We start from the raw sequence: 55,520 nt of genomic DNA on the forward strand, positions 1-55,520 counted from the left end.
GATCTTCACCATCGAGGGATTGGAGACGTTTTGCGTGTCGGCCTCGACACGGAGCACGACATAGAGCGTGCCGTCCTCGGCCCGGATGCTGACCGGAATGCCGCCGACCGCACACCAGACCGCACACTGATAATGCGCCGAGCCGCGCGCATACATGATCTCGGTGACGTAGCACCAGGTATCGATCAGCTCTCCCTCGACGCGGATCCGCTCGACCTGCCCGGCGCGCGCACTCTGCATCGCGGCAGAGGCGACGAGGAAAACGGCAAGAATGAAGCTGGCGAACCTCGACATTGGGACTCCGGACCTCGAACGGCCCGCCCGGAAGACCGGGCGGGTTATTGATCTATGGTGCCAGGACTATAGCGCCAAGTCCGCCTCACCCAAGGTGACGAGCACGTGAAGGCGATGTGCCCGCCCTACTCCGCCGCGTCGGCAAGCTCGGGCGGCAGTTCGACACCGGTTTGGCTCGCGATGATCCCGTAATGCTCGATCCGCCGGTGCTTGGCGTAGTTGAACACCGTCTCCTTGCCCATCTTGGCGAGGTCGAGATCGGCCGCATAGGTGATCAGCTCGTCATCCACCGAGGAGACCTGGGAAACGATCTCGCCCGACGGCTGGATGATGCAGGAGCCGCCGATCAGCATGCAGCCGTCCTCCATCCCCGCCTTGGCGACGCCGACGACGAAGCAGGAATTCATGTAGGCATTCGCCTGCATGGTCAGATGGTTGTGGAACATGCGCAGATGGTTCGGCTCAAAGGCCGAGGTGTTCACGTCCGGCGTGTTGTAGCCGAGCACGATCAGCTCGGCGCCCTTCAGGCTCATCACCCGGTAGGTCTCCGGCCAGCGGCGATCGTTGCAGATCGCCATGCCGATGATACCGCCCTGCTGGCGCCAGACCCCGAAGCCGAGATCGCCCGGCTCGAAGTAGCGCTTCTCGAGATGCTGCCAGGGCCGTTTCGGATCGTATTCCGAGTGCCCTGGCAGATGCACCTTGCGGTACTTGCCGGTGATCTTGCCGGTCTCGTCGACCAGGATCGCGGTGTTGTAGCGGTGCCCGTCCGGCGTCAGTTCGGCATAGCCGAGATAGAAACCGATGCCGCGCTTGGAGGCTTCCTCGAACAGCGGCCGGGTCTCCGGCCCCGGCATCTCGCGCTCGAAATGGTGGTCCATCTTCGAGATGTCTTCCTCGTAGTAGCGCGGGAAGAAGGTGGTGAGCGCGAGCTCCGGGAAGACGACGAAATTGCAGCCGCGGTCGCCCGCCTGCTTCAGCAGCTCGATCATGCGCTTGACGGCGCTGGCGCGGGACTCCTCCGGCGCGATCGGGCCGAGCTGTGCGGCGCCGATGGTCAGGATGCGGGACATCAAAGTGCTCCTCTGTTCGAAACTTATTCTGACTGATTATTCCATAACCTTTCCGGCGACCGGATCAAACGGTGTCGGAAACTCCCCGCGCGGCTTGATATAGTCGTACGGCTCCCTCGCGAGGAACTTGCCGAAGCCGGGCTCGCACATGTCCTTGCCGTCCTGCCAGAGGACCGAGCCGCGTGCGATGGTCGCCGCCGGCCAGCCGGTGACTTCCATGCCCTCGTAAGGCGTGTAGTCGGTCGCGTGGTGCAGGATGTCCTGGGTGATCGTGGTCTTCTTCTCCGCGTCCCAGACCACGATGTCGGCATCGGCGCCGACCGCGATCGCGCCTTTCTGCGGATGCAGGCCGAAGAGCTTCGCGGCGTTGGTCGAGGTCACTGCGACGAACTCCTGCAGGCTCAGCCGCCCCTTCACCACGCCCTCGTGGAAGACAATCGGCATCCGGGTCTCGAGCCCCGGCACGCCGTTGGCGATGCGACTGAACGGCGCGTTGTCGCCGGCCCAGAACTTACCGTCCGGATCGTTGATATTGTAGGGCGCGTGATCCGAGGTGACGTTGCCAAGGGTGCCGGAGCGCACATATTCCCAGAGCGCCTCCTGCTCCGCCTCGGTGCGCGGCGCGGGCGAACAGAGGTACTTCGCCCCTTCCCGCGCATCGCGGTCGAGATCCTTCTCGGTCAGGACGAAATATTGCGGGCAGGTCTCGGCGAAGACCTTGAGGCCGCGCTGCTGCGCCCGGCGGATCTCCTCCGCCGCCTCGCCGCAGGTGACGTGGAAGATCTGGATCGGCTGGTCCATCAACTCCGCCAGCGCGATCATCCGGTAGGTCGCCTCGCGCTCGACCAGGGCCGGCTTGCACCAGGAATGGTACTTGGTGCCGTTCAGACCCGCCGCGAGCAGCTTCTCGGTCATGAACATGATCGCGTCGTGGTTCTCGGCATGGACGCAGACCAGCGCCTGGTTGCGCCGCGCGACCTCCAGGATGCGCAGGATCTGCCCGTCATCGACCCGGTTGCTGGCATAGGTCATGAAGAGCTTGATCGAGCGGTGACCCTCGCCGATCAGCTTCGGCAGGTCCTCGCCGACGACCGCGTCGTTCGGATCGTTGATGACGATGTGGAAACTGTAATCGATGCAGGCGCTCTTCGCCCGCTGGTGATAGGCGGCGACGCCGTCGGCGAGGCCGACGCCCTTCTGCTGCGGGGCGAAGCAGATCACCGAGGTGGTGCCGCCGCAGGCCGCAGACCGGGTCGCGCTCTCGAAGGTCTCCGCGTTGCGCCCGCCGGTGCTGGAAGGCTGGTCGATATGGCAGTGGCTGTCGACGCCGCCCGGCATCACCAGCCGGCCCGACGCATCGACTTCCTTCGCGCCGGCCCCGAGCTTCTCGCCGAGGGCGACGATGCGTCCGCCCTTCACGCCGACATCGGCCTTCACGATATCCGAGGCGTTGACGACGGTACCGCCGCGGACGACCAGATCATATTCGCTCATGTGTCCGCTCCTCAGTGCGCGTCGGGATAGCTCATCGGCGACAGCGTCTCGATCGGGCGCTGGGCCCAGTCGCGCTGGCGCACGGTCGACATGGTGATCTTCTGGTACTCGGTCATCTTCGCGGCCGCTTCCGCGACATCGATGGTGACGACCTCGCCGTTATCGACCACGCGTTTGCCGTCGACATAGACATGTTTCACCGCCCGGTCGCCGGCGGAATAGAGCAGGCTGCGGAGCGGATCTCGCACCGGCTGCATGTAGGCATGGTCGAGATCGACCATCACCAGGTCCGCCTTGCAACCGACCTCGAGCCGGCCGATATCGTCGCGGCCGAGGGTCTTGGCGCCGCCGATCGTGCCGGCGTCGAAGATCTCCTCCGTCGTCGCGTTGTTGTAATCGCCGGACATGATGCGGCCGACGATCATCGCGACTTCGAGCTCGTGAATGAAATTGTGCGGGAAGGTGTCGGTGCCGAGGCCGAGCGGGATGCCCGCCTTCACGTAGCGGCCGACATGGTTGAGCGCGATGCCACGGCGCCAGAACACGGTCGGACAGTGCGCGACATTGGCACCGGACTTCACCAGCAGATTGAAGTCGTCCGCCTGCGGCCAGTGCAGCCAGGGATGGTCGTTCAGGAAGATGCAGTGGCCGATGATCGTGGTCTCGTCCAGCACGCCGAGGCTGTCGAGCCATTCGAGCGGCGTCAGGCCGTGGCGTCGGGTGATCTCGTTGAACTCGACCACGCTCTGCGCGGCGTGGATCTGCATCTTGATGCCGCGCCTTTTGGCCTCCTCGTGCGAGGCCTTGATCAGCTCGGGCGTGCAGGTATCGATCTGGGACGGGCCCATCATGCCGGAGATGCGGCCGGAGGGATGCTTGTCCGCCTCCTCGATGATCTCGATGGCGCGTTCCATCGCCTTCTCGCCGGCCTTGGTGTCCCAGTCATAGACCACCGAATGCCCGTCCTTGGTCGACCAGACGGCGTCCCGGTACATCGGACAGAGCACGGCGCGGATACCCGTGTCGGCGACGTCCTCGACCCAGGTGTCCCGGGCGCCGGAGAGATCGGCGAAGGTGGTGACGCCGCTCTTCAGCATCTCGTGAATGGCGTAGCGCGTCGTATAGGGCGCGGCCTCCGGGAGAATCCGGAAGACCGGCATGTATTCGTAAAGCCCGCTCTGCCCGAGCTTCGGACTGCCGAGTTCCTCATTCAGCCCCTTGTTGCCGGGCTCGGAAGTCGGGTGGTTGTGGATTGAGACGAAGCCCGGCATAACCATCATCCGGCTGCCATCGACGGTCTCGTCCGCCGTGCCCTCGAAACCGGGGCCGACATGGATCAGCGTGCCGTCCCTGAAGGCGACGTCGGCATCGTGGAAGAATCGGTGTCCGGCCGCGCTGCCGTTCGCCCCGGCCTGCCAGCCGATCACCCAGGCCGCGTTCTTGATCAAAGTGGTCTTCGACATGTCCCTGCTCTCTCTGTTCCGGGCCGGCTTCCGGCTCTGCTTTGCTGACTTCAGGCCGCCTCGCCCAGGCGGTCGTGCATGATATCCCCGCCGACGATGGTGAGATCGGCGTTGGCCTCGAGGATCTCCTCCGGCTCGATCGCGAAGAGGTCGCGGTCGAACACGGTGACGTCGCCGAGCTGCCCCGGCGCCAGCGTCCCCTTGATGTCCTCCTCGAAGGAACCGTAGGCACCGCAATAACTGTAGCAATGCAGCGCCTCTTCAAGGCTCACCCGCTGGTCGGCCCCGAGCACGGTGCCGCGCTTGGTCTTGCGGGTGATCATCGAATAGATGTTCTGGAACGGATTGGTCGAGGAGACCGGCGCGTCCGAACTCGCCGAGGGATGGACGCCCGCGTCAAGGAAGGAGCGCAGCGGATAGGCTTTGGCCGCCAGGTCCTCGCCCAGCACGTCGACATAGAGATCGCCGAACTCGTACATGAAGATCGCCTGCGGCGCCGGCAGCACGCCGATCCGCTTCATGCGGGCGAGCTGCTCCGGTGACAGGAAGCCGCAATGCTCGATCCGGTGACGGCGGTTGCCCTGGCTCTCGACGTCGTTGCCGATCGCCAGCTCGTAGGCAGTCAGGATCTGCTCGATCGCACGGTCGCCGATGGCGTGGGCCGCAACCTGGTAACCGCGGTCGTGATAGTCCTTCACATAGTCGAAGAGCTGCCGGTCCTCGTAGATCATGATGCCGAGATTTTCCGGCTCATTCAGATAGGGGCTGAACATTGCCGCGGTCTTGCCGCCGGCGCTGCCGTCGGTGAAGAGCTTCATCGGGCCGACGCGGAGCCACTCGTCTCCGTCCCCGGTCATCAGGCCGAGATCGATCGCCCGGTCGGGCCAGCCGCTGGCGCCGGCAAGCGGCATCAGATGCATGCGGAGGCCGAAGCCGCCCTGGCGCTTCAGCTGCTGGTAGGCGAGCCACTCGTCATAGCCCTGGCGCAAACCGACGCCCGGATCGGTGACGCTGGTGAAGCCTAGAGAAAGATTGTGCCGCTGTCCGGCGCGCACGCCTTCGGCCAACGCGTCGATCGTGTGATCGCTGAGCACCGCGGTGATGTTTTCCTGCGCCCGCTCCTGCAGCAGACCGGTCAGCTTGCCGTTCTGGCTCTCGATATGGCCGCCCTCGGGCTGAGGCGTCGACTCGTCGATCCCTGCCAGGGACAGAGCGGCGCTGTTGGCGACGCCCATATGGCCGCAGGTGCGCTTCACATAAACGGGGTTGTTCGGCGCCACCTGATCCAGTTCCTCGCGGAACGGATGACGCTTGGCATCGAGCTCGAAATGGTCGTAGCCGCGGCCGAAAATCCACTCGCCGGGCTTCGCCTTCGCCGCCCGCTCCTTCACCTTCGCCAGCAGGTCCTGCAGGCGGGTGTCCTTCTTGCAGTCGATCTCCGAGAGGCCCAGCCCGACCGAGAGCAGATGCTGGTGCGCGTCGTTCAAGCCCGGCGCCGCGAGACGGCCGCCGAGATTCACGACTTTCGTCCCGTCGCCGACCAGCCCGTCCAGTTCGGCATCCGAGCCGTGGGCGATGACCTTGCCACCCCAGATTGCCACCGATTCGGCAAATCCGGCACCGCGGCCGAGAAACACATTGCCCCCGCGCAATACCAGATCCGCTTTCGCCGTAACCATATCGCAATGTCCTTTCGGTGATGGCCCGGTAAAACCGCAAGGACTGCGCGGCGGGCCTCAGATGAGAGCCCAAGAGTGCGGCTGCGAAGAAGCTCTGTCAACGGCTCGCCCCGTGCCGTTTCAGCCTTTCACCGTTGCAACATCATCTAGGGGTCGAGTTGACACTAAAGCCAAGATATTGGATATTTTTCCGGCTATTGACCCGGGGTGCGGCGCCCCTTTCAGGCGACGAAAAACACGATGCGGCTACTCTCCCGACGTCTTCTTCCCCTGGCCCTGATCGGCATGCTTTCCGCGTGCTCGTTCGAGATCCCCGATTTCGGCATTTTCAGCGCGGACGAGGCGCTTCCGGCGAAGGAACCGCTCGCCCAGCTGCCGCCGGCGCCGAAGCCGCTCTATCAACCTGGCGACACCTACGTTTTCAACGATGACGGCACTGTCGTGCAGGAGCAGGTTGTCGGCGTCACTCCCGACCGGGTGACCTGGACAAACGATTCCGGGCTGATCTGGACCACCACGAACGAACTCGTCACGCCGCAACTGTCCTGGTCCTCGCATCCGGAACTTGGACGCGGCCGGCAGACCGTGATCGGCAATCCCGGGACCCTGTTCCCGCTGCAGGAAGGCAATATCGTCGCCTTCGGCATCCGCGGAAACAGCGAGAAGGTGCCGACCGGCTGGGAAGACGAACTACGCTGCGTCGTCGCCGGGCAGGAAGACGTCACGGTCCCCGCCGGGACCTTCACCACCTTCCGGATCGACTGCAAGCGCAAGGATGTGGAGACGAGCCTCTATTACGCGCCCGTGGCCCAGAACTACGTGCTGCGCGAGCGGATCTTCGCGAACTCGCGTTCCCGCAAGGAGCTGATGTCCGTCAATCTCGCGGACAACCGAACGGCCAGCATGCCGGTGACGGTCGAACAGCCGACGCACAAGACCGACGTCGTCAATCCGAGGATCGCCGCAGCAGACAAGATGCAGGCGGAGACCCCGATGGCGGGAACCGACGACAGGATGGCCAAGGCGGAGGAGCGTGGCGAAAGCATGCCAGCCATGGACGATACGCGTCTGGTGATGCTTATTTCGCGGCTCGAATCCGTCGTCTCCAAGCTGGAGACCATGACGGAAGACAAGGTAATGCCTCCGAAAGAGGCCGCCGCCGAAGAGAAGATGGAAAAGCCCGAGACCGGCATGACCGCGCCGAGCGCGACCGGAAAATGGGGCATCCACCTCGAATCCTACCGCACCCAGAGCGGTGCCCGTCGCGGCTGGACGGCATTGCAGAAGCGCTATCCGGACGATCTCGGCGCGCTTGAACTCAAGACCATCGAGTTCGATGCAGGCGACGGACGCGGGACTTTCGTCAGGCTCGTCGGTGCGGCCTTCGAGACCCGCGCCGATGCCGGCAAGGCCTGCAGCGCACTCAAGGCCAAACGTCAGTTCTGCCAGGCGGTGCGCATCGCGCGCTGACGCGAAGGCTTTCTTCTCGCAACGACGTTTGCCAACGCTCCGGTCACCGGCTAAGGAGCGTGTGCGCCGATCGTGCGCACCCCTTTTCAGGATGCATTCTTCATGAGCGACACACGAGCGCCCGCAACCGCCGGGGATGGCGGCCTCAGCAATCCGGCGCTCGGCATCGGCCTCAGCGTTGTTGCGATCGCGATGTTCGCGACGATGGACGCGCTGGCGAAGTTCACCTCCGAGACGATCCGAGTCGAAATGGTGATCTGGGGCCGTTACTTTTTCCACTTCCTCGCCATGGTGATGATCCTTCCAATCCTCGGAGTCCGGCGTGCCTTCAAGACAAGCCAGACCGGCAAGGTGGCGATCCGGGGCCTGCTGCTGCTCGCCTCCACCTTCTGCTTCTTCACCGCGATCTCCCAGATCCCACTGGCCGAAGCCAACGCGATCGGTTTCGTCGCGCCGCTGATCACCGTCGCCCTCTCGGCCTTCTTCCTGCGCGAGACGGTCGGCATCCGGCGCTGGTCCGCCGTCGCCATCGGCTTCGGCGGCATGCTGGTGGTGCTCCGTCCCGGGTTCCAGGACATCCACTGGGCCTATTTCCTGGTCTTGGCGATGGCGACCATGTTCAGCGTCTTCGCGCTCCTCACCCGGGCCCTGAACCGCACCGAGGATCCGGTCGCGATGCTGTTCCACACTGCGATGATCGGCACCGCAGGAGCCTGCCTGCTGGCCTTCTTCTACTGGGAAACGCCAACCCTGACGGAATGGCTGCTGCTGATGGTGATAGGGGGGATCGGCGGGGTTTCCCACCAGATCCTGATCTATGCCTACCGCTATGCGAGTGCCTCGATCCTCGCGCCGTTCCAGTACACGATCATCGTCTGGTCGACTGTCTACGGATTCTTCCTGTTCGGAGATGTTCCGGACCTCTGGACATTCATCGGCGCGGGGGCGATTGTCGCCGCCGGTCTCTATGTCTGGGTGCGGGAGCGGCAGGTGAAGAAGCAGCCGCCGACACCGACCCCGATCAGACGCTGACCCACCCTCTTCCGGATCGGACCCGACCATGACCGGCGCGAGCGCCCACCGACCCGCCCTTGCGATCTGCCTGATCATCGCCGGCTTCACCTGCTTTTCGACCATGGACATGCTGGTCAAGAAAAGCGGCGCCATGGTGCCGGTCGAGCAGGTGACTTTCTTCCGCTATGCGGTTCATTTCGCGGTCCTTCTGGCCCTGACGCCATTTCTCGGCCTGAGGACGATGCTGGGCGGACGACGGTTCGGCTTCCTCGCGCTGCGCGGCGGCTTCATGTTCGTCTCCACCGTGCTTTTCTTCACTGCAATCACGCAGCTGCCGCTGGCCGAGGCGGCAGCGATCACCTTCATGGCGCCGATCATCACCGTCGGGCTGTCCGTTCTCTTTCTGAAGGAGCAGGTCGGCATCAGGCGCTGGAGCGCGGTCGCCGTCGGGTTCGGCGGCATCCTGGTGATACTGCGCCCCGGCCTGCAGGAACTCTCCCCCGCGCATTTCATGGTGCTGGCGACCGCCTTCTTCTTTTCGGTCTTCACACTGATGACGCGCCATGCGGGCACGGGGACACCGATTGCCGCGACCACGTTCCTGACGGGACTGACCGGGCTCGTCGGCTCGGCCTTTATGTTGCCCGGGACCGGCCCGCTCCCATCACCCGAAAGCTGGCCGGTACTCGCTGTCATCGGGTTGCTCGCGCTCGCGGCGGAATGCCTGCTGATCCTCGGATACCGCTACGCCTTCGCGTCGCTGCTGGCGCCGTTCCAGTATGTGCAGATGCTCTGGGCAACCTTTTTCGGCTGGCTCGTCTTCGACACGCTTCCGGATCTCTGGACCTGCGCCGGCGCTGTGCTGGTGATCGGCGCCGGGCTCTATATCTGGCTCCGGGAAAGCCGGATCAGGCAGGATCCGCCGCTGGTTGCCGACGCCAGCGGACAGAGGTGAAGACGGTGAACATCGACAGGATCATGAAACCGGCGATGGCATAGAACACCAGCTCCGGCGCGAATTCGTCGAGGATGAAGCCGAAGATCATCGGCGAAACGATGCCGCCGATGCTGAAACCGGTGGTCACGAAGCCGAAGACCTTGCCGTACTGCCCGTCCGGCGTGACAGAGCGGACGATCATGTCGCGCGACGGCATGATCATGCCATGCATGATGCCCTGCGCCGTCAAGGATGCGAGCAGCAGCGGCTCCGGCAGATCGACCGTCGCCACCATGGCGATCATCACCGCGGTCGCAAAGAAACAGAACGCGGCGACCACATTGTGGTTGGAGGTCTTGTCGGCGAGGTAACCGCCGAACAGGATCCCGATCGTCGTGCCGACGAGATAGCCGGTGAGCGCGCCGGTCGCGACCGGAATCTCGGTGCCGTGCACGAGATTGAGCGCGGAAACCAGGAAGTTGTTCAGGCCGCCCGACCCCATCGCTGTCATCGTATAGAAGCCGAGACACATCAGGATCGGGAACGAGAACAACAGCGCGCGGCTTGAGGCCGACGCCGCAGCAGGTTTAGCCGCTCCCTCCTCCGTCTTGCGCTTGGTATGGAGGCTCTGGGCCGAGATCAGTAGCGCCGCCGCGGTGACGAGCCCGGCAATGCCGCAAACCACGAGCGCAGAGCGCCATCCCATCATCTCGCTGAGGAAGATGACGAGCGGCGGCGCCACAGCGAAACCGGCGAAACCGGCGAAGGTATGCAGACTGAAGGCGCGTCCCATCCTCGCCCCGGAGACCGAGGCGGAGAGGATCGCGTAGTCGGCCGGGTGATAGACCCCGTTCGCGACGCCGGCGACGGCCATCAGCGCCAGAAGCCCCCAGTAAGTGTCGCCGAAACCGATGAGGAGAAAGGCCAGCGCCTCGAGGGCCAACCCGCCGATGAGGATCCAGCGGGCGCCGAACCGGTCGACGAGATAACCGAACGGAAGCTGCGTGCTCGCCGTCGCACCGCTGAAGATCGTCATGATCAGGCCGAGTTCGAGGAAGCTGACGCCGAACTGCTCTCGCAGTACCGGAAACAGCGGCGGCAACAGCAGGATATAGAAATGGCTGAAGAAATGCGCGACGCCGATCAGGCTGATGACCTTGACGTCGGAGAAGGCTCCCCCGGCGGGCGGGACGGCTTGCGTATCGGCGGTCATCGAATGTCCTGGCGCAAAAAATCAGGAAAGTCAGACCGCAAAACTGGAACGCACGGGGAGAGAGGTCAAGAGCGGCCTCTCCCCCGATCCGCGATTACTGTTGTGCCGCAAGCCACCAGCGGGAGATGCGATTGCCCTCGTCGTCGGTGCTTTCGAATTCGTTGTTCTCGAGCAGGCGGACGCGGAGGCAGCGTTCGGTCTCGCTGTCGAACGGAGTCAGGCAGTAATGTTCCTTGGTCGGCCGAACGGTTCCCGTCTCGTAAAATTCCTCGAAACCGTTCTGCGCCGGCACATGCAGCGAGTAGACCTTGCGCTTCTCGAGCTTGAAGTAGAAGGCCCGGTTCCCCTCGGTCAGCCAGCCGGAAATCAGCCGCCCGTCGGCAAGAGCGAGGAATCCCGGTCCGGTCATTCCGCGCGGATCGTAAGCGCCGGCGGGTTGCGGTGCCGCCGACAGGAAAACGGTTGCGACGGCGGCGGCCAGCATGGACTTGGCGAAAACCTTGAGATGCACAGTAAAATCTCCATTTTTATTGTGCGAATTCTTCTTGAAATCACGGTAACAGAATCGCATCAACATCTGAACAAATTCTTTCAATCACTTGGTTTCCATGCATTTTGTCTAAAATGGCGAAACAATCACAAGCAAAACCGTTGATATCCAGCGTGATTTGGCCGGCTTTCATCGCCGTTTCCATTCTATGGATCGGTGCGTTCGCTTGGTTGTTTCTCGACCGCTGGTCTGAAGATCTCGCACCTGTCGAGCGAACCTATATGCTCCAGGAACAAACCTGCAAGGCAGCCTACCGAGAAACGGAGGCACGCGACCGCTGCATCCTGATCATGGAGCTCGACCGCTTCCAGAGCCGCAGCATCATGATAGCCAACCGCGTCCTTGCCTGCGCGAGCCTTCCCTTGATCGGTTTCGGCATTCTCGTCTATCTGGGACGCCGCCGAACCGGCAAGAAGGGACAGAGGACGTGACGCGCGCGAAAACCGCCACCGGGCCGAGGGCATGGCAGCGCATGCTGAGCGGCCGCAGACTGGACCTGCTCGACCCCTCCCCGCTCGACGTGGAGATCGAGGATATCGCGCACGGTCTCTCCCGGGTGGCGCGCTGGAACGGACAGACCGAGGGCCGCTGGCCCTATTCGGTCGCCGAACATTCTATCCTGGTCGAGAAACTGGTTCACCGGCTCGATCCCGACCTGGCTCTGAAATGGCGCCTGGCGACCTTGCTGCACGATGCCCCGGAATATGTCGTCGGCGACATGATCACCCCTTTCAAGGCGGTCATCGGTCCAGACTACAAAGAAGTCGAGAAACGGCTCGAGGGCGCGGTGCATGTAAGGTTCGGGCTGCCGGCCAGACTACCGGCGGAGATCACCGCCAAGATCAAACGCGCGGACAGAATCGCGGCTTACCTCGAGGCGACACAACTGGCCGGCTTCTCGAAGTCCGAAGCGGACAAAATATTCGGAAAACCGAAGACCGGCACGGATATGATCATCGAACCGATGTCGCCGACCGCGGCGAAACAGGCCTATCTCAAGCGCTTCCGCATTCTGGGCGGGTCGTCACGCTGAATTCGACCCCCGGTATGAACCGACATATGTCCGGGTGACACAACTGGATTCCCGGTTCCCGATCCTGCACTATCCGAAACTTAGACAGGGCGGCATAGATATTGTCGGTTCACCCGGGAGCGCGGAATGTTGGTGCAGAGCAATGGCGGCGGTGCGCAGGAAAAGCGGCGCAAGCTTACGCCGATCCTGGACCAGATCATCTATGGGCCGCCGAGCGTCACCTGGAACGTCCTCGGCATCACGCTCGATCTGGAACAGGGACAGAATTTCTTCGAGATCCCGAGCCTGAACCGCGTCATCATCTTCAAGTATCCGAACTTCAAGGTCGAGGTCTCCGACAAGACCAAGATCGATTTCGGCGGCAAGGACGCCGCCCTCTCCGACGAGCGTCCGGTCGAGACCGCCATCTATATCCCGAACAACGAGGAGTTCCCGCAGGACGGCGGCTATGCGGTCTATCTGCGCCAGAAGGACTCCGAGGAGCTGCTGCAGCGTTACGTCGGGATCGCGCAAGGTCACATGACCGAGGCGATGACCCGCGACTTCAGACGCCTGTCGCTGATCGACGACCTGCCCTCGCTCGATCCGTTCCTGCTCAAGACCGCGCTGGACCGAGAAAAACTCTCCTACAACCCGGCCTATCTGCAGATGAAGGATGGCGAAGAAGACAACATTCAGTCGGTGATTCGCGACAAGGTACGCCCGATTGTCGCCAAGGCGCTCGGCGCCGACGACACTGACAGCGCCAAGACGCAGCGTTTCATCGACGCGATCTGGGACCCGACGATCCCGGAAGCCGCGCTCTTCATCGAGGCTTTCAAGATCGACAACAAGGAAGTCGCCAACGTCTTCAGCGCCTGGAAGGGCGTTTCCTTCTATCAGTACCAGTTCGAGGAAAACAAACCGCAGATCGCCGAAGTCATCGGATGGATCAAATCAGAGCAGTCGCTGCCGATAGACCACCGGCAGCACCGGGCTTTTCTCGAACAGCAAAAAATGTTCAAGGAGCGCGTACTGAAAAAGATTCTGAACGTGGTCGGGAATATTAACCAGATATTCAAGGATTTCGATTCATGCTACCGGAAATTTATTGAAGAAGGAGATCCGGTCGCGTTTCGAAACTTCCTGATTACATCGCATTACCGGTACTGGTTGCTGGGCTATTGCTGCACTTCGTTGATGCACATAAGGAACATTTTCGACCGGTCACGGAGCGAGGGCGTCAGAGGCGCATTGAGGTTCGAGCAATTGAACGACATGCTCGCCAATATGGATGCAACCGTGAGCAGTAAGGCGGGCGGCGCGAAGGACCTTTAGGTTTCTGCAACTCTTGTCCGAAACCGTTAACATTCTGAAATTCCGTTGAAAATGCGATCTTTTTGCGGCCAAATGCAGGGTGCAAGACCCTTTGATCGCGCTGACGGTAGAACTGGGCAGACGGACAACGAAGGTATGGCGAACCAATCGACCACAGCGACCCATTTCTGGCCTGCGAGCTTCGCCGAGCGGGGCGTTGCGGTCCCATTCACCACGCCGAGCGTGGCCATGGCGCGGGTGCGGAACGGCGAGCGTGGACGCCTCGAGATGGTTATTTCCGGGCTCTCCGGCGGGCGTGGAGTCTATGTCATCGGCTGGAACGGCGTGCCGGAGACTTTCAAGCTGACGGTCTACGATCGCGTGCTGCAGGAGAATATCAGCGACATAGAAACCGTCACGCCGGATGCGGTCCGCGATGCCGTGATTCGCGCCTCGGTTACCGGTCTCGCCGGCGAGGATGCCGCGGCGGCCGCCTACGCGGCGAGCACCCGCTCCACGGAGATCCAGCTGCGCATCAGCCTCGCCCTCACCAGCCACGTGGTGAAGGCGGTTCTCGACACCGATCTCGACCTCAGCCTCGCGGCCCTCAGCCTTCCGGCGGGACAGCAGAAAGTACAGGGTCTGCTCGGCCGTATTTCAAGAATGCTGAACATCGCCCCAGATACCCTGTCCCTGGCGATGACCGAGTGGGCAGACCTTCTGGAACTTGTCGGGCTGCCGCGCCATCAGCCTGCGGGACGCCTGCGGAAGATCTTCTCGGACGCGGATCATTTCCGCAGCTCCTTCAGGGACTGGATGCGGACCAGCGAATTGCCGGAAGGCCACCCGGCGGGCCTGGTGACCGAGGTACTCGACGAGACCTATCTCTACTGGCAGGCCGCGTTCGACGAGATCGACGCCTTTGCGAACAACCCTTCCGGAACGCTGCAGAACTGGTCCCGCCACAAGCTCGATCTCGAGCGGCTCAGCGCGCGCATCCCGTGGCTCGAAGACGGCTGGCCGGTGATCTTCGCGATCTGGGAGAATGCGCTGCGCGCAAGCCGGGAAGAGCAACTTGCGGCGGTCTCGGTTATCCTGTCCGGACTGCCGCTTTTGCCGCGCGACGAAGTGGACAGGGAAAGCCATGCCCGATGGCTGGATTTCGCGAAACGTCTCGGGCTTTCGGCGTCCCGCAACGAAGTGCGCGGACAGAGCAGCATCGACCTGCAGAGCATGCTCAGGCAGGAAAAGGTCCTGGCAAGGAGCTTCGGATAGGCGAATGAGTTCAGATTCGGACGGCAGCCCGATCAATCTCGGCGATCTCGACGGACAGCTCTTCCGGATTCCGGAGGCTGACCTCACCAATCTCGTGGCAGAGCTCGAGAAGCGTTCGCTCGACCGCAAGAAGGCGCCGGCCGTCGCCCAGGTCATGGCGAAACTGCGCCCCCGGCTCGCGATATTGAAGCCGGAGCGCCAGGCGACCCTGGTGCGGTTCTTCGCCGAGCCTTTCGCCGACCTGCTCTACACCTCCGGAGAACCGCGCAAGGCGGTCGGACGGATCCCGCGCAGCGCCATCGTGCCCTGCTACAAGCTGTTCCTCGAACATGCCGAAGCCCATCGCGTGCAGCGGTATCAGGACGATCTCGAGGAGATCGAGAAGGACAACGACGCGGCGCTGATCGAGCTTGGCACCGGCTTCTGGCGCTATGCCGCCGGCCGGCTCCGTCAGGTGCTCACCGACGCGGAGCGGGACAAGAACAAGAAACGGGCGATCATCGAGCAACTTGGCGGCGAACCCGTTTTCGAGGCGCTGATCGAGATGGTCGGCGTCCTCGAGGTCGCCGTGCCGGTCATGGAGCTGCGGAAAGCCCTGCCGTCCTCCGGCCTCAGCCAGGTGACGAACGCGCATCTCGAGCATATCTGCACGGCGCTCAACACCGTGCACCGCCAGCGTCCAGCCAACACCCAGTTCATCGTCTTCGTCATCCTCGCCCGGCTGCAGAACCCGTCGATGATCGTCGAGATCATGCAGCGCGCCGAGGACGCCGGAACGGTGGCCGACGTATCCGGGATCACCGAGATCGCGAACCAGGCCATCGTCAGCCAGACCGAGGAGAAAATCCGCGGCCTGGAGGAGAAGATCCACAGCTCGACCAGCGGTCAGGACCTGGCTCTGCAGACGGAGAAATTCGTCAAGGACATCCTCGGTGCCGCCCGCGCCGTCAGCGGTTCCGGTTCACGCATGCAGAACCGGCAGGTGCAGCGTACAAAGACCGAGATGGCGGATCTCGTCCGCCGCGAGATGCTGGAGGCGGTCGACGGACAGGTCGCGTCCAGCCTCTCGTCCCTCGGCGATCTGGACAGCGGCCGGGACCCGGTCGCGGCGCAGAAGACCGTCGAGGACCGGATCGTCTCGCTGATGATCACCGACCGCTTCGCGGAAGAGCTCGGCATCGAGCGCGACGTGAACAAGCGGCTCGCGGAGCTGGAGCATGATATCGGCGCCCAGTCCGAGGCCCTGCTGAGCAAGATCCGGAGCCGGAACGCCTCGGCACTCGATCCCGACGACGCCCAGCGTCAGCTCTATACCCAGGTCCGCATGACCGAACTGCTGCTCGGCCCGGAGAAGGCCAACCAGCTGCGCCTCGAAGGCATCCGTCTGCTGAACGGCGCCTGAGGCACCGCCGGCGCTATTCCGCCGGTGCCGGCTGCCGCTCGATGGCGTGCTCGCGGATCGGCCAGTGCACCAGTCCGGCAAAGACCGAGAGCGCGATCGAGATATACCAGATCCCGTTATAGGACCCGGTCTCGTCGAAGATCCGCCCGCCGAGCCAGACGCCGAGGAACGAGCCGATCTGGTGGCTGAAGAAGACGATCCCGAACAGCATGCTCATGTAGCGCATCCCGAAGATCTGCCCGACCAGCCCCGAAGTCAGCGGCACGGTGCTGAGCCAGAGCAGCCCCATGGCGCCGGCGAAGGCATAGATCATCATCTCGCTCGGCGGCGCCAGCAGCATCGCGACGATGACCACGCCGCGGCCGAGATAGAGCAGGCTGAGGAGATATTTCCGCGAGAACTTCCCGCCGAGCACGCCCGCGCTGTAGGAACCGATGACGTTGAACAGGCCGACCAGCGCCAGCGCATTGGCGCCGATGGCGACCGTGAGGCCGAGATCGGTCGCATAGGCCGGCAGGTGCACGGCGATGAAGGCGACCTGGAAGCCGCAGACGAAGAAGCCCGCAACCAGCAGCCAGTAGCTCTTGTAGGTGAAGGCCTCCTTCAGCGCCTGGCCGACGCTCTGGTCCGCCGGAACCGGATTGGCCTTGGTGCCCTTCACGGTCCAGAAGGCGAACGCGAGCGGGATCATCGCCAGCGAGGCGAGGCCCATGAAGAAGGCGGCGTCCTTCCAGCCGATGCTGGCGACGAGGCCGCCCGCGACCGGTACCAGCAGGAACTGGCCGAGCGAGCCCGAGGCGCCGACCACGCCGAGCGCCCAGGAGCGGCGCTCTGGCGGGAAGAGCTGGCCGACGGCGCTGAGGATGATGCCGAAGGACGTGCCGGAGAGCCCCGCCCCGACCAGCGCGCCCGCGCTCAGATGCAGCATGCCGGCCGAGGTCGAATAGGCGACGAGCACGGTGCCGGCGGCATAGATCAGCGCGCCGCCGCAGATCGCCCGGAACGGGCCGTAGCGGTCGGAGATCGCGCCGGCGAAGGGCTGGGTCGCGCCCCAGAGCAGGTTCTGGATCGCCAGCGAGAAGGCGAAGACCTCGCGCCCGACGCCGAGCTCGGCGGTGATCGGCGGCAGGAAGACACCGAAGCCGGAACGGATGCCGAAGCTCAGCGCGCCGATGATCCCGCCGCAAAGCAGCGCGATATAGGCGAGCCGCATGTTGTAGTCCTGGCGGTCGCTTGCACCTGACATTCCGTCTCGTCCTTCTTTTCAGGGGTGCCGGAGAGGCGCTTGTAGCAGGTCCGGCAACGCTCTAGGCTCGAAATATGGCACCGGGCGGCCTGGCCGACAAACGCCGGATTGTCATCAGAACAATTCAGGGGGTCAGACTACCAATGGGCGTGCGGCGCCCGCCGGCAGCCTGTCCCCGCTCAACGAACACAGGAAAGGACGCGGCAATGTCGACGCCGAAATATGCCGTCATCGACGGCGAGATCGTGGAATGGGACAACGCGACGGTGCATGTCGCCTCGGCCGCCTTCAAGTTCGGCACCACCGTGTTCGAGGGCCTGCGCGCCTACTGGAACGAGCAGGACGAGGATTTCTATCTCTTCCGCATGCACGAGCACATGGACCGGCTCGACTTCTCCCAGCGCTTCATGCGCTTCGACGGCGCGATCCCGGCGGATCTCGTCACCGAGAAGACGCTGGAGCTGCTCAAGGCCAACAAGTTCGCCGGCACCAACCTGCACATCATGACCTCCTGCTATGTCGCCGGCATGGGCGGCCCCGGCGCCTGCGGCCCGGTCGGCCTCGCCATCACCGCGCTGGAGCGGCCGCGCTCGGCCAACGTGCTGAACGGCATCAGCGCGCAGGTCAGCTCCTGGATGCGCGTGCCGGACAACGCCATGCCGATGCGGGTGAAGTGCAACGCCAACTACAATAACGGCCGCCTCGCCACCGTGCAGGCGACGGTGGACGGCTACGACACCGCGATCTTCCTCAACAGCCGCGGCAAGGTCGCCGAGGGCCCGGGCATGTGCTTCTTCATGGTGCGGAACGGCCAGGTCATCACGCCCGATACCTCGAACGACATTCTGGAAAGCATCACCCGCGACACGGTGCTGCAGCTCGCCCGCGAGGCCGGCTACGAGACCGTCGAGCGGTCCGTCGACCGCAGCGAGCTCGCCGCCGCCGACGAGGCCTTCTTCTGCGGCACCGCCTGGGAGGTCACCCCGATCCTCTCGATCGACCGCCTGCCGCTTTCCGGCGGTGCCATCGGCCCGGTGACGAAAAAGCTGCAGCAGACCTATATCGACGTCTGCGAGGGCCGGACCAAAGATCACGCCGACTGGCGCCTGCCGGTCTACAAGGGCGCGGCCGCCAAGGCGGCGGAGTAACCGCCCTTGCCTTATCTTTCGCCGCGCCGGGACGTCTTGGCGCGGCGGCGAACTTCCTGTAGCTAGAACTGCTTAACGCCCGGCCGGCCCCGTGGCGGAACTGGTAGACGCACGCGACTTAAAATCGCGAGTCTTCGGACGTGAGGGTTCGAGTCCCTCCGGGGCCACCAGTGCTATACTGCGACCCGCCTTAGGATGTAATCCGCCCCGTCGCAGCTCGTCACCAGCACGCCCTCGCCGAAATAGTCGAAGCCCTTCCCGTCGAGCCTACCGCCTGCAAGGCAGAAGAAGACCGCGTCCTCTTCCGCGACCAAGGGTCTATCCGCCTCGGCGCATTTCAGCTCCAGCATCAGTCTTTCGGGATAAAAGTCCGGCGCCTTGCGCAGCCCGGAGGTCTTGAGATGATTCGAAAACAGGAAGCGTTCGCCGAAAAAACCGACATTGTTGTCGATCAGTTCCGCCTCGTACCGGTCGATGCGGCAGCGGTAGCCGAACAGGTCCATGTGGGCGTTGCCGATCTCGATCCGGCGACCGACGAACTTGCCGACCTCCTCCGGGCCGACGGCGCTGATGCCCGCGAAGTCGATTTCCGCGACTTCCCAGAGCCCGTGGATCTCCGGCGGCACCAAGGCGAGAGGCTTTTCCTCGTCCGCCAGCGCGGGCAGCGTCCGGGAGAGGCACAGCAGGAGAACGAGCCCCGCAAGCACGGGAAGGTCGATGCGGCGTTTCATGCCCGCATGATAGCGGCCAGATCACGCCGAGAGAAAGGCGGCCCTATTTCGGATCCTTCCCCTCTTCCTCTTCGGTTTGGTCCAGCACCTCAAGGATCGCATCCACCGCCTCTTCCGCACCGAGCGCCTTTCGGCGGGCCATGGCGTGGATCTCCTTCATCATCGCCCGATAGGTCTCTTCCGCGTTCGCTTCAGGCACCTCGCCGAGGTCGCGGTCGGTGAAGCATTCGATATCGTCGCCGTCCCGATTGTAGATCGTGACGCAGTAATCCATGACCTCCGGGTCGTCCTCGTTCTCCTGCTCGGCAATGACGAGGGAATGGTCGTTCAGGGTGGTCTGGAAGCGGCCGCGGGTGGAGGTCTCCTCCCAGTCGACCTTGCCCTCTTCCGTGCGCTGCTTCAGGCGGGCGACCATCTCGCCCAGTTTCTCGCTGATCATTGCTTTGCTCCCACGGCGGTGCGGATCTCGACCATCAGGGCACCGAGATGTTCCGACTGTTTGGAAAGAACCTTGTTCATCTGCGCCACGTTCACGCTCTGCGCCGTGCCACCCCCGTCGAGAAAGAGCTCGATCGTGTTCGACATGGTGCAGGAGTGCTGGAAGGCGGATTGCAGGCGGCCGATATTCTTGTATTTGCTGATCGAGTCGTTCGCCTTGAGGTCGCCGACGATGTTGCGGAAGGCCCGGTGGCGGTCGAGCACCAGGAGCCATTCGCCGAGCCGGTTCAGCCGCTGGATCTCGTCGAGGAGTCGGATCGCGTCGGCAAGGCCGTCGACGATCTCGATCCCGGTGATCGCGCGGATCGCCCGTTCGGCCGCCTCCTCGGCACGGGTCGCGGCGTCGCGCGAGCGGACGACGTTCAGGATCGTCACGGCGAAACCGAAGAAGGAGATGACGAGGCCGGAAATCGAGGCCCACTCCGCCACGTAGTAGCTGTCGATGAACTGATGTATCTGCTCCAACGCGTCCGCCCGTCCTTCCGCTTCAGCCGATGATTCGCTCCACCGGCTTGCGCGGACTTCCGGATCGCGGTCAGGAAAACGCGTCCGGCGCCGGGCGCAGACCATGGCGCTGGTGACAAAACGCCCGTCGAAAGCTAAAGTTCCCTCATACAGGCACGAAAGCCGAAGGGATTCCTCATGGATATCAAGAGCACGCTCGCATCGCAGAACGTCGCGCGCACGCAGACCACGCCCGCGAAACGGACGGACGGACCGCAGGGCCCGGCGCAGAGCCAGGGCGCCCAGGGCGCCGTCTCCGTTTCGGTCAGCGGCGGCGCGCGCGGCGCGTCTTCGGTCGCCGAGAGCGTGAACGACAATCTCTCCCGCGAGGATGCGCTGGCGCTCGCAAGCGCGGTTGCGGACGAGCTCGCCAACCTGCCGAGCGGCAGCGGGATCGTCAGCAACCCCGCCCTGCTCGAGGAAGCCGCTCGCGGGGTCTGAGGACGGGGGCCGAACCTTAATAGGTTCTGGACGTCATCCACCTTTAACCGTCATCCCGGACTTGATCCGGGACCTTGCGACAACGGTCTTCGCTCTATTCTGCCTGAGGTCCCGGGTCAGGCCCGGGATGACGGGATAAAAGAGACAAAAAACAAAAAGGGCGCCTTCTGGCGCCCTCTTGCGTTCGATCAGATGTTGAGGCCCGGAGGTCAGACCTCCTTGCCCGCCGCCTTCTTGGCCGCATCCTCTTCCATGCGGAGCTTCACCTCCTCCATGATCTCCTCGCGCAGCGCCGCTTTCTCCTTCTGCGGCAACATCTCGTACTGCTCGGGGGTGAGGCCTTTCTCCTTCAGGATGCGCTCGAAATAGAGCTCCTCGGGAGTCTTCATCATATAGGCCATGAAAGCCGCGGCCGCGGGCGACAGCCCCTCCGTCGCTCCGGTGTCCGTTTCGGGTTCCGGATCGATCAGATTGCTGTAGACGCCGTTGAAGGTCTGCCGGAACACATTCGCCTTGCCGACATCGAGTGGCGCCGATTTGCCGCCGCTCAACAGGTCGCCTGAAGCACCCTGGTAAATGATTGCATCAACCACACCGCTCTCCCGTCAGTCGGAGCCGGCGTCTTTTTCCTGCCCGGCAATCTGTGCCGAGAGCGCGGCGCAATAGATGCCGTCCTTGCCGATCCGGAACTCCCGCGAGAAGAGCTCGGAAAGATCAAGCTTTTTCCAGCCTTTAGCGGTAGACGCCGGGGTTCCCGCGCCGGTATCGGGTCGTCTCAGAACGTTCGTGCCCATGATTTCGTGCCTCCTGACAAGTGGACGAAACCAAAGGAACGCAAGAAACGCGCCAGATACCCCTATCAAAAGTGCGGCCAGAGCATCCGCGAGACCGCGAGGGTCGCCATCTCGACATAGAGCAGCATGAAGGCAAGCATCATGTAGCGGTGCACATCGCCGGTGACGCGCGATTTCTGCGCCAGCGCGGCGCGGGTCAGCTCGCCGAGATGGGCGCGGATGAAGGCCTGCTTCTTCGCCTCGCCGCTCTGCCAGCTCTGCAGCATCAGGATCGTGCCGACCGTGGCGATGCTGAAGATCCAGAGCAGGTAGAATAGGAAGGCGATCAGGCTGACATCGCCCCAGCGGAGCCAGACGCCGACCGCGACCACGCCGACGCAGAGGGCGGAGAAATAGACCAGCGTGTGCCATTGCTGCGCCTTGGCGAAGCGGAGATTCTCGGAGGCATCGGTGTAGAGTGCGATGAATTCCCGCCGGGTCTCGGCGTCGAGTTCCGGCAGATGCTCGCGCTTCGGTGCCGGGCGCCGCGCCGGGGTTTCGTCCTGCGGTTCCGCGCTGGAAAATTGATCAGCCATGGGACCGGTCCTCCCGCCTGCCTGTCATTGCTCCGAGTATGCGCCCGAAAGCATCACGGAATCAACTGACTAGCGTCTAGCTCCGGACAGGGCCGCAGCGTCGCCGGCTGCTCGCCCTCGCGGACCAGAGCCGGCTCGGCGCCGCGCCTGATGAGATAGGACCGGGCCGGCTCGGGCGCGGTCCAGGTATAGACAGGCTCGACCTCCAGGCGATCTCCGGAGATCCGGTAGGTGGAGCTTCCGAAGACATAGACCTTCTCGCCCGCGAGCGTGCCGAGCTTGGGCAGCACCCGCGCATATTGCCCGTCCCGGAAGACCAGCACGGCCGTGCCGCTGCAGCGCGGCTTACCGTCATCCCCGACGAAACCCCAGACGCCATCGACGGAGGCCGCACGCGCCGGTCCGGCTCCGAGAAGGAGCACCATGATCAGGACCGGAAGCGCGGCCATCCGGCGCATGTGTCAGGCGGCGCCCTTCTTCGCTTTCTTTGCATCGAGGAACGCCCGCATCATCGCCTGCGGCTCGCCGGTCTCGTAGGCGGCGGCGAAGGCCTCGATGCCGGATTCGATGCCGGCTTCGAGCGGTTCCTCCTCCCAAACCTTCAGCAGCTGTTTCTGGATACGGATCGCGACCGGTCCGGCCTCGGCGATATCGCGTGCCGTCTGGGCGGCGATTTCCGGCAGCGACATCGAGGTCACCAGTCGTTCGACGAAGCCCCAGTCGCGGGCGGTGCGCGCGTCGATGATGGAACCGGTATAGACGAGATAGCTTGCCTTGCCCCAGCCGATCAGCCGCGGCAGCAGCGCCGCCTCGATCACCGAGGGGATGCCGACCTTCACCTCCGGCATCCCGAACTTCGCCTCGTCGGAGGAGATGCGGATATCGCAGGAGGCTGCAATCTCCATGCCCGCGCCGAGACAGTAGCCGTCGATCGCGGCGATGACCGGCACGCGGCACTCGCGGATCGCCTTCATCAGGCCGTGCAGGCGGGAGATGAAGGCTTCCGCCTTCTCCGGGTCGCAGGCCGCCATCTCGTTGATGTCCGCGCCGCCGATGAAGGCCTTCGTGCCCTTGCCGCGCAGCACGATGGCGCGGAGGCTGTCATCCTCCTCCAGCTCGGAGATCGCCAGGGTCAGCGCGCCGATCCCCTCGGAATTGACGATGTTGAGCTTCTCGGCATTGTCCCAGGTCAGCGTCACCACGCTCCCGGTGCCGACCTCCTTGCGCTCGATCTCAACCGGCATTCTGCGTCTCCTCTGCGTCTTCTTCTGGCCTCGCCTCGATCGGCTCACCGCCCTTGTCCCGGATCATCTGCCGGATCTCCTCCGCGGCCGCGTCCAGCCGCGCGATGTCGGTGCCGCGCGCGACCAGCGTGGTGCCGAAATAGCCGGCGCGGAAATAGGGATAGCTGCCGATTTCGACATCCGCATAACGCGACTGGATCTCGCCCAGCGCCTCTGCGACCACGCCCTCGCCGAGGGTGCAGCTCACCGCGCGCGACTGGATTTTCTCGCCATGTTTCAGCTTCGGCAGCAGCTCGAGCACCATCGCCTGGAAGACGCTCGGCACGCCCGCCATGACGTGGACGTTGCCGATGATGAAGCCCGGCGCGGTCGAGACCGGATTGTCGATCAGCTCGGCGCCCTCCGGCGTCTCGGCCATCTTCTTGCGCGCCTCGTTGAACTCGCGGCCGATGGTCTTGTAGTGGATCTCCATGCGCCGCATCGCTTCCGGATTGCGGATCACCGGCAGGCAGAAGGCGGCCGCGATGGAGGCGCAGGTGATGTCGTCATGGGTCGGCCCGATGCCGCCCGAGGTGAAGACGTAGGTGTATCGCTCGCGCAGAGCGTTCACCGCCTCCACGATCTCGCCCTCCTCGTCGCGCACGACGCGCACTTCAGAAAGGCGGATCCCGGCCTCGGTCAGCTTCTCGGCGAGGAAGCCGAGATTCTTGTCCTTGGTGCGGCCGGAGAGGATTTCGTTGCCGATGATGAGAAAGGCGGAAGTGACGGTTTCGTCTGACATGGCGGACCGGGATTGCTATGAGGTCTCGGGAACTTAGAGCAAGCGAACCATGAAACAACGGACGCCCCGATGCAACTTCCGACACCGCTCCACGAAGGCATTCTGATCAAGCGCTACAAACGCTTCCTCGCGGATGTGAGACTCGCCGACGGGACCGAAGTGACGGCGCACTGTCCCAATCCCGGCGGCATGATCGGACTGCAGGAGCCGGGCTCGACGGTATGGCTCTCGAAATCGGACAATCCGAAGCGCAAGCTCGCCTATACCTTCGAGCTGATCGGGACCGATGGCGGCCTCGTCGGCATCAATACCGGCCATCCGAACGCCATCGTCGAGGAAGCGGTCAGATCCGGTGCGATCACGGAACTCGCCGGCTATGCATCTCTCCGCCGGGAAGTGCGCTACGGGGAGAATTCCCGCATCGATCTCTATCTCGAGGATCCGGCGAAAGGCATTTGCTACGCCGAGGTGAAGAACGTGCACCTGAAGCGCGACGACGGCCCCAATCCGGGCGCCGCCGAGTTCCCGGATGCGGTCACAAAGCGCGGCGCGAAGCATCTGGTCGAGCTCGGCAACGAGGTCGCAAAGGGCAACCGGGCGGTCATGGTCTATCTCGTCCAGCGGATGGATTGCGACCGGTTCTGCGTCGCGGAAGACATCGATCCGGGCTATGCCGAGGCCCTGCGCACCGCCCGCAAGGCCGGTGTCGAGGCGATCTGCTACGATTGCGAGATCACGGCGGAGGCGATCTCGGTGCGCCGCGCCCTGCCCGTCATCTGGCCCTGAGCACGCGTCTTGCGGCGCGGATTGACTTGACGCTGGCGGCCCCGGTCCGCATTTATGGCGGGCACCCTAGAGACAAGGCGCGGCCCGGACCGCGCGCAAATGGAACAGAATGCAAGATCCTTCACTCGCCCAGGATGAGTCTTCCCGCGCCATCAAGCTGCACGGCCCGCTCGATTTCCAGGGCATGCGTCAGGCGGGCAAGCTCGCTGCGGAAACGCTCGACTATCTGACGCCCTACGTTCAGCCCGGTGTGACCACCGAGGAACTGGACAAGCTCTGCCACGACTTCATCCTGAAGCATGGCGCGACCCCCGCGCCGCTCGGCTACAAGGGCTTTCCGAAGTCGATCTGCACTTCGATAAACCATGTCGTCTGCCACGGCATTCCGGGGCCGAAGAAGCTCGAGAACGGCGACATCCTGAATATCGACGTCACCGTGATCCTGAACGGCTGGCACGGCGATACCAGCCGGATGTACGGCGTCGGCGACAAGGTCAGCGTGAAGGCCAAGCGCCTGATGGACATCACCTATGACTGCCTGATGCTCGGCATCGAGCAGGTACGGCCCGGCGCGACCCTCGGCGATGTAGGCTACGCGATCCAGAAATATGCCGAAGACCAGCGCTGCTCCGTCGTGCGCGATTTCTGCGGCCACGGTCTCGGCCGCACCTTCCATGCCCCGCCAAGCGTGCTGCATTACGGCAACAAGGGCGAAGGCACCATCCTCCAGGAAGGCATGTTCTTCACCATCGAGCCGATGATCAATGACGGCAAGTACGCGGTGAAGATCCTGCCCGACGGCTGGACCGCGGTGACCCGCGACCGGTCGCTCTCGGCCCAGTTCGAGCATTCCATCGGCGTCACCGCCGACGGCTGCGAGATCTTCACGCTCTCGCCCAAGGGCTATACCAAGCCGCCCTACGAGATCTGATCCCGGAAAACCGTCCCGCCCCTCCCATGGCTCCAATGCCAAGGATCCCGAGGGGAGGACGCTTCCGTGCCACGCGACGATCTTCTGAACCCAGACTACAACGCCGGCCACCGGCGCCGGCTCCGCGACCGTTTCCTGAAGACCGGCCCGGAGCGGGTCGCGGATTACGAGTTGCTGGAACTGGTGCTGTTCCAGTCGCGGCCGCGTGGCGACGTGAAGCCGCTGGCGAAAATGCTGCTGGACCGCTTCGGCAGCTTCTCCGAGATCATCTCCGCCCCGGCGGAAGACCTGATGAAGGTCCGCGGCGTCGGGGAAAGCACGGCGATCGCGCTCAAGGCCGTCCGTGCCGCCGCAATCCGGCTGATGCAGGAGGAAGTCCGCGAACGTGCCGTCGTTTCCTCCTGGGATCAGCTCATCGCCTATTGCCGGGCCGCGATGGGCTTCTCGAAGCGCGAGCAGTTCCGCGTGCTCTTCCTCGACAAGAAGAACCGGATCATCGCCGACGAGGTGCTGCAGGAAGGCACCGTCGACCACACCCCGGTCTATCCGCGCGAGGTCGTCGCCCGCGCCCTCGATCTCGGCGCGACGGCCCTCATCCTGGTGCACAATCACCCGAGCGGGGATACGACGCCGTCCAAGGCCGATATCGAGATGACGAACCAGATCCGCCAGGCGGCCTCGGTGCTCGGCATCGTGCTGCACGACCACATCATCGTCGGCCGCGCCGCCCATACCAGTTTCAAGGCACGGGGATTGCTCTGAGCGAAACGGCTAGCGGTTATGCGGCAGCCGGATGAAACAAGCCGCCGCGACACCGGCGAGACAGAAGAGAGGCAGGATCAGGAAAGCGGTCTCGAAGGTTTCCAGCGCATAGACACGCGCACCGTCAACCATCCGTCCCTGCCAGCCGAGATCGAGCAGATACCCGATGAAGGGCTGCAGCACGGCACCGCTGCCGACGACGAAACTGTTGATGATCCCGAGCGCGGCGCTGTTGGCCCAGGCAGGGTTGTGCTCCCGGGCAACGGCGAAGCTCAGCACCATGGTGGCGGACCCGAAACCCTGCAGCGCCAGCACCGCCTGCAGAAGCGGCAGCGGCATTGCCGGGAAAAGGATCACCAGCGAGATCCCCACGGTCGCCAGCAGGCCGCCCGCGACCATGAAGCGCCGCCTCTTGCCCAGCTTGTCGGAAAGCCACCCGATAACCGGGGCGCCTATCCCCCAGCCGAAGAACATCACCGAGGCGAGCGCCGCCGCTTCGGGCTTCGTCATCCCGCGCGCCTCGATCAGGAACGGCACGCCCCAGAGCCCGCCGAACGCCAGCATGGATCCGGTCATGCCGACACCGAAGGCCGCGGCGAGCCAGGTCTGCCGGTTGGAAAGCGCGCGTTTCAACCCTTCGAGGAGCGGGCGCGCCGGCTCGTCATGCGCCTGCACCTTGTCGCGTACGGTGAGGAACAGGCAGACCGTCAGCACAGCGCCACCGATCGCCACAGCCCAATTGGTGTCGCGCCAGCCGATCTGTTCCACCGCATAGCCGAAGGGCGCCTGCCCAAGGATCCCGCCGAGGACGCCCAGGGCTTGGGCAAGCCCCCCCAGAAGCGCGAAGCGTGCCGGAAACCAGATCGCAGCCACGGACAGCGCGGCGACGAAGCTGCAGGCGCAGCCAAGCCCGATCAGGAACCGGCCGACATAGGCCATCTCGATCGTTTCGGCGCTCGCGAAAACCATCACGCCAGCGGTACAGATCGCCGCCGCACCGGTCGCGAGCCGGCGCGCGCCGAGCCTGTCGATGGCGACGCCGACCGGGATCTGGATGCTGGCATAGACGTAGAAATAGACCGCCGAGAGATTGCCGAGGATCGCCCCGCCGACGGCGAATTCGCGCATCAGGTCGTCGACCATGACCGATGGCGAGACCCTGAGGACGAAGGCATAGAGGAAAAAGACCGAGGCGAAGAACCATCCGGCCAGAAGCAGTGCCTTGGCCGGTGTCGCTGAAATTGTTCCGGTCTCGGTGCTCACACGGTCTCTCCGGCGGAAACGGGAACCGTCTCAGTCGCATGCACATCCCCGCCGGTCAATCGCCACCGAAGGCAGCACTGCCTGAGTGAATTGTCATCAGTTCACGGCGGCGCCAAAGTGAACATGGAGCAACCGCCGGAACGGGGACCGGACATGATCGACGCGCGCACAACGACCCACGATGCCGAGGAGGATCCGCGCAACCGGGACATCCGGATCTGGGTCAACGGCGAGATCGTGCACCGGGACGAGGCGAAGGTCTCGGTCTACGATTCCGGCTTCCTGCTCGGCGACGGCATGTGGGAGGGCATGCGCCTGCATAAAGGAACCTGGGTTTTCTTCGAAGAGCACATGGACCGGCTGTTCGAAAGCTGCAAGGCGGTCTCCCTCGATATCGGCATGGATCGCGCGGGACTTCTTCATGCCCTGAACGAGACTGCCGCGGCAAACGGCATGGAGACGGATGTGCATTGCCGCCTGATGGTGACCCGGGGCGTGAAGGTGAAACCGTTCCAGCACCCGTCCCTCTCCCGCAGCGGCCCGACGGTCGTCATCATCCTCGAACATTCGAAACCGGCGTCACGCCTCAAGCAGCGCGGTATCCGGCTCGCCACCGTGCATCAGGTCCGCGGCCTGCCGCATTCCCAGGACCCGAAGCTGAACTCCCATTCGAAACTGAACTGCGTCATCGCCTGCCTGCAGGCGGAACAGGCCGGTGCCGACGAGGGCCTGATGCTCGACCCGCACGGCTTCGTCAACACGACCAACGCCTGCAACTTCTTCATCGTCCGGCGCGGCGAGGTCTGGACCTCCACCGGCGACTACTGCATGAACGGCGTCACACGGCGCAAGGTGATCGACCTCTGCCGCGCGAATGGCATCCCGGTATTCGAGAAGAACTTCTCGCTGGTCGAATGCATGGGAGCCGAGGAGGTCTTTCTGACAGGCTCGTTCGGCGGCCTGACCCCGGTCGCGGAAATCGACGGCAAGACAGTCGGAAACGGCACGGTGCCTGGAATTGTGACCAGCTCGCTGCAGAGATATTACAAAGCGCTGATCGAGGATCACATCGCCCGAAAGCTCTAAAACGGATGCATACCAAACGTTAACCATCAGAGGACTAGAATGCCGTTCGATGAATAGCGTGCTGCTCGGAAACCTGCCCGTTGATTGAAGTAAACTGCGACGCCTCGGAACAGGGCGTGCTTTCGTCCGTGATCGAGAACGTGAGCCAGGGCCTCAGCTACTTTGACGAGGACCTGAAGCTCGTCGTCTGCAACCGCCGCTATCTCGATCTGCTCGGCTTTCCGCACTGGATGGGCACGCCCGGAACTCCGATGTCGGCATTTTTCCGGCATAATGCCGAGCGCGGCGAATACGGGCCCGGCGAGATCGAAGATCAGGTCCGGGAACGTGTCGAACTCGCGCGCCGGGCAGAAGCGCACAGCTTCGAGCGGGTCCGTCCGGATGGCACAGTCTTGCGCATTCGCGGCGTTCCGGTCCGCGGCGGTTTCGTCACCACCTATGACGACATTACCGAGCTGCGTAACTCCCAGAAAGAGCTCGAACAGACTAACGAACGCCTTGACGACCTGGTTTGGGAGCGCACCGCAAAACTGCAGGCGCGAGAAAACGAGCTCTCGGAAAAGACGGCGGCGCTCGAGACCATTCTGGAATCGGTCAAATACGGGATCACGCTGTTCGACAACGAGCTCAATCTCGTCGCGGCGAACCGGCAGACCTTCGAAATGATGAATGTTCCGGAGCACCTTCGGAGACAGGGCACGCCCTTCGAGAGCTTCATCAGGTTGTTTGCAGAACGCGGCGAATATGGCGAGGGAGACGTCGAGGAACAGGTGCGCTCCCGCGTGGAACTCGCGCGCAAGTTCGAGCCTCACAATTTCGTTCGCGAACAATCAAACGGCCGGATCTACGAGATTACCGGCAGGCCGGTAGAAGGCGGCTTCGTCACGACATATGTCGATGTCACAGAGCAGAAGCAGTTCGAAGCTCTGCTGCAGGCAAACAACGCCGAGCTGTCGCAAAAGACATCCGCACTTGAAGCAATTATGGCCGCGCTCGATCACGGCATTGCCCTCTTCGGAAAGGATCTCAATCTGGTTGCGGCCAATTCCCGGGCCTTCGACCTGATGAAGGTCCCGCACGAAATGAATCGGCCGGGCGTGCACTTTTCGGATTTCCTGCGCCTGCAGGCCGCGCAGGGCGAATTCGGCCCCGGCGACATTGACGAGATCGTGGAAAGGCTTACCGCCCTGGCGGAACGGCCCGAACGTTACCATGCAATTCGTCATCGCGCCGACGGAACGGTCATCGAGGTCTCGCGCAATCCGATCGAGATCGGTTTCGTTGCGACCTACCGCGACGTAACCGAGCAGAAGCAGTTCGAAGCGCTGCTGCAGGCCAACAACGAAGAGCTAACCGAGAAAACCGCAGCACTTGAGACCATACTGGAGACGGTCGATTACGGCATCTCGCTTTTTGACCGGGATCTGAAACTGGTTGCCGCCAACCCCCAGGCGTTCGAGTTGATAGACATTCCCGAGCGCTATAACCATCCGGGATGTCACCTCTCGGAAATCTTGCGCTATCAGGCAGAGAATGGAGCCTTCGGCGCTGGTAACGTAGACGAGATCGTTGCCGCCAGGACCGCCGCCGCGTGGAATGGCAAGGCGTATTCGACGACGCGCGAGCGCAAGGACGGACGGATCATCGAAGTGGTCCGGCGCAAGATCGACAATGGCTTTGTGACCACGTACCGGGACGTGACAGAGCAGAAACAGGTCGAGGCCCTGCTCCGCTCGACAAACGAGGAACTGGAGAGACGCGTCGAGGAACGGACGTCGGAGTTGAACCGGCAGTTGCGCGAGACCGAACGCGCGGAAGCCGAGATGCGTATCGCCAAAAGCCGGGCCGAACAGGCCGACCGGGCGAAATCAGACTTCCTCGCCCGCATGAGCCATGAGATCCGCACGCCGCTGAACGGAATCATCGGGCTCAATCACATCCTCAGCGACACCGATCTGACGCAGGGACAATTGGACATCGTCTCGAAAGTGCAGTCCTCGTCGAACGCGCTGCTCCGGATCGTGAACGACGTTCTGGACTTCGCCAAGATCGAAGCTGGACGGCTCGATATCGAAGACATTCCCTTCTCGCTCGAAGAGGTACTCGACTCCGTCGGCCAGATCGCCGCACCGCGCGCCGATGAGAAAGGCCTGAGGTTCGAGATCGATCCGGACGGCGCGGCGGCAAGAAACTTTTTCGGCGACCCGCACCGTATCGGCCAGATCCTCATCAACTACTGTAGCAATGCGATCAAGTTCACCCATTCCGGCCTGGTGCGGCTCAAAGTGTCGGTCGAAGAGTCCGGAAACGAGAGAGCGTTGGTGCATTTCGCCGTGCAGGACAGCGGAATCGGTATGACGGCGGAAGAAGTATCCGGCGTCTTCCAGCCCTTCCACCAAGCCGATGCGTCAACGACGCGACGCTATGGAGGAACCGGCCTGGGGCTGGCCATCTGCCGGGAGCTTGCGGATCGCATGGGCGGCCGGGTCTGGGTCGAGAGCGCCGTCGGCGAGGGAAGTACCTTTCACGCAGAATTGCGGCTCAGAATTGCCGCGGAAAGCGCAACCGCCACCGTTGAAGACAAACGCGACTGGCGTGCCGCGTGCAAGGGCCTGAAAGTTCTTCTGGTCGAAGACAACATGATCAATCGGGAGATCGCGACCGTCCTGCTGGAAGGCGCCGGGATCACGGTGGTTCCGGCAGTTCACGGCAAGGAGGCGGTCGACATCTTGCTGTCGGAAACGCCGCCTGAGATCGACGCCGTGCTGATGGATCTGCAGATGCCGGAAATGGACGGACACGAGGCGACGCGCCACATCCTCGCCGATCCGCGCTACCGCGACCTCAAGGTGATCGCCCTGACCGCCAATGCGGTCGCCGAGGAGATCGAAAAGAGCAAGTCCGTCGGAATGGCCGGTCACATCACCAAGCCGTTCGAACCGGAAACCCTGTTCCGGAACCTCGCACTCAGCCGAAACTTCTAGACGGTAATATCGAGGATCGAACCACGTGGCAGATCCGCGCTGATCTCCTCCAGCGGGATCGGATTTTGGCGCTGCCGGTTCTGCTGCTCGGCACGCGGGTCGCTGGCGCGGAGTTCCTGCACGAAGCGGCTGTCGGTGGGATCGAGTTCGCGCGTACGCGACCGCCGGCCGTCAGCCTCGTTCGGCTGGACCGGGACCTGCCTCTCGCCGGTCTGTGCCGGGACCAGAGGTAAGTTGATTATCGGACCGAGTGCCATATCCAGCCTTGCTTGCTCAGACCGGTCTCCAGCACGTGTTCTGCCCGAAACCGGCGCGTGAAACCATCACGCTCAAGGTTAATTACGGCATTTATATTGTATTTTAGATAAATATGTCAATTGTGATGGCAAGACTGGTCCTGAAGTAACGGGCGAACGGCGACAGGATCGCGCGCAACGTCTAGTTTTCGGGCGGAAACGCGCGCTTTTTCAATGACCTGGCAAAACCGAGAGGGTCCTTGAGGGGATCATGCTCCGCCGCCGCATCACGAGCGGATTCGCTCAAATGCCGTCCCGCATTTTCCAGTTTCGGACGGGCCTTTACGTAAACCTGTGCCGCCATATCGGCCGCCTTCTGCTGGACCTCCGGATTTTGCGCGATCCGACGGGCCGCTTCCAGGAAGAGACGTCTTACAATCATCGCAGCGCTCCCTTCTCAACAAGACCGCTCAACGCCCACCATACCCCGTCACGCCGAATTTCGCCGCCACCTTCTCGATCTCCTCGTCCGGCAAAATCGCCGGCTGGCCGATCTGCAGCGCACGCCAGTACATCGCCGCGAGCGTCTCGGCCTCGACGGTGAGCGCCAGCGTGCGTTCGAGATGCGGGCCGAGCACGATCAGGCCGTGATTGCCGAGCAGGCAGGCCTTGCGCCCTTCCAGCGCCTGCAGCGCGTAATCGGACAGTTCCTGCGTTCCATAGGTCGCATAAGGCGCGCAGCGGATCGTCGGGCCGCCGAACAGCGCGATCATGTAGTGGAAAGCCGGTATCTCCCGGTGCAGACAGGCGAGCGTGGTCGCGAACATGCCGTGCGTGTGCACGATGGCGCCCGCATCCTCCCGCGCCTTCATGATGTCGAGATGAAACCGCCACTCGCTCGAGGGCTTGTGCTTGCCCTCGACATTGCCGTCGAGATCCATCCGCACGATGTCCTCCGGCGTCAGCCGGTCGTAGCGGATACTCGACGGGGTCAGGAAGAAGCCTTCCTTCGGATCCTCGCTCACCCGAACGCTGACATTGCCGGAGGTACCCTGGTTCAGGCCCATCTCGTTCATCTTCAGGCAGGTGTCGATCACTTCCTGCCGGAGTGCCTTTTCGGCCGCTCCCATACGCTTCGCCATCAGTCTTCGCCCACCTGCTGCATTTCCGGAAACAGTTTCAACAATCCCTCCTCGCTCGCTTCGGCGCATCCGCGCTCGGTCAGCAGACCGGTGACCAGCCGCGCCGGCGTGACGTCGAAGGCCGGGTTCGCCGCCGGGCTCCGTTCCGGCGTGATCGTGACCGTCGCGACCTCGCCCGAAGGCAGCCGTCCCGTCATCTCCGTCACCTCCTTCGAACTGCGCTCCTCGATCGGAATGTCCCGCACGCCGTCAGAGATGGTCCAGTCGATGGTCGGCGACGGCAGGCCGACATAGAAAGGCACGCCATTGTCATGCGCCGCCAGCGCCTTCAGATATGTGCCGATCTTGTTGCAGACGTCACCGCTCCGGGTCGTCCGGTCGGTCCCGGTGATCACCATATCGACCATGCCGTGCTGCATGTAATGACCGCCTGCATTGTCGACGATCACCATATGCGGCACACCGTGATTACCCAGTTCCCACGCTGTCAGGCTGGCACCCTGATTGCGCGGCCGCGTCTCGTCGACCCAGACATGCACCGGAATGCCGGCATCATGCGCGAGATAGATCGGCGCGGTCGCGGTTCCCCAATCAACCGTCGCCAGCCACCCGGCATTGCAGTGGGTCAGGATATTGATGGTCTCGCCCGGCTTTTTCTTCGCCTGGATCACCTTAATGACTTCGAGCCCCGCCTCGCCGATGGCGCGGTTGATGCCGACATCCTCGTCGCAGATCTCGCCTGCGAGCCTGAAGGCGGCATCGGCGCGCGCCTCGGGGGCCAGCGGCTTCAGCTTCCGGCGTGCGGCGTCGAGCGCCCAGCGCAGGTTCACCGCCGTCGGTCGGGTCTCGTAGAGCCGGTCATAGGCGTTTGAAAGCCCTGCATCTGTGGCATCGGCGCGCATCGCCAGCCACATGCCGTAGGCTGCCGTCGCCCCGATCAGCGGAGCGCCCCGCACCAGCATCGCCTTGATCGCATGCGCCGCGTCGGCGAGCGTTTCAAGCCTTGCGATCTCGAACCGGTGCGGCAGTTTCGTCTGATCGATGATCTCGACCGAAACGCCGTCCTTGCCCGGCCAGATCGTGCGATGCGGCTTGCCGTCGATTTTCATGAAGTCGCTCCCTCGTCGCTCTTCCGCCGATGGCGTGACTCCGGCGGACGGCGATGATAAAACCCCGCCTGCCCGAATGCCATCCCGCTTTCCGGCGCCGCCCGCATTCTGTCGAACACCGAGGACGCACATGATCCCGCGCTATTCCCGCCCCGAGATGGTCAAGATCTGGGAACCCGAGAACAAGTTCCGCATCTGGTTCGAGATCGAGGCCCATGCCTGCGATGCGCAGGCCGAACTCGGCGTGATTCCGAAGGAAGCGGCCAAGGCCGTCTGGGAACGCGGCAATTTCGAGATCGACCGGATCGACGAAATCGAGCGGGAAACCAAGCACGACGTCATCGCCTTCCTCACCAACCTCGCAGAGTATGTGGGGGACGAGGCCCGCTTCGTCCACCAGGGCATGACCTCCTCAGACGTACTCGACACCTGCCTCGCCGTGCAGCTGACGCAGGCCTCCGACCTTCTGCTGAAGGATCTCGACGCGCTGCTGGCCGCGATCAAGCGCCGCGCCTTCGAGTACAAGATGACTCCGACGGTCGGCCGCAGCCACGGCATCCATGCCGAGCCGGTCACCTTCGGCATCAAACTCGCAGGCTATTACGCCGAATTCGCCCGTAACAAGGCGCGGCTCGAGGCTGCGCGGGCGGAGATCGCCACCTGCGCCATTTCCGGCGCCGTCGGGACCTTCGCCAATATCGACCCGCGCGTGGAAGAACACGTCGCCGAGAAGCTCGGCCTGAAGCCGGAACCGGTCTCGACCCAGGTCATCCCGCGCGACCGCCACGCCATGTTCTTCGCCACCCTCGGCGTGATCGCCAGCTCCATCGAGCGTCTGGCGACCGAGATCCGCCACCTGCAGCGCACCGAGGTCCGCGAGGCCGAGGAGTATTTCTCGCCCGGCCAGAAGGGCTCCTCGGCGATGCCGCACAAGCGCAACCCGGTGCTGACCGAAAACCTGACGGGCCTCGCCCGCCTCGTTCGTTCCGCCGTGGTGCCCGCGATGGAGAATGTCGCGCTCTGGCACGAGCGGGACATCTCGCATTCCTCCGTCGAACGAATGATCGGCCCGGACGCGACCGTGACCCTCGATTTCGCCCTCGCCCGCCTCACCGGCGTCATCGACAAGCTGCTGGTCTATCCGGAGGGCATGCAGGCCAATCTCGACCAGCTCGGCGGCCTCATCCACTCGCAGCGCGTGCTGCTCGCCCTGACGCAGGCAGGCATGAGCCGCGAGGACGCCTACAAGGCCGTGCAGCGCAACGCCATGCCGGTCTGGCTGGAGGGCAAGGATTTCCTCGAACTGCTGAAATCCGACAGCGAGGTGAAGGCGCATCTCGACGATGCCGCGCTCGAGTCCCTGTTCGACCTCGGCTACCACACCAAGCATGTGGGCACGATTTTCAAGCGTGTCTTCGGCGAGGAATAACACTCAGGCGATTTTCACGCCCGGACCATAACGGACAGATAACGCCCTCCTCAGAAGATCCTGCCATCGCAAACTCTCTGGCGCAGCCGGTCAAAGCCGGCGCGCCGGAAATTTGCAGGGTGGGGGGATCGGAATGAAGTCGCATGGCGGAACACCGCTGCCGGTAAGTCCGGACGGGACTTGTCGCTTCAAGCATGCCAAAGACTCAGGAAGCGGAGCGTTCAGGCATTTCCTGCGCCCGCCGAACGGCAGCGAGATCCATCGCCTGCACGGAACCCTCCCCCGGGACGACTTTCGCCGGGCGGACGACCTGCTGACCCGTCTTTCACACCATTTCCTGTTCTCCGACCGCATCTGGGACGCCTATCAGGGTGAAGCCGCGGAAGCCTGGGAAAATCCCGATATTCCCGCAGGCTATACCTACCTGCTGCAACTCGTGGCCCACGATCTCGTGCAGGCCTCGGTTATTTTCCCCCGTATGGACCGACGGATCGGCGAACTCAGGAACCACAGGACCTTCTCACTCGATCTGGATACGCTCTATGGCTCGGGTCCGGCCGCATGTCCCCACGCCTACTCGGCCTCGACGAAATTCGGCTTCAGGTCGCGCCTGAAATTGAGCCGCATGCGGCAAAGCAACAAGCTGGTGCCCGCCGCCAAACCCGCGTTCAGGGATATCGGCCGCGGCTATGCACACGAGGACAACTCTTTCCCGCGCAACGGCCCGACAGAGGCGTTGCTCGCGGATCCCCGCAATGACGACAACGCGAACATCTCCCAGCTTCTGACCGTGTTCATCTGGCTCCACAACACGGTGATCGAGAGCCTCGAAGCGCAGGGAGCGGTACCCCCCGAATATTCGCAGGAGGTCGCCGAAGAGTACAGGTTCGGCCAGGCACGCCGGATCGTCACCGAAACCTACCGGCGGATCGTGCGGCACGACCTGCTCCCGCGGATCCTGCATCCGGATGTGCTGCGGCATTACGAGACCGACAAGAGCCCGTACCTCGAGACCGACGCCGACGAGCGCATGCCCATGGAATTCTCCCATGCGGCATTCAGGTTCGGCCACGCCATGATCCGCCCGAGTTACAGGCTGAACACCGGGCATCCCGGGTTTTCGATCGGAGACATCCTGCGGACGAACTCCCTCCGCGAGCCCTACAGCATGCCGCTGAACGAGAAGTGGATCGTCGAATGGTCCCGCTTCTTCGAACTCGACGATCCCAGCCTCGTCAATCTCAGCCGGCGTATCGGCCCGAGTCTCTCCTCAGGCCTTGAGGTCCCGGATGGCTTCGGCTTTCCGCTGAGGGGAACCACCGAGACACTCGCCCATCGCGATCTCTTGCGCGGAGCTTCAGCGGACCTGTGGTCCGTTACGGCCCTGATCGCCGAGATCGGGAAGCGTCAGCCCGATCTGATCGCCATGTCGCCATTGCTTTCCGACATCACCGGACTGCGAGCAAGACTGCAGGCGTGGCTGGCCACCAATTGGAGCCGTAGCGGACAGGCATTGAGCGAGCTCCAGATCGACACGATCGCGGAAGACCCGCCGCTTTTCTTCTTCATTCTTTTCGAAGCCATGGCCGAGGCGCACGGCCGCCATCTCGGCGTCCTCGGATCAACGATTGTCGCCGAAGTCCTGCTTCGCCGGCTGGATTCGATCGCGCCCGAAACTGGCACGGCAAGCTACCCCGCGACTGGATTCGAAACGGTTCGGACGATGCCCGCCCTGCTGCGGACACTCGCCGAGCGCTCCGGACTTTCCACTGCCTCACCAAGTTTTCTGTAAGTCCGGGAAAACAGGGACTCATAAACAAGGAGACAAAAATGACAGACGTATTGAACCGGTTCGGAATCGACGACGGCTATCACGCCAAGTTCGGGCAACTGATCAAAGACTGGGCGCGCGGGATCAAGCAGCCGCCGGCCGATCTGAAAGCCTTCAAGCAGCAGTTGGAAGACGAAGGCATCAAAGCGAATTACCCAACCGGCGCGAACGAACTCAAGACGCTGAATGTCTTCCGGGCCGATTCCTCACGCCTGGATATCCGGCTGCCGCCGACCGACTTCCTCGACGACTCCGAGAGTTTCATCGTGAAACACGGATACGTCATTCCGAAATTCTACCACGACGCGTTCGACTCCGAGCCGAACATCGACGATGTCATGGTCTTTCACGCCGCGCGCATCGGGGACTACACCCTCGCAAACTGCACCTGAACGGCCTGACGCCACTTCAATCCATGGGAAATCCTGCGCGTTCAAGACTGCGACGCAGGATTTCCCGATCCCTCGTCTTGCGGATCGGAAACAGCTGCAGAAGCCATTCGGTCATCTCGCTGTCACGCTTGATTTCACCACCTTGCCATCGCCGCCTGATGTTGGCCTGACAGCGCGCCGCCTCCTCCCGGGCTTCTTTCGCCCGGCCGAGCTGGACCAGGGATGCCGCCCGCCACGCACCGTTGTTGCAGAGAAAATCGCCAGCCAGCGTGGCCGCTTCCAGTGCCCCCTCGTAGTCCGCAAGGAAGAATTTCACGCCAGCAAGGTATCCCCAGTGGAGGGGGAGCGGTTCGACGCAGTTTGCCATACCTTCGGCGGCCAATTTCTCGGCGCGGATGTCGTCGCCGAGAAAGGCTAGTCCCTGAGCGACAGACAACAGGGTCCAGGGATCCAGGTCGTTCAATTCACGCGCAAGATCGAAATGCATTTCGGCCGGCTCGAACTGCTCGTCGAAAGCATAGGCCCAGGCAAGACAGAGATGGGTTCGCGAGTCCACCGGATCGAGTTTTGCCGCTGTCCAGGCGAGGCCAAGCGCGCTCGCCTGGTTCTCCCTTTTCCGGAACACGCCCGGATGAACGATGTGACGGGCGTTCTTCAATTGCACAAGGCTGCTGTAAGCGGGCGCGAAATCAGGCGCGCGCCGGATAACCTCTTCGAACAGATTGGAGGCGGCCTGCCAGTCGCCCGGATCGTATCGATTGATCAATGCCTGGCCCCGCAACCAGGTATCGTAGAGGTGGGTCGGAATGGCCGTGGACTCGAGGGGACGCAGCATCCGGCCGATGGAGAGGTGAACGTTGAGCGCGGCGGTCACGCTACGGACAATCCTCTGCTGCGACATGATCAGATCGTCTATCCCGAGCGTGAAACGGTCGCTCCAAACGTAGAACCCGGTATCCGTATCCTTGAGAGTGAGAACCACATTGGTTTCGTCCTGCTTGCCAAGGACGGATGCCTGAACCACGAAGCGCACATCCGGATTGGAACGGGCAAGCTGGGAGCTTTGCAGATCCAGGATGCGCCACTCCCGAAAGCGAACGAAGGAACCGATCAGGAAATGCCGGAACCCCATGAGCAGGTGGTGTTGTCCGGGATGCGCGCCTTCGAGCGAAAACGGTTCGACGGCAATGACCATGCGCGGTGCGTCGGGCGCGACCACCGCAGCAGTCGCGATCGGTGAAGGTTCCACCGGTCTTGCCTGCGGGGAGCCTTCCGACACCGTATCGAACTCGCCGCTCTTGATCCTGGCGACCAGCTCCTGGGTTTTTGCAGAGGGCTCCATTGCATAGTCTTCGTCGAGCACGTCCCAGAGAATCTTGTAGACTCTGAGGGCGCCGCCGATGTTGCCGGAGCTTGCCCGCGCCCACATCAGATAGCGCACGGATTCCTCGTGTGTCGGATCGAGATTGACGATCGCTTCGGCCGCCCGCACGCGCTCCGTCTCGCTGACCGCCTCGTCGGTCAGGATCTCCTCCAGCGAGCGGGAAAGGCGTTCGCGCAGACTTTCCCGGCGGGCCATGAGCCACATGCGGAAAGCCGGATCCAGATCATCAAGGTCGGACAGAAGCTTCCCGGGGAAATCGGCAACATCCAGCAGCTTCTGGTGTACCTTCTTGTTGTCCGCCGCCTCTATCACTTGCCAGACATCGACCAGCAAGGTTTCCTCATTCAGGGAAACCGTCAACTTGTCGATAAACAGGCCTTCGTAGCCGGATTCGTCGCAGGATCGCCTCAGCCAATGCAGCACCTGCCGCAAGGATGTGCGCGCATTTGCTTCCGGGGTCTCGCTCCAGAGCAGACCAACCAGACGCTCCCGGGATGACGTGCGACCCTCGCTGAGCGCCAGATAACCCAGCAATGCCAGGAGTTTACGCCGCTTCAGATCAAGTCGCTGGTTTCCGACAACCGCGGTTTGCTCCGCAACGAGGGATAGGTTGAGCGTTTTGCTGGGGGCGCGTATTGCGCCGCCATCTGTCGGGTCCATGATCTCTATTTCAGCCATGCCTCACCGCCCCGAATGCATCAGTGCAAGGGAAACAGGGGATCGTCGATGCCGGATTCGTCAAAACAGCGTTTCAAACGAGGGCTGACGACCTTGCTTGGATAGAGTTGCAGCTGCGGGACGATCATCCGAGCCACGGGAACACCGAAACGCTCGCGCGACAGATCGACCCGATAGACATTCGCTCCAATAGTTCCGAGACGCTGCACGATCCTCGGAAGAGTGAGCTCGGGTCCGGCATCGTCATCCGCAACCGGCATATACCGTGCCGGCACTCCGGCGGGATGAAGATGCTCGCACCCGTCTGCGCTCAGGACCGCCGCACGCTCCTTGTGCCGGAGGTCGACCGCGTTGAGGGCCTCCGCGCCGGACTGCGCTTCCTTCGCCCGTACAACATCGTAGGCCATTTCCATCTGGCACATTTCCCGGATGGCCGACTGGAGGGCGGCGGCGACGGAAGCGCGGCAGGCCGTACCGCAGGCAACGTGCGATCCGTCCCGGTCCACCGAAATCGACGCCATCACCGGAACGCCGACATCGGTTGTAATGTCGAGGAACCACGTGACCCGACCGAGCCTCTCTCCGCGGAGCGTTGCCAGGTAGAGCAAAGCGCTCCGAACCCCGGGTTCCTCGGCTGCGAGTGGACGCCCCCTGCGCCGCCCCCACCACCAGAGTGCGGCGGCGTCCCGTTCGATCAGCTCATAGAGACCGTGAAGCGCAGCCGCATCCAGCGTGTCGCCGGCACCGCACCCGGTTCCAAGCATGAAGGGAGGGCTTGCCGCGCCGGAACGCCTCAGGCTGCGGATGCACCGATCGAACGGGAGTGAAACCTCTGTGTCTGTAGCAAGATCAATTCCGCGGACCCTGTCGCCTCCACTCCAGTCAGGCACGCCGTCGGCCTCTGGGAACACGTCGACCAGAGGCTCTTCAACACCCGAACCGGCCAGGTCACCGTCTTGTTCGAACTGGGAGAGGAATTCGATGCCCTCACCAATGCAGGATTCAAATGCGCTTTTGAGATCGAGCCCCGACCCGGTCACACTGCCGGGGGCGTGCCCTGCAGTCGGATCCGGCCGGACTACGGCTCCCATCAGCACCAGTCCCGGCGCATGACGAGCGGAAAGCAGAAAAACGCGATCGAAACTTGTCGCCGCTTTCAGAAGTGCCCCCCGGTGTGCCTCTCTCTCGGGATCTCCACCCACATTTTCCCGGTAGCCAAGGGCATGCAGAAAGCCGTCCGCGGCACCGTCCGCCGGGTTCCGATCGGCAGTTTCGGAGGCAACGAACAGATCCGCGGCCCGCGCTAGTACGGCGGTGTCCAGATCCTGCAACATATGGTCAGAACTCCAGGCCAGCAAAGAACCGGAATGCGAACGGTGTGTTCCCGCCAAGACCTTGGCTATCTAAATGATCGGTCATGCTAATTCCCTCTCAAATGCCCCTAAGAGGGTACTCAGACTTCAGTTTGGTTAACAATTTTTAACCCTGAAATCATACAAATTTTTAAACATTTTACCACGATGCAAGAAAAATAGATGACGCAGGCCCGCGCGAAAGAGTCGGTTATGAAACCGGCAGACGCGTTTAGTCACCACTGGATATTCTAATGCTTTGGAATTCCGGAACGACTATTTGTCGATCGGTTGCGAACCTGTGGAGCATTGAACGGTTTGCACCGAATTCGATCCAAGTCGCGCTTTACGTCTTTGAGCAGCGGCTGCTGATGCATGACGGAAAAGGACGTGGGTGAACGACCGGGCGAAACGGGATCCGGAACGAAAAATAAAAACGGCGCCACAAGGCGCCGTTTTCGTATCCGTGGCTCGTTCGAGGCGAGGATCAGCCTTCGGTCTTGATCTGCTCCATTGCCACCGCGTTCAGTTCCTCGATCTTGTGGCGAATGCGATGTTCGGAAAGATCCGCACCGGTGCCCTCCAGGCTCTTCAGCACGAACTCGACGACATCGTCGACGCCCGGCTTTTCCATGTCGGCCGCGATGACTTCCTTGGCGTAGGCCTGCGCGTCCTCGCCGGTCTTGGAGAGGAACGTCTCCGCCACCCAGAGGCCAAGAAGCTTGTTGCGCCGGACAGAGGCCTTGAAGGCGAGTTCCCCGTCGAGCGCGAACTTCGCTTCTTCACCCTTCTGGCGTTTGTCGAAACCTGACATCGGTCGAATACTCCCTCGTCTCTATCCCGTCGCGGCCCGCCGCGTCTGCCGGACGTCGGCTTAGGGCCTCAAAATCGGCGGCAACCTATCAGGCCCAGCGCGATCTGTTAACTGGCAGATTGCCGCAAATCGTCCAGTTGTCAAAAAATGTTTCCGAAGCGTAGGGTCTCTCCCATGTGCACCCTGATTCTCCTGCGCCGCCCCGGCAATGCCTGGCCCGTTCTGATTGCCGCCAACCGCGACGAAATGCAGTCCCGGCCGTGGCTGCCTCCCGCGCGCCACTGGCCCGACCGTCCTGAAACCCTTGCCGGTCTCGACAAGCTGAGCGGCGGCTCCTGGCTCGGCCTGAACCACCACGGGGTCGTCGCCGGGATCCTCAACCGGCGCGGATCGCTCGGGCCCGCCGCGGGTAAGCGCAGCCGCGGCGAGATCGTCCTCGAAGCACTGGAGCATGCCGAGGCGCAAGAGGCGGCAAAAGCGCTCGCAGAGCTGGAAGGCAGCAGCTATCGAAGCTTCAACATGCTCGTCGCCGACGCGGAAAAAGCCTTCTGGCTGCGCAACGAGGGGCGCGAGGACGGAGAGATCGATGTCTTCGAGGTTCCGGAAGGACTCTCCGTCTTCACAGCGTACGACGTGAACGATCCGGAGAGCGCGCGCGTCCGCCGCGCCCTGCCCCGGTTCCGCATCGCCGCCGCGCCCGATCCGGAAAGCGGAGACTGGTCTGGCTGGGAAAAACTCCTCGCGGACCGCAGCCGCGGCGATGCGTCCGATTACGGTTCCGCGATCAACCTGGACAACGGCGAGGGTTTCGCGACGGTGTCTTCCTCGCTGATCGCCCTGCCGGCAGATCCGGGACGCAATCCGGTCTGGCGCTTTGCCGAAGGCCCTCCCGACCAACACCCCTACAATCCCGTCGATCTGGTGGACTGAGAAGATGGCGGCGGAGCGGAAAACCGGCAACAGCGGAGCTCTCGGACGAAAACGGAAGAGCACGCCCCTATCCAGCGAGACCATCGTGGCCGCCGCGATCGATCTGCTTGACCGCGAAGGCCTGGACAACTTCTCCATCCGCAACATCGCCAAGGCGCTGGGGGTCTATCCCACCGCACTCTACTGGCATGTGCCGAGCCGCCATCTCCTGATCGCCCGCGTGATCGCGGCCCTCTTCGCCGATGTCCTCCCGAAGGAAAACCCGGACTGGCGCGTCTGGCTGAAAGAGCTGTTCCGCCGCTACCGCGACATCGTACGCATGCATCCCAACGTCGCCCCCCTGGTCGGCGGACATCTCGTTTCGAGCGCCAGCGTCGATCTGAAGCTCGTCGAAGCCATCCTCTCGACACTTGCAGGCGCCGGGTTCGAAGGCGAGCGGCTGTTGGCCGCCTATAACAGCATCATCGCCGGAATGTGCGGCTATGCCACACAGGAGTTCGCGCACGTCTTTCCGGATCCGGAAGGTGAGCTCGAGACCTCTCTGACCGCCAGCGTCGAGGCCGCCGATCCGGCGCTCTATCCGACCTTGGCTGCAGAGCGGCGCCGGCTTCTGAACCGCGCCCTGATACTGCGCTGGCAGAACGGGAACCAGGCTTCTCTGGAAAGTGGATTCGAGATGTTTACGGACGCACTGATCGCCGGCCTCGAAATTCAGCTGGACCGTAGTTGAGCGAGCGCGAACAGCTATTGTACACCGTACAATAATATGATTTCTTCGACGCGTTTTCGGCCTCGAAATCGCAATGGGAGCGCAGGGTGGCAAACGAACAGAGCAAAGCGTCCGGATCATTCGGCGACCGCGGCGGTCCGGTCGACGTGTTTTACCTTCCCGACGGTGCGCCGCGGCGTCCGGTCGTCAGCCATGGCGACGGCGTCTGGCTCTGGGACACCGACGGCAACAAGTACATCGATGCCTGCTCCGGACCGGTGACCACCAATCTCGGCCATCGCAACATGCGGGTGGTCGAAGCCATGCGCGCGCAGGCGGAGAAAATCTGCTTCGCCGGCCGGCCGCATTTCGAGAACCAGCCGAACATCGATCTCGCCGACCTCGTGACGCGCCATGCCGGCCCCGGTTACGAGCGCGCCTTCTTCGTCTCCGGCGGATCGGAAGCGACGGAAGCGGCGATCAAGCTCGCCCGGCAATATGCCGTCTCCCGTGGCGAGCCCGACCGATGGAAGGTGCTCGGCCGGGATCCCGGATATCACGGTGCCTCGCTCGGCGCCGCCTCTGTCAGCGGCGACCCTGTCTCCGACTCGATCTTCGCCAAGGTCATGCAGGTGATGCCGAAGGTCCCGGCTCCCTTCGCCTACAGGCTGCCGGAAAATCACGATGCGGACAGCTATGCCCGGCACTGTGCCGCCGCGCTTGAAGCGACCATCGTCGCGGAAGGCCCGCAGACCGTTCTCGCCTTCATCATGGAGCCGGTCGGCGGCCTCGCCACGGGAGCGCTTGTCGCGCCCGATCATTACTACAAGACCGTCCGCGAAATATGCGACCGGCATGGCGTGCTGCTGATCTATGACGAGGTGATGTGCGGTGCCGGACGCACGGGAACCTTCCTCTGCGCCGAACACTGGCCCGACGCGAAGCCAGACATCATCACGCTCGCCAAGGGCATCGCCGCGGGCTACACGCCGCTCGGCATGGTTCTGGCCTCCGCCGCCATGGTCGATACCGTCGCCCGGTCCGGCGGCTTCATGCACGGCCACACCTATGCCGCCAATCCGCTGAGCTGCGCCGTCGGCCATGCGGTCGTGAGCGAGCTCATCGAGCGCGACCTGATGACGAACGCCGCGAGGATGGGGGAGCGACTGCGCACTCGACTGCGGGAGATTCAGACTGGAAGCCGCGTCCTCGGCGACGTCCGCGGCATGGGTCTGCTGAACGCCATAGAAATCGTCATGGACCGGGAGACGAAACAAATCCCTCCGGCCTCGATGATGGCGGTGTTCCGCCTTATCGAAATCGGAATGCAGAACGGGCTTTTGCTCTACTCGCGGCGGACGGCGAACGGGAAATACGGCGAATGGCTCATGGTGACGCCGCCGCTGATCGTAACGGAAGAGGAAGTCGACGAGATCGCGGAGCGGCTCGCCAAGACGCTCCACAGGTTCGAGAAAGAAATCGCCGCCTGATACGGCATCCCGGCACCGGGGCGGATCGTTTATCGCCCCGGTGCCGAATATGCGGATTACATTGCGCGGACCCGGGCCAGAAACTGCTCGACCTGCTGGTTAAGTTCACCAGCTTGCGACGAAAGAGATTGCGCGTAGTTCAGTACTGTCGTGGCGGATTCGCCGCTCTCATGGGTTGCCTGGGCGACGCCACTGATATTGACGGACACTTCCTGAGTCGCTGCAGACTGTTCCTCGACGGCACTTGAGATCGTCGTGCCGATCTCGTTCACCTGGGCAATGATCTTGGCGATTTCGCCAATCGAATCCGCCGTCGTCTGGGTCGAGTCCTGAATGCCTTTGACCTGCTGGGCGATCTCCTCCGTCGCCGTGGCGGTCTGGTTTGCCAGGTTCTTCACCTCAGAAGCGACGACAGCGAAGCCTTTTCCGGCCTCTCCTGCCCGAGCCGCTTCGATCGTCGCGTTCAGCGCCAGCAGGTTGGTCTGTTCCGCGATTTCGGCGATGATCTTCGTGATCTCTCCCACCTTCTGCGCCGCGCTCAGGAGTTCGGATACCATCTTCTCGGACTTGTCTGCCGCATCGACCGCGCTGCCGACGGCCCGGGTCGATTCAGCGATCTGCCGGGCGATCTCGTTCACCGACGCGGTCAGCTCCTCGGTCGCGGAAGACACTGTCGCGGACTGCTGGTTGGCCTGCTCGGCGTTGGCGGCCAGCGTCTGCGCCGTCATTTCGAGATCTCCGGAGGACGCCGCCACGCTCTCGACCGTACGCTTCACGCCCTGTTCGAAGGCATCGGCAAGCTCCGCATTCTCCTGCTTGCGCTTGGTCAGATCTGTCGCGAACTTGACGACCTTGAGAGGCTTGCCGTTGGGATCGAGGATCGGGTTGTAGGAGGCCTCGATCCAGACCTCCTTGCCGCCCTTGCCGATCCGCCTGTATTGACCGGCCGCGAATTCACCCGCCCGAAGCTTTTCCCAGAAACCCTTGTATTCCGCGCTCTGCGCATAGCCGGGCTCGGCAAACATGCTGTGATGCTTGCCGACGACTTCGTTCAGGCCATAGCCCATCGTCTTCAGGAAATTCTCGTTCGCAGTGATGATCGTTCCGTCCAGTTCGAATTCGATGACGGCCTGGGAACGCCGGATCGCCTCGATCTGACCGACCAGCAAGGCTTGCTGCTTGGTCTTTTCGGTAATGTCGGTCGCGAACTTGACGATCTTGTAGGGGCGGCCCGAACCGTTCGATATCGGATTGTACGATGCTTCGATCCAGACTTCCTTCCCGCCTTTCCCGATCCGCTTGTACTGCGCGGCCTTGTACTTCCCGGCGCGCAGATCTTCCCAGAACGCACGGTACTCGGCGCTGTCCTTGTAGCCCGGTTCCGCAAACATGCTGTGATGCTTGCCGACAATTTCCTTCAGACTGTATCCCATCGTCTTCAGGAAGTTCGCGTTGGCTGTAATGATCGTACCGTCCGGCTGGAACTCGATGATCGCTTGCGATTTGTCGAGCGCGTCAAGTTTCGCCGCGGCGTCGCCACGGCCGAACATAAAGGTCATATCCGGTCCCCAAGGTGTATTCTTCGTTATTAACCCTCCTTTACGCATGGCTTTGGCGTACAGATCACAAGCAGTCATAATTCAATATTCACACACTCAAATAATCTCCAAACGTACACTGGAAACTGAGAGTCCATCTATTATAAATAATTTTTATTTACTATATTTTAAATCAAAAGTAGCAAACGCAGCCAACAGGACCCTGCCGCGATTCAGCTGCAGTACCCAGAGGCTGTAGACTTCCCAGGCAGGTCGCTTCCGGGAACCCTGCCAGGCGATGGATTTCTTCCCCGATTGTCTTTGACGGACCTTATGTTTATATGGAGCGCGCATTTCCTGCCGCCGCGGCGGCGGGCGCTCCGCATCCCGGAAACCGACCGCCAGACCGATGAGGCGGGGAACCCCATGGCAAGACGCAGAAAACTCTACGAAGGCAAGGCCAAAGACCTTTACGAGGGGCCCGAGCCAGGCACGATCATTCAGTATTTCAAGGATGATGCGACCGCGTTCAACAACGAGAAGCACGGTGTGATCACCGGCAAGGGCGTGTTGAACAACCGGATCAGCGAATACCTGATGACGCGGCTTTCCGAAATCGGGATTCCGACGCATTTCGTGCGCCGCCTGAACATGCGCGAGCAGCTCGTGCGCGAGGTCGAGATCATCCCGGTCGAGGTCGTCGTCCGCAACGTCGCCGCCGGCTCCATCGCAAAGCGTTTCGGGATCGAGGAAGGCACCCTGCTGCCGCGCTCGATCATCGAGTACTATTACAAGTCCGACGAGCTCGGCGACCCGATGGTCGCGGAAGAGCACATCACCGCCTTCGGCTGGGCGACGACGCAGGACATCGACGACATCATCGCGCTGTCGCTGAGGGTCAACGATTTCCTGACCGGCCTTTTCGTGGGCGTCGGCCTCCGGCTCGTCGATCTCAAGCTCGAGTTCGGCCGTTACTATACCGAGGATACGCTGCAGATCGTGCTCGCGGACGAGATCAGCCCGGATAATTGCCGGCTCTGGGACACCAAGACCGACGAGAAATTGGACAAGGACCGTTTCCGCCGCGATCTCGGCGGTGTCCGCGAAGCCTACCAGGAAGTCGCGCGCCGGCTCGGCGTGCTGCCCGAAGCGGGTCCGATGGACCTCAAGGGCCCGAAAGCCATTCAGTAAGCCGCACGGCGGCACCGGAACGAAGCGAAATTGGTGAGAAGATGAAAGCCACGGTTCACGTCACCCTCAAGAACGGCGTCCTCGATCCCCAGGGCAAGGCCATCGAACATGCGCTCGGCGCGCTTGGCTTTGCCGGCGTCGACCAGGTCCGTCAGGGCAAGTTCCTGGAGCTCAAGCTCGATGAGACCGACAAGGAAAAGGCGCGCGCGCAGGTGACCGCCATGTGCGAGAAGCTGCTCGCCAACACCGTGATCGAGAATTACACTGTCGAGATCGAGGGTTGAAGACGCCTCAGGCGTCCAGTTCCTCGCTCATGACGTAGCGGTTCTTCCCGCTTTTCTTCGCCACATACATGGCCTTGTCGGCGCGTTTGATGACTGATTCAGGCGTGTCCGAAGCGCCGTTGAAGAAGGCAATGCCGACGCTTGCGCCGATCGTCGCGTTCCCTTCAGGGAACTCGAACCTTTCGGTGAAGCAGTTCAGCAGCCGGTCGGCGAGCGGCACCGCGGCTTCCCGGAAGCCCAATCCGCAAAGCACCACGAGGAATTCGTCGCCGCCGATCCGGGCGACCGTGTCGACTTCCCGGAAGCATGAACTCATGCGCCGTGCCGCCTCTTTCAGCACTACGTCTCCGGCATCGTGCCCGAATGTGTCGTTGACCACCTTGAAGCCGTCGAGATCGACATAGAACACGGCGGTCAGCGTTTGCTGCCGCTTGGCAAAGGCCGTCGCGAGCAGCAAGCGGTCCATGCAGAGACGCGACGTCGGCAATCCCGTGAGCCCGTCGTAATTGGCCAGTTCCGCCATCCTGCGTTCCGACTCGGACAGGCGGATTGCAAGCGATTCGAGCTCCGCCGCCTGGTCCGCCATCCGGTCCTCGCGATCGCGCAGTTCGAGAATCTGGATCTCGAGTTCCTCCCGGCTGCGGATCTGCTTGCGCTCGAGTTCGACCCGGTCGGTGATCTCGTAAACCCAGCCGAGCACGCAATCCTCGCCGTCATAGACGAACGGCCGGCACGACAGCAGAACCCAGAATGGCGTTCCGTCCTTCCGAACGAACTCGACCTCTCTGTTCTCCACGGCGCCGGTCTTGGTCATCTCCTGCATGAGGCGCTCACGAACCGACGGGTCCGCATAATGGGACGCGGCTTTGACGCCTACGAGTTCATCGACGCCGTAGCCACACATTTCCTGGATCTTGCGGTTTGAATAGCGCCGGCGCCCGTCCGATCCGACGATATTCACGCCGATCGGACTATGGTCGAGAATCTCGAGCACGCGTCGCTCGTGCTCGGCCCGCGCCTGTTCCGAGCGGGCGCGCTCCGTGACGTCGATAAAGGTCAGCAGGTAACCGGTTCCGGGAACCGCGCAACCCTGGACCTCCTGGATCGTGTCCCCTACCGGGATGCACAGCGCTCCCAACGCACGACCCGCCTCGACATGTTCGATGATTTCAGCGGCACAACCGATTCCGGATATCGTTCCGGCCAATGTCGGAACCGCAGGCGGCACGGCGTCGTCCGGAGCAAAAAGCTCTTTGAACTTGCGATTGGCGGCGACGACGGCGAGTTCCTCGTCGACCACCAAGATGCCTTGCCCGATGGCATCAAGGATCGATTCCAGAAGCGGGAAGCAATCGACGTCCCCGACTTCGACCTGATGCAACACCACGCCCCCCCGCCTTTCACCAGCGCCCCAACATACACTGGTATTAAAGCACATCATCTCGCCGGGCCGGATGCCGCGTCAATCTGCATCTGCAATTTCAGCCCGTTGTCCGCTTTGAGGTCCCAAACGGTCAGCGACGCAGGAAGCTTCCCCGATCGCCGTGATAGCAGCGTGAATCCGGCAACACCGCTTGCACTTGGCCGCCGCCTCCCGTACTTTCCGCCGCGCTGACCCAGCCCCAATCGAGAGGCCCCGCGTTGAAATCAGCCATCATCGTTTTTCCCGGCACCAACAGAGAGCGCGACATGGCTGTTGCGCTGCAACAGGCCAGCGGGAAAGCGCCGCACATGGTGTGGCACCGAGACACCGACATCCCCGATGTGGACCTGATCGTGGTCCCGGGCGGCTTTTCCTACGGCGACTATCTGCGGGCCGGCGCCATCGCCGCCCATTCGCCGGTCCTGAGAAGCCTGAAGGAAAAGGCCGACAAGGGCATCCCGGTCATGGGGGTCTGCAACGGCTTCCAGGTGCTGACGGAAACCGGGCTGCTGCCGGGTGTACTGATGCGCAATGCGGGCCTGAAGTTCATCTGCCGCAATGTCGGGCTGAAGGTCGAGACCAGCCAGTCGCTCTTCACCGGCGGCTACGAGGACGGTCAGGTGCTGTCCATCCCGGTCGCCCATCATGACGGCAATTACTTCGCCGACGAGAAGACCCTCGACGAGATCGAGCAGAACGGCCAGGTGGCCTTCCGCTATGTCGACGAGAACGGCGCGATGAACGCGGCCGGCAATCCGAACGGCTCCGCCCGCAACATCGCCGGCGTCTTCAACAAGGAAAAGACCGTGCTCGGCTTCATGCCGCACCCGGAAAACGCAATCGACAGCGCGGTCGGCGGCACAGACGGCCGCGGCCTCTTCGACGGACTGGTGAGGGCCCTTTCGTGAGTATTGCAAACGTCGCCATCACCCCGGAAATCGTAGCCGAGCACGGCCTGTCCGAGGACGAGTACGCCAGCATCCTGAAGATCCTCGGCCGCGAGCCGAACATGACGGAGCTCGGCGTCTTTTCCGCCATGTATTCCGAGCATTGCTCCTACAAGAGCTCGAAGAAGTGGCTTAAGACCCTGCCGACCGAGGCACCGCACGTGATCCAGGGGCCGGGCGAGAACGCGGGCGTGATCGATATCGGCGACGGCGAGGCCGCAGTCTTCAAGATCGAGAGCCACAACCACCCGAGCTTCATCGAGCCCTACCAGGGCGCGGCGACCGGCGTCGGCGGCATCCTGCGCGACGTCTTCACCATGGGCGCCCGCCCGATTGCGAACCTGAACGCGCTGCGCTTCGGCAGCCCGGACAACGCCAAGACCCGGCACCTCGTCGGTGGCGTGGTTGCGGGGATCGGCGGCTACGGGAACTGCATCGGCGTGCCGACGGTCGCGGGCGAAGTGAACTTCCATCCCGCCTATAACGGCAACATCCTGGTCAACGCGATGACCGTCGGCCTCGCGCCCGCTGACCGCATCTTCTACTCGGCCGCCGCCGGCGCCGGGAACCCGGTGATCTATGTCGGCGCCAAGACCGGGCGCGACGGCATCCACGGCGCGACAATGTCGTCCGCCGAGTTCAACGAGGATTCCGAGGAGAAGCGCCCGACCGTGCAGGTCGGCGATCCCTTCACCGAGAAGCTGCTGCTGGAGGCCTGCCTCGAGCTGATGGCGACCGACACGATCATCGCCATCCAGGACATGGGCGCGGCCGGCCTCACCTCCTCCTCCGTCGAGATGGCGGGCAAGGGCGGTCTCGGCATCGAGCTCGACCTCGCCAAGGTCCCGGCCCGCGAAGAGAACATGACGCCCTACGAGCTAATGCTCTCCGAAAGCCAGGAACGGATGCTCATCATCCTGAAGCCGGGCCCGGAAGCCGAAGCCGAGGCGCGGGCGATCTTCGACAAATGGGAACTGGATTTCGCCGTCATTGGCCACCTGACCACGACCGGCAATCTCGTGCTGAAGATGGGCGAGGAGACCGTCGGCGACATTCCGATCGCCCCGATGGTCGCGGAGTCCCCGGAATATGACCGTCCGTGGCAGCCGACCCCGGCCGCTCCGGTGCTCGATCCCGCCTCCGTTCCGGCCCCGGCGAGCCTGACCGGCGCGCTGAAGGACCTGATCGGCAGCCCGGACCTCTGCAGCCGGCGCTGGATCTGGGAACAGTACGACCACCTGATCATGGGCGACACCGCGATCCGCCCCGGCGGCGACGCGGCGCTGGTACGCGTGCGCGACAGCAAGAAGGGCCTGGCGATGTGCGTCGACTGCACGCCGCGCTACGTGAAGGCGGCGCCGGAGACAGGCGGGGCCCAGGCCGTCGCCGAGACCTGGCGCAACATCACGGCAACCGGCGCCAAGCCGCTTGCGATCACCAACAACATGAATTTCGGCAATCCGACCAAGCCGGAAATCATGGGCCAATTCGTCGGTTCCATTAACGGCATGAAGGCCGCCTGCCTCGCGCTCGACTACCCGGTCGTCTCCGGCAACGTCTCGCTCTACAACGAGACCGAGGGCAAGGCGATCCTGCCGACCCCGGTCATCGGCGGTGTCGGCGTCATCGCCGATATCGGGAAGCGCGCGACCGTCGCTTTCAAGGCGGCGGACGAGGCCATCGTCGTAATTGGCGAAACTAAGGGCTGGCTCGGCCAGTCGATCTATCTGCGCGAGATCCAGGGCCACGAGGAAGGCGCACCGCCGCCGGTCGATCTCGCGCTGGAAAAGAAGAACGGCGACTTCGTCCGCGGACTGATCGAGGGTGGCAAGGTCACCGCCTGTCACGATGTCTCCGACGGCGGCCTCGCCATTGCGCTCGCCGAGATGGCGCTGGGTGCGAAGGGACTCGGCGCAGCGGTCGAGCCGGCAGCCGATCTGCCCGCCCATGCCTGGGCCTTCGGCGAAGACCAGGCGCGTTATGTCGTGACGGCGAAGGATGCGGACGCGGTGCTGAACGCGGCCGCTGCGGCAGGCGTCTCCGCGACCGTCATCGGACGGACCACCGCAGACGGCGAATTGAAACTCGCCACCGGTGACTCCATATCCGTCTCGGTGCTACGGTCGGAGTTCGAGGCTTGGCTGCCGGATTACATGGCCGCCTCCTGAGACCGACAAGAAACGAAGCAGGGACAAAAACACATGGCAATGGAAGCCGGAGAGATCGAACGCCTCATCAAGGAGACGTTCCCCGATGCCCAGGTCACGATCGAGGATCTGCGCGGGGATGGCGATCATTATGCCTGCCATGTTCTCTCCTCCGCCTTTGAAGGCAAGACCCGTATCCAGCAGCACCAGATGGTCTACCAGGCCCTGCAGGGCCGCATGGGCACCGAGTTGCACGCCCTGGCACTGCAGACCGGCACGCCCGGCTGAACGGACTTTGCTATAATTATTTGACTGAACGGCACACGGACCTAGGAAAGGACCCCGCCATGCTCGACGACGCAACCCGCCAGCGTATCCAGAACGAAATCGACTCGACCGACGTGGTCCTGTTCATGAAGGGCACCCCGGTCTTCCCGCAATGCGGCTTCTCCGCCGCCGTGGTCGGCGTGCTCAGCCATGTTGGCGTGAAGTTCAAGGGCATCAACGTGCTTGAGGATCCGGCGATCCGCGAAGGGATCAAGGAATTCTCCAACTGGCCGACCATTCCGCAGCTCTATGTGAAGAACGAGTTCGTCGGCGGCTGCGACATCATCCGCGAAATGTACGAGACCGGCGAGCTGCTCGAGATGCTGAACACCAAGGGCATCGACGTGCAGATCGGCGCGGACGCGTAAAAAATACTCACGCCGTTATCCCGGCCGCAGAGCCGGGACCTTGTCGAACGCGGTGAGCGGCGGCAAAAGATCCCGGATCAAGTCCTGGATGACGATTAAACAGAAAAGGGCCGCTTCCGCGGCCCTTTTCTTTTGCTCGTCCGAAGGCGCTGCAACCTCACTTGGTCGCGTCGCAGGTATCCTGCAGCAGCACCTGATCGCCCTGGAGGACGCTCAGGGTGCGGTCGCTCTCCTGGAACCGCAGCGTCAGTACGGCGCCCTCGCCCGCTTCCCCGGTCACCTTGCTCTGCTTGAAATTGCAGAGGTAGCCAACGAGACCGAGTGCGACGGTCTCGATCTTGCCCTCGACCGGCGCCGAGGTCGCGCCCTTTTCGACCGAGACGACGTCGCCGTCCTCGCCGACCCCGACCTGGATGAAACTGACCAGTGCGGTCTCGTTGACGATGAGATTCTTGCGGACAGGCAGATCAGCGGCCTGGCCCGCCGCGCCGCCGACGAGGACGAGCGCCACAACACCTGGAACCACTTTCAGAAACATTCTCTTGCTCCCTTGCGCCCGCGGCGGCAGGTCGCACTCCGGCGACGGTCCGGCGGGACGCTTCATCAGCGTTCTTTTTCGGTAGAGATGCCGGCCGCAGGTTTCAGGATTCTTGTTTTGACTGCCTCTTGCAATCGGCAAGAGCGTATTCTACGATGGAAGACAAAAGAGCGATATTTATTTCTTGTTCCAAGAAAACACGAAAAAGAGAGAAAGTTTTCGTACTCCCTTAAATTTACAAAGAACCGTCATCCCGCCTGCAGAGCAGGGACCTCATCGAACGTCGAGCTTCTCGCAGGAAGGTCCCTGATCAGGACCGGGATGACGATTGGGGGGAGCCCCCCTCTTCCCGGTCCTCCCCATTCAGCGCGTCGAGATTGTCCAGGAAGCGCGCGAGGTAACCGTTCAGCCGTCCGACATCCTCTTCCGAGAAACCGTCCAGCAACTTCCTTTGGCGTTCCAGCGCGACATCCAGCACTTCGGCGTGGAGTGCATGGCCTTTCGCGGTCAGGTACCAGTCACGCCGCCGCGCGCTGTCGTCCGGTGCGGCGAGACCGTCCGCCTCGAGCCGCTTCAGGCAGCGGCTGACCGCGGCCTTGTCGATGCCGATGGTGCGCGCGGCATGGCTGACGCTGCTGCCCGGCTCGCGGGTCAGCATCACCAGCATGCGCCAGTCCATCGCGCCGATGCCAAACCGCTCCTGGTAATGCCGGGCCGCGCTGCGGGTGAAACGATTGGCGGCGAAGGTCAGCAGCACGGTCGGCGTACGGCGGAAGCTCAGCGTCTCCTGCGCCTCCCCGCCCGCTTCGTCTGCGATGGAAACGAGGAAAAGAGAGTCCGGGAGATCGTTGGTCTCGTCCGCCATCGCGCGCCTTTTGGTTCCCTGCATGAAGGCGCCAGCATCCCAGAGAGAGCCTGTTGACTCAACAACACAGCTCTGTTGACATGACAACAAAAGAAGAGACGAGGGATATGGAATGGAAACGATCTGCGTCACCTGGATCCTGCAGGACGGTTCGCGAAAGACGGCCGCTGTCGAGACCGGCGGCAATCTGATGGAGGCCGCCCTCGACAACGCGATCGACGGCATCGTCGGCCAGTGCGGCGGCAGCCTCGCCTGCGCCACCTGTCACGTCGTCATCGAAGAGGCGCCGGCAGCCCTCCCTGATATCTCCCCGGACGAGGACGACATGCTCGACATGGCCGAGCCGGAGCGCCTGCCCGGGAGCCGCCTTTCCTGCCAGCTCCTAGCGGTGCCGGAGCTCGACGGCATCGTGCTGCGCGTGCCCTGAGC

At 62.9% G+C, this 55,520-nt stretch carries 57 protein-coding genes and 1 tRNA gene (1 of these 58 running past the window's edge); 29 read left to right on the top strand and 29 right to left on the bottom strand.

Features of this window, described 5'->3' with window-relative positions; all coding sequences use genetic code 11:
• From JJ959_RS12015 to JJ959_RS12035, 5 genes are all read right to left on the bottom strand, one after another.
• Positions 1-294, bottom strand: partial view of a hypothetical protein gene (locus JJ959_RS12015; RefSeq protein WP_292883935.1) — the 5' portion only. The gene continues 141 nt to the left of window position 1, outside the view; 294 of the gene's 435 nt are visible here — the first part of the coding sequence; its start codon is at positions 292-294; its stop codon lies beyond the left edge, outside the window.
• Between the two features lie 125 nt (positions 295-419).
• Positions 420-1,367, bottom strand: coding sequence for an N-carbamoyl-D-amino-acid hydrolase (locus JJ959_RS12020; RefSeq protein ID WP_292883937.1), 948 nt, complete (start codon positions 1,365-1,367; stop codon positions 420-422).
• A 36-nt stretch (positions 1,368-1,403) separates the two neighbouring features.
• A complete protein-coding gene (gene hydA / locus JJ959_RS12025) occupies positions 1,404-2,861 on the bottom strand; it encodes a dihydropyrimidinase (protein WP_292883939.1) in 1,458 nt (485 codons plus the stop codon).
• Between the two features lie 11 nt (positions 2,862-2,872).
• Positions 2,873-4,324, bottom strand: coding sequence for an amidohydrolase family protein (locus JJ959_RS12030; protein ID WP_292883941.1), 1,452 nt, complete (start codon positions 4,322-4,324; stop codon positions 2,873-2,875).
• Positions 4,325-4,374: 50 nt separating this feature from the next.
• Positions 4,375-6,003 carry an amidohydrolase gene (locus tag JJ959_RS12035; RefSeq protein ID WP_292883943.1) on the bottom strand — a complete coding sequence of 543 codons (1,629 nt, stop codon included), beginning with the start codon at positions 6,001-6,003 and terminating at the stop codon, positions 4,375-4,377.
• A gap of 240 nt (positions 6,004-6,243) precedes the next feature.
• Here JJ959_RS12035 and JJ959_RS12040 point away from each other — a divergent pair, with 240 nt between their 5' ends.
• The 3 genes from JJ959_RS12040 to JJ959_RS12050 all read left to right on the top strand — a co-directional run bounded on the left by JJ959_RS12040 (position 6,244) and on the right by JJ959_RS12050 (position 9,442).
• Positions 6,244-7,473, top strand: coding sequence for an SPOR domain-containing protein (locus JJ959_RS12040; protein ID WP_292883944.1), 1,230 nt, complete (start codon positions 6,244-6,246; stop codon positions 7,471-7,473).
• Positions 7,474-7,575: 102 nt separating this feature from the next.
• Positions 7,576-8,505 (top strand): DMT family transporter, encoded by a 930-nt coding sequence (locus JJ959_RS12045; RefSeq protein WP_292883946.1) that lies wholly within the window; start codon positions 7,576-7,578, stop codon positions 8,503-8,505.
• A 28-nt stretch (positions 8,506-8,533) separates the two neighbouring features.
• Positions 8,534-9,442 carry a DMT family transporter gene (locus tag JJ959_RS12050; RefSeq protein ID WP_292883948.1) on the top strand — a complete coding sequence of 303 codons (909 nt, stop codon included), beginning with the start codon at positions 8,534-8,536 and terminating at the stop codon, positions 9,440-9,442.
• On the opposite strand, the gene JJ959_RS12055 is transcribed toward JJ959_RS12050, so the two are convergent.
• Both JJ959_RS12055 and JJ959_RS12060 read right to left on the bottom strand, forming a co-directional pair.
• The gene (locus JJ959_RS12055) at positions 9,396-10,637 is read right to left on the bottom strand and encodes an MFS transporter (RefSeq protein ID WP_292883950.1); all 1,242 of its coding nucleotides are present in this window, start codon (positions 10,635-10,637) and stop codon (positions 9,396-9,398) included. The two genes, JJ959_RS12050 and JJ959_RS12055, sit on opposite strands and share 47 nt — an antisense overlap.
• 94 nt (positions 10,638-10,731) lie before the next feature.
• A complete protein-coding gene (locus JJ959_RS12060; protein ID WP_292883952.1) occupies positions 10,732-11,148 on the bottom strand; it encodes a hypothetical protein in 417 nt (138 codons plus the stop codon).
• 113 nt (positions 11,149-11,261) lie between these two features.
• Between JJ959_RS12060 and JJ959_RS12065 the strand changes: the two genes are divergently transcribed.
• The 5 genes from JJ959_RS12065 to JJ959_RS12085 all read left to right on the top strand — a co-directional run bounded on the left by JJ959_RS12065 (position 11,262) and on the right by JJ959_RS12085 (position 16,193).
• Positions 11,262-11,618 (top strand): hypothetical protein, encoded by a 357-nt coding sequence (locus JJ959_RS12065; RefSeq protein ID WP_292883954.1) that lies wholly within the window; start codon positions 11,262-11,264, stop codon positions 11,616-11,618.
• Positions 11,615-12,220: an HD family hydrolase gene (locus JJ959_RS12070; protein WP_292883956.1), complete on the top strand. Its 606-nt coding sequence runs from the start codon at positions 11,615-11,617 to the stop codon at positions 12,218-12,220. The genes JJ959_RS12065 and JJ959_RS12070 overlap by 4 nt, the downstream gene beginning before the upstream one ends.
• 126 nt (positions 12,221-12,346) lie before the next feature.
• Positions 12,347-13,537, top strand: a complete 1,191-nt coding sequence (locus tag JJ959_RS12075) for a hypothetical protein (protein WP_292883958.1) — start codon at positions 12,347-12,349, stop codon at positions 13,535-13,537.
• Between the two features lie 135 nt (positions 13,538-13,672).
• On the top strand, positions 13,673-14,791 hold the full coding sequence (locus JJ959_RS12080; RefSeq protein ID WP_292883960.1) for a hypothetical protein: 1,119 nt from the start codon (positions 13,673-13,675) through the stop codon (positions 14,789-14,791).
• 4 nt (positions 14,792-14,795) lie between these two features.
• Positions 14,796-16,193 (top strand): hypothetical protein, encoded by a 1,398-nt coding sequence (locus JJ959_RS12085; RefSeq protein WP_292883962.1) that lies wholly within the window; start codon positions 14,796-14,798, stop codon positions 16,191-16,193.
• A 13-nt stretch (positions 16,194-16,206) separates the two neighbouring features.
• Here the strand turns inward: JJ959_RS12085 and JJ959_RS12090 are convergent, their stop codons facing one another.
• Complete coding sequence (locus tag JJ959_RS12090; RefSeq protein WP_292883964.1) at positions 16,207-17,439, bottom strand: MFS transporter; 1,233 nt, start codon at positions 17,437-17,439, stop codon at positions 16,207-16,209.
• Positions 17,440-17,645: 206 nt separating this feature from the next.
• Between JJ959_RS12090 and JJ959_RS12095 the strand changes: the two genes are divergently transcribed.
• Together JJ959_RS12095 and JJ959_RS12100 are read left to right on the top strand one after the other, a co-directional pair.
• Positions 17,646-18,587 carry a branched-chain amino acid transaminase gene (locus tag JJ959_RS12095; RefSeq protein ID WP_292883966.1) on the top strand — a complete coding sequence of 314 codons (942 nt, stop codon included), beginning with the start codon at positions 17,646-17,648 and terminating at the stop codon, positions 18,585-18,587.
• 85 nt (positions 18,588-18,672) lie between these two features.
• Positions 18,673-18,757: transfer RNA gene (locus JJ959_RS12100), tRNA-Leu, on the top strand.
• Between the two features lie 3 nt (positions 18,758-18,760).
• On the opposite strand, the gene JJ959_RS12105 is transcribed toward JJ959_RS12100, so the two are convergent.
• From JJ959_RS12105 to JJ959_RS12115, 3 genes are read right to left on the bottom strand one after another with little or no spacing between them, the layout of a single operon-like run.
• Positions 18,761-19,318 carry a hypothetical protein gene (locus JJ959_RS12105; protein WP_292883968.1) on the bottom strand — a complete coding sequence of 186 codons (558 nt, stop codon included), beginning with the start codon at positions 19,316-19,318 and terminating at the stop codon, positions 18,761-18,763.
• Positions 19,319-19,361: 43 nt separating this feature from the next.
• Positions 19,362-19,757, bottom strand: coding sequence for a hypothetical protein (locus JJ959_RS12110; protein ID WP_292883970.1), 396 nt, complete (start codon positions 19,755-19,757; stop codon positions 19,362-19,364).
• Complete coding sequence (locus JJ959_RS12115) at positions 19,754-20,281, bottom strand: hypothetical protein (RefSeq protein ID WP_292883972.1); 528 nt, start codon at positions 20,279-20,281, stop codon at positions 19,754-19,756. The genes JJ959_RS12110 and JJ959_RS12115 overlap by 4 nt, the downstream gene beginning before the upstream one ends.
• A 177-nt stretch (positions 20,282-20,458) precedes the next feature.
• Between JJ959_RS12115 and JJ959_RS12120 the strand changes: the two genes are divergently transcribed.
• Complete coding sequence (locus JJ959_RS12120) at positions 20,459-20,761, top strand: hypothetical protein (RefSeq protein ID WP_292883973.1); 303 nt, start codon at positions 20,459-20,461, stop codon at positions 20,759-20,761.
• Between the two features lie 209 nt (positions 20,762-20,970).
• Here JJ959_RS12120 and JJ959_RS12125 read toward each other — a convergent pair whose 3' ends face one another.
• The 6 genes from JJ959_RS12125 to JJ959_RS12150 form a co-directional block, all read right to left on the bottom strand.
• Entirely contained in the window at positions 20,971-21,354 is a 384-nt protein-coding gene (locus tag JJ959_RS12125; protein ID WP_292883975.1) for a hypothetical protein, read from the bottom strand.
• A gap of 12 nt (positions 21,355-21,366) precedes the next feature.
• A complete protein-coding gene (locus JJ959_RS12130) occupies positions 21,367-21,555 on the bottom strand; it encodes a hypothetical protein (RefSeq protein WP_292883977.1) in 189 nt (62 codons plus the stop codon).
• A 65-nt stretch (positions 21,556-21,620) separates the two neighbouring features.
• Positions 21,621-22,130, bottom strand: coding sequence for a hypothetical protein (locus JJ959_RS12135; RefSeq protein ID WP_292883979.1), 510 nt, complete (start codon positions 22,128-22,130; stop codon positions 21,621-21,623).
• A 53-nt stretch (positions 22,131-22,183) separates the two neighbouring features.
• On the bottom strand, positions 22,184-22,588 hold the full coding sequence (locus JJ959_RS12140; protein WP_292883981.1) for a hypothetical protein: 405 nt from the start codon (positions 22,586-22,588) through the stop codon (positions 22,184-22,186).
• A gap of 3 nt (positions 22,589-22,591) precedes the next feature.
• Entirely contained in the window at positions 22,592-23,374 is a 783-nt protein-coding gene (locus tag JJ959_RS12145; RefSeq protein WP_292883983.1) for an enoyl-CoA hydratase, read from the bottom strand.
• Complete coding sequence (locus JJ959_RS12150; protein WP_292883985.1) at positions 23,364-24,155, bottom strand: competence/damage-inducible protein A; 792 nt, start codon at positions 24,153-24,155, stop codon at positions 23,364-23,366. Before JJ959_RS12150 ends, JJ959_RS12145 begins: the two co-directional genes overlap by 11 nt.
• 69 nt (positions 24,156-24,224) lie before the next feature.
• On the opposite strand from JJ959_RS12150, the gene sfsA reads away from it, so the two are divergent.
• From sfsA to radC, 3 genes are all read left to right on the top strand, one after another.
• The gene (gene sfsA, locus JJ959_RS12155; protein WP_292883987.1) at positions 24,225-24,941 is read left to right on the top strand and encodes a DNA/RNA nuclease SfsA; all 717 of its coding nucleotides are present in this window, start codon (positions 24,225-24,227) and stop codon (positions 24,939-24,941) included.
• Between the two features lie 109 nt (positions 24,942-25,050).
• A complete protein-coding gene (gene map, locus JJ959_RS12160) occupies positions 25,051-25,872 on the top strand; it encodes a type I methionyl aminopeptidase (protein ID WP_292883989.1) in 822 nt (273 codons plus the stop codon).
• Between the two features lie 66 nt (positions 25,873-25,938).
• Positions 25,939-26,634 carry a DNA repair protein RadC gene (radC, locus tag JJ959_RS12165; RefSeq protein WP_292883991.1) on the top strand — a complete coding sequence of 232 codons (696 nt, stop codon included), beginning with the start codon at positions 25,939-25,941 and terminating at the stop codon, positions 26,632-26,634.
• A 9-nt stretch (positions 26,635-26,643) separates the two neighbouring features.
• Here radC and JJ959_RS12170 read toward each other — a convergent pair whose 3' ends face one another.
• The gene (locus tag JJ959_RS12170) at positions 26,644-27,897 is read right to left on the bottom strand and encodes an MFS transporter (protein WP_292883993.1); all 1,254 of its coding nucleotides are present in this window, start codon (positions 27,895-27,897) and stop codon (positions 26,644-26,646) included.
• 153 nt (positions 27,898-28,050) lie between these two features.
• Here JJ959_RS12170 and JJ959_RS12175 point away from each other — a divergent pair, with 153 nt between their 5' ends.
• Positions 28,051-28,983, top strand: a complete 933-nt coding sequence (locus JJ959_RS12175; RefSeq protein ID WP_292883995.1) for an aminotransferase class IV — start codon at positions 28,051-28,053, stop codon at positions 28,981-28,983.
• A gap of 80 nt (positions 28,984-29,063) precedes the next feature.
• Complete coding sequence (locus JJ959_RS12180) at positions 29,064-31,967, top strand: PAS-domain containing protein (RefSeq protein ID WP_292883997.1); 2,904 nt, start codon at positions 29,064-29,066, stop codon at positions 31,965-31,967.
• Here the strand turns inward: JJ959_RS12180 and JJ959_RS12185 are convergent.
• The 4 genes from JJ959_RS12185 to mtnA form a co-directional block, all read right to left on the bottom strand.
• A complete protein-coding gene (locus tag JJ959_RS12185) occupies positions 31,964-32,224 on the bottom strand; it encodes a hypothetical protein (RefSeq protein ID WP_292883999.1) in 261 nt (86 codons plus the stop codon). The two genes, JJ959_RS12180 and JJ959_RS12185, sit on opposite strands and share 4 nt — an antisense overlap.
• Before the next feature lie 181 nt (positions 32,225-32,405).
• Positions 32,406-32,567, bottom strand: coding sequence for a hypothetical protein (locus tag JJ959_RS12190; RefSeq protein WP_292884001.1), 162 nt, complete (start codon positions 32,565-32,567; stop codon positions 32,406-32,408).
• Between the two features lie 106 nt (positions 32,568-32,673).
• Entirely contained in the window at positions 32,674-33,345 is a 672-nt protein-coding gene (locus JJ959_RS12195) for a class II aldolase/adducin family protein (protein WP_292884003.1), read from the bottom strand.
• Positions 33,345-34,454, bottom strand: a complete 1,110-nt coding sequence (mtnA, locus tag JJ959_RS12200; RefSeq protein WP_292884005.1) for an S-methyl-5-thioribose-1-phosphate isomerase — start codon at positions 34,452-34,454, stop codon at positions 33,345-33,347. Before mtnA ends, JJ959_RS12195 begins: the two co-directional genes overlap by 1 nt.
• 130 nt (positions 34,455-34,584) lie before the next feature.
• Here mtnA and purB point away from each other — a divergent pair, with 130 nt between their 5' ends.
• The 3 genes from purB to JJ959_RS12215 all read left to right on the top strand — a co-directional run bounded on the left by purB (position 34,585) and on the right by JJ959_RS12215 (position 38,106).
• Entirely contained in the window at positions 34,585-35,883 is a 1,299-nt protein-coding gene (gene purB / locus JJ959_RS12205) for an adenylosuccinate lyase (RefSeq protein WP_292884007.1), read from the top strand.
• A 133-nt stretch (positions 35,884-36,016) separates the two neighbouring features.
• Positions 36,017-37,675: a peroxidase family protein gene (locus JJ959_RS12210; RefSeq protein WP_292884009.1), complete on the top strand. Its 1,659-nt coding sequence runs from the start codon at positions 36,017-36,019 to the stop codon at positions 37,673-37,675.
• Positions 37,676-37,713: 38 nt separating this feature from the next.
• Positions 37,714-38,106 (top strand): hypothetical protein, encoded by a 393-nt coding sequence (locus tag JJ959_RS12215; protein ID WP_292884011.1) that lies wholly within the window; start codon positions 37,714-37,716, stop codon positions 38,104-38,106.
• 16 nt (positions 38,107-38,122) lie between these two features.
• On the opposite strand, the gene JJ959_RS12220 is transcribed toward JJ959_RS12215, so the two are convergent.
• From JJ959_RS12220 to JJ959_RS12230, 3 genes are all read right to left on the bottom strand, one after another.
• Complete coding sequence (locus tag JJ959_RS12220; protein ID WP_292884013.1) at positions 38,123-40,168, bottom strand: BTAD domain-containing putative transcriptional regulator; 2,046 nt, start codon at positions 40,166-40,168, stop codon at positions 38,123-38,125.
• Between the two features lie 20 nt (positions 40,169-40,188).
• Positions 40,189-41,559 (bottom strand): YcaO-like family protein, encoded by a 1,371-nt coding sequence (locus JJ959_RS12225; RefSeq protein WP_292884015.1) that lies wholly within the window; start codon positions 41,557-41,559, stop codon positions 40,189-40,191.
• A gap of 448 nt (positions 41,560-42,007) precedes the next feature.
• On the bottom strand, positions 42,008-42,334 hold the full coding sequence (locus JJ959_RS12230) for a DUF1476 domain-containing protein (protein WP_292884017.1): 327 nt from the start codon (positions 42,332-42,334) through the stop codon (positions 42,008-42,010).
• Between the two features lie 174 nt (positions 42,335-42,508).
• On the opposite strand from JJ959_RS12230, the gene JJ959_RS12235 reads away from it, so the two are divergent.
• From JJ959_RS12235 to JJ959_RS12245, 3 genes are all read left to right on the top strand, one after another.
• Positions 42,509-43,264, top strand: a complete 756-nt coding sequence (locus JJ959_RS12235) for an NRDE family protein (RefSeq protein WP_292884019.1) — start codon at positions 42,509-42,511, stop codon at positions 43,262-43,264.
• A gap of 4 nt (positions 43,265-43,268) precedes the next feature.
• Entirely contained in the window at positions 43,269-43,994 is a 726-nt protein-coding gene (locus JJ959_RS12240) for a TetR/AcrR family transcriptional regulator C-terminal domain-containing protein (RefSeq protein ID WP_292884020.1), read from the top strand.
• Positions 43,995-44,080: 86 nt separating this feature from the next.
• The gene (locus JJ959_RS12245) at positions 44,081-45,463 is read left to right on the top strand and encodes an aspartate aminotransferase family protein (protein WP_292884022.1); all 1,383 of its coding nucleotides are present in this window, start codon (positions 44,081-44,083) and stop codon (positions 45,461-45,463) included.
• 56 nt (positions 45,464-45,519) lie between these two features.
• On the opposite strand, the gene JJ959_RS12250 is transcribed toward JJ959_RS12245, so the two are convergent.
• Positions 45,520-47,022 (bottom strand): PAS domain-containing methyl-accepting chemotaxis protein, encoded by a 1,503-nt coding sequence (locus JJ959_RS12250; protein ID WP_292884024.1) that lies wholly within the window; start codon positions 47,020-47,022, stop codon positions 45,520-45,522.
• A 405-nt stretch (positions 47,023-47,427) separates the two neighbouring features.
• On the opposite strand from JJ959_RS12250, the gene purC reads away from it, so the two are divergent.
• Together purC and purS are read left to right on the top strand one after the other, a co-directional pair.
• Positions 47,428-48,192 (top strand): phosphoribosylaminoimidazolesuccinocarboxamide synthase, encoded by a 765-nt coding sequence (gene purC, locus JJ959_RS12255; protein WP_292884026.1) that lies wholly within the window; start codon positions 47,428-47,430, stop codon positions 48,190-48,192.
• Between the two features lie 41 nt (positions 48,193-48,233).
• On the top strand, positions 48,234-48,476 hold the full coding sequence (gene purS, locus JJ959_RS12260; protein WP_292884028.1) for a phosphoribosylformylglycinamidine synthase subunit PurS: 243 nt from the start codon (positions 48,234-48,236) through the stop codon (positions 48,474-48,476).
• Between the two features lie 7 nt (positions 48,477-48,483).
• Here purS and JJ959_RS12265 read toward each other — a convergent pair whose 3' ends face one another.
• On the bottom strand, positions 48,484-49,860 hold the full coding sequence (locus JJ959_RS12265; protein ID WP_292884030.1) for a diguanylate cyclase: 1,377 nt from the start codon (positions 49,858-49,860) through the stop codon (positions 48,484-48,486).
• 257 nt (positions 49,861-50,117) lie between these two features.
• Here JJ959_RS12265 and purQ point away from each other — a divergent pair, with 257 nt between their 5' ends.
• Genes purQ through grxD form a run of 4 tightly spaced genes read left to right on the top strand, consistent with a single transcriptional unit; the run spans position 50,118 to position 53,688 of the window.
• Positions 50,118-50,807 carry a phosphoribosylformylglycinamidine synthase subunit PurQ gene (gene purQ / locus JJ959_RS12270; protein WP_292884032.1) on the top strand — a complete coding sequence of 230 codons (690 nt, stop codon included), beginning with the start codon at positions 50,118-50,120 and terminating at the stop codon, positions 50,805-50,807.
• Entirely contained in the window at positions 50,804-53,014 is a 2,211-nt protein-coding gene (gene purL / locus JJ959_RS12275; RefSeq protein ID WP_292884034.1) for a phosphoribosylformylglycinamidine synthase subunit PurL, read from the top strand. The genes purQ and purL overlap by 4 nt, the downstream gene beginning before the upstream one ends.
• 33 nt (positions 53,015-53,047) lie before the next feature.
• Positions 53,048-53,281: a BolA family protein gene (locus JJ959_RS12280; protein ID WP_193181554.1), complete on the top strand. Its 234-nt coding sequence runs from the start codon at positions 53,048-53,050 to the stop codon at positions 53,279-53,281.
• A 59-nt stretch (positions 53,282-53,340) separates the two neighbouring features.
• A complete protein-coding gene (gene grxD / locus JJ959_RS12285) occupies positions 53,341-53,688 on the top strand; it encodes a Grx4 family monothiol glutaredoxin (RefSeq protein WP_292884036.1) in 348 nt (115 codons plus the stop codon).
• A gap of 157 nt (positions 53,689-53,845) precedes the next feature.
• On the opposite strand, the gene JJ959_RS12290 is transcribed toward grxD, so the two are convergent.
• A complete protein-coding gene (locus JJ959_RS12290; protein ID WP_292884038.1) occupies positions 53,846-54,226 on the bottom strand; it encodes a hypothetical protein in 381 nt (126 codons plus the stop codon).
• Positions 54,227-54,536: 310 nt separating this feature from the next.
• Complete coding sequence (locus JJ959_RS12295; RefSeq protein WP_292884040.1) at positions 54,537-55,115, bottom strand: MarR family transcriptional regulator; 579 nt, start codon at positions 55,113-55,115, stop codon at positions 54,537-54,539.
• A gap of 88 nt (positions 55,116-55,203) precedes the next feature.
• Between JJ959_RS12295 and JJ959_RS12300 the strand changes: the two genes are divergently transcribed.
• Complete coding sequence (locus JJ959_RS12300) at positions 55,204-55,518, top strand: 2Fe-2S iron-sulfur cluster-binding protein (protein WP_292884042.1); 315 nt, start codon at positions 55,204-55,206, stop codon at positions 55,516-55,518.
• The last annotated feature ends 2 nt before the right edge of the window (positions 55,519-55,520 follow it).

Origin of the sequence: Nisaea sp. (genome assembly GCF_017640745.1) — a bacterium.
Lineage (GTDB): Bacteria > Pseudomonadota > Alphaproteobacteria > Thalassobaculales > Thalassobaculaceae > Nisaea.

Bases quoted from the DNA above. Each gene is read 5' to 3' on its own strand.
- purS (WP_292884028.1), top strand. From the start codon at position 48,234: ATGAAAGCCACGGTTCACGTCACCCTCAAGAACGGCGTCCTCGATCCC.
- JJ959_RS12085 (WP_292883962.1), top strand. From the start codon at position 14,796: ATGAGTTCAGATTCGGACGGCAGCCCGATCAATCTCGGCGATCTCGAC.
- JJ959_RS12040 (WP_292883944.1), top strand. From the start codon at position 6,244: ATGCGGCTACTCTCCCGACGTCTTCTTCCCCTGGCCCTGATCGGCATG.
- JJ959_RS12300 (WP_292884042.1), top strand. From the start codon at position 55,204: ATGGAAACGATCTGCGTCACCTGGATCCTGCAGGACGGTTCGCGAAAG.
- JJ959_RS12105 (WP_292883968.1), bottom strand. From the start codon at position 19,318: ATGAAACGCCGCATCGACCTTCCCGTGCTTGCGGGGCTCGTTCTCCTG.
- JJ959_RS12080 (WP_292883960.1), top strand. From the start codon at position 13,673: ATGGCGAACCAATCGACCACAGCGACCCATTTCTGGCCTGCGAGCTTC.
- sfsA (WP_292883987.1), top strand. From the start codon at position 24,225: ATGCAACTTCCGACACCGCTCCACGAAGGCATTCTGATCAAGCGCTAC.
- JJ959_RS12250 (WP_292884024.1), bottom strand. From the start codon at position 47,022: ATGACCTTTATGTTCGGCCGTGGCGACGCCGCGGCGAAACTTGACGCG.
- JJ959_RS12140 (WP_292883981.1), bottom strand. From the start codon at position 22,588: ATGCGCCGGATGGCCGCGCTTCCGGTCCTGATCATGGTGCTCCTTCTC.
- JJ959_RS12130 (WP_292883977.1), bottom strand. From the start codon at position 21,555: ATGGGCACGAACGTTCTGAGACGACCCGATACCGGCGCGGGAACCCCG.
- JJ959_RS12045 (WP_292883946.1), top strand. From the start codon at position 7,576: ATGAGCGACACACGAGCGCCCGCAACCGCCGGGGATGGCGGCCTCAGC.
- mtnA (WP_292884005.1), bottom strand. From the start codon at position 34,454: ATGAAAATCGACGGCAAGCCGCATCGCACGATCTGGCCGGGCAAGGAC.
- JJ959_RS12050 (WP_292883948.1), top strand. From the start codon at position 8,534: ATGACCGGCGCGAGCGCCCACCGACCCGCCCTTGCGATCTGCCTGATC.
- hydA (WP_292883939.1), bottom strand. From the start codon at position 2,861: ATGAGCGAATATGATCTGGTCGTCCGCGGCGGTACCGTCGTCAACGCC.
- JJ959_RS12195 (WP_292884003.1), bottom strand. From the start codon at position 33,345: ATGGCGAAGCGTATGGGAGCGGCCGAAAAGGCACTCCGGCAGGAAGTG.
- map (WP_292883989.1), top strand. From the start codon at position 25,051: ATGCAAGATCCTTCACTCGCCCAGGATGAGTCTTCCCGCGCCATCAAG.
- JJ959_RS12030 (WP_292883941.1), bottom strand. From the start codon at position 4,324: ATGTCGAAGACCACTTTGATCAAGAACGCGGCCTGGGTGATCGGCTGG.
- JJ959_RS12175 (WP_292883995.1), top strand. From the start codon at position 28,051: ATGATCGACGCGCGCACAACGACCCACGATGCCGAGGAGGATCCGCGC.
- JJ959_RS12290 (WP_292884038.1), bottom strand. From the start codon at position 54,226: ATGTTTCTGAAAGTGGTTCCAGGTGTTGTGGCGCTCGTCCTCGTCGGC.
- JJ959_RS12065 (WP_292883954.1), top strand. From the start codon at position 11,262: ATGGCGAAACAATCACAAGCAAAACCGTTGATATCCAGCGTGATTTGG.
- grxD (WP_292884036.1), top strand. From the start codon at position 53,341: ATGCTCGACGACGCAACCCGCCAGCGTATCCAGAACGAAATCGACTCG.
- JJ959_RS12210 (WP_292884009.1), top strand. From the start codon at position 36,017: ATGAAGTCGCATGGCGGAACACCGCTGCCGGTAAGTCCGGACGGGACT.
- JJ959_RS12295 (WP_292884040.1), bottom strand. From the start codon at position 55,115: ATGCAGGGAACCAAAAGGCGCGCGATGGCGGACGAGACCAACGATCTC.
- JJ959_RS12090 (WP_292883964.1), bottom strand. From the start codon at position 17,439: ATGTCAGGTGCAAGCGACCGCCAGGACTACAACATGCGGCTCGCCTAT.
- JJ959_RS12280 (WP_193181554.1), top strand. From the start codon at position 53,048: ATGGCAATGGAAGCCGGAGAGATCGAACGCCTCATCAAGGAGACGTTC.
- JJ959_RS12035 (WP_292883943.1), bottom strand. From the start codon at position 6,003: ATGGTTACGGCGAAAGCGGATCTGGTATTGCGCGGGGGCAATGTGTTT.
- JJ959_RS12240 (WP_292884020.1), top strand. From the start codon at position 43,269: ATGGCGGCGGAGCGGAAAACCGGCAACAGCGGAGCTCTCGGACGAAAA.
- purB (WP_292884007.1), top strand. From the start codon at position 34,585: ATGATCCCGCGCTATTCCCGCCCCGAGATGGTCAAGATCTGGGAACCC.
- JJ959_RS12075 (WP_292883958.1), top strand. From the start codon at position 12,347: ATGTTGGTGCAGAGCAATGGCGGCGGTGCGCAGGAAAAGCGGCGCAAG.
- JJ959_RS12230 (WP_292884017.1), bottom strand. From the start codon at position 42,334: ATGTCAGGTTTCGACAAACGCCAGAAGGGTGAAGAAGCGAAGTTCGCG.
- JJ959_RS12020 (WP_292883937.1), bottom strand. From the start codon at position 1,367: ATGTCCCGCATCCTGACCATCGGCGCCGCACAGCTCGGCCCGATCGCG.
- JJ959_RS12185 (WP_292883999.1), bottom strand. From the start codon at position 32,224: ATGGCACTCGGTCCGATAATCAACTTACCTCTGGTCCCGGCACAGACC.
- JJ959_RS12095 (WP_292883966.1), top strand. From the start codon at position 17,646: ATGTCGACGCCGAAATATGCCGTCATCGACGGCGAGATCGTGGAATGG.
- JJ959_RS12235 (WP_292884019.1), top strand. From the start codon at position 42,509: ATGTGCACCCTGATTCTCCTGCGCCGCCCCGGCAATGCCTGGCCCGTT.
- JJ959_RS12110 (WP_292883970.1), bottom strand. From the start codon at position 19,757: ATGATCAGCGAGAAACTGGGCGAGATGGTCGCCCGCCTGAAGCAGCGC.
- JJ959_RS12220 (WP_292884013.1), bottom strand. From the start codon at position 40,168: ATGGCTGAAATAGAGATCATGGACCCGACAGATGGCGGCGCAATACGC.
- purC (WP_292884026.1), top strand. From the start codon at position 47,428: ATGGCAAGACGCAGAAAACTCTACGAAGGCAAGGCCAAAGACCTTTAC.
- JJ959_RS12145 (WP_292883983.1), bottom strand. From the start codon at position 23,374: ATGCCGGTTGAGATCGAGCGCAAGGAGGTCGGCACCGGGAGCGTGGTG.
- JJ959_RS12055 (WP_292883950.1), bottom strand. From the start codon at position 10,637: ATGACCGCCGATACGCAAGCCGTCCCGCCCGCCGGGGGAGCCTTCTCC.
- JJ959_RS12120 (WP_292883973.1), top strand. From the start codon at position 20,459: ATGGATATCAAGAGCACGCTCGCATCGCAGAACGTCGCGCGCACGCAG.
- JJ959_RS12135 (WP_292883979.1), bottom strand. From the start codon at position 22,130: ATGGCTGATCAATTTTCCAGCGCGGAACCGCAGGACGAAACCCCGGCG.
- JJ959_RS12150 (WP_292883985.1), bottom strand. From the start codon at position 24,155: ATGTCAGACGAAACCGTCACTTCCGCCTTTCTCATCATCGGCAACGAA.
- JJ959_RS12190 (WP_292884001.1), bottom strand. From the start codon at position 32,567: ATGGCGGCACAGGTTTACGTAAAGGCCCGTCCGAAACTGGAAAATGCG.
- JJ959_RS12215 (WP_292884011.1), top strand. From the start codon at position 37,714: ATGACAGACGTATTGAACCGGTTCGGAATCGACGACGGCTATCACGCC.